This is a genomic window from Pseudomonas sp. LF-5 (genome assembly GCF_037626295.1).
Lineage (GTDB): Bacteria > Pseudomonadota > Gammaproteobacteria > Pseudomonadales > Pseudomonadaceae > Aquipseudomonas > Aquipseudomonas monsensis.
Window position 1 is genome coordinate 89,343 of record NZ_JARKMT010000002.1, and the last position, 57,671, is coordinate 147,013.

The 57,671-nt window shown below is 59.8% G+C and carries 51 protein-coding genes (1 of these 51 only partly in view); 34 read left to right on the forward strand and 17 right to left on the reverse strand.

The annotated features are described in order from the left end of the window. Positions 1-777: 777 nt before the first annotated feature. The 3 genes from PseuLF5_RS07490 to plsB form a co-directional block, all read right to left on the reverse strand. Entirely contained in the window at positions 778-1,467 is a 690-nt protein-coding gene (locus PseuLF5_RS07490; RefSeq protein WP_123465050.1) for a DUF4197 domain-containing protein, read from the reverse strand. Positions 1,468-1,494: 27 nt separating this feature from the next. Next, positions 1,495-1,893 (reverse strand): YbaY family lipoprotein, encoded by a 399-nt coding sequence (locus PseuLF5_RS07495; protein ID WP_123465052.1) that lies wholly within the window; start codon positions 1,891-1,893, stop codon positions 1,495-1,497. 104 nt (positions 1,894-1,997) lie between these two features. After that, positions 1,998-4,499: a glycerol-3-phosphate 1-O-acyltransferase PlsB gene (gene plsB, locus PseuLF5_RS07500; protein WP_186745105.1), complete on the reverse strand. Its 2,502-nt coding sequence runs from the start codon at positions 4,497-4,499 to the stop codon at positions 1,998-2,000. Positions 4,500-4,736: 237 nt separating this feature from the next. Between plsB and PseuLF5_RS07505 the strand changes: the two genes are divergently transcribed. Then, positions 4,737-4,946, forward strand: a complete 210-nt coding sequence (locus PseuLF5_RS07505) for a cold-shock protein (protein ID WP_007908870.1) — start codon at positions 4,737-4,739, stop codon at positions 4,944-4,946. A 90-nt stretch (positions 4,947-5,036) separates the two neighbouring features. On the opposite strand, the gene PseuLF5_RS07510 is transcribed toward PseuLF5_RS07505, so the two are convergent. The 4 genes from PseuLF5_RS07510 to PseuLF5_RS07525 form a co-directional block, all read right to left on the reverse strand. Beyond that, on the reverse strand, positions 5,037-5,414 hold the full coding sequence (locus tag PseuLF5_RS07510) for a hypothetical protein (RefSeq protein WP_039769649.1): 378 nt from the start codon (positions 5,412-5,414) through the stop codon (positions 5,037-5,039). A 75-nt stretch (positions 5,415-5,489) separates the two neighbouring features. Then, on the reverse strand, positions 5,490-6,299 hold the full coding sequence (locus PseuLF5_RS07515) for a putative RNA methyltransferase (RefSeq protein WP_123465056.1): 810 nt from the start codon (positions 6,297-6,299) through the stop codon (positions 5,490-5,492). Continuing rightward, positions 6,299-7,450: a succinyl-diaminopimelate desuccinylase gene (gene dapE / locus PseuLF5_RS07520; RefSeq protein ID WP_123465058.1), complete on the reverse strand. Its 1,152-nt coding sequence runs from the start codon at positions 7,448-7,450 to the stop codon at positions 6,299-6,301. The genes PseuLF5_RS07515 and dapE overlap by 1 nt, the downstream gene beginning before the upstream one ends. Before the next feature lie 238 nt (positions 7,451-7,688). Continuing rightward, a complete protein-coding gene (locus PseuLF5_RS07525) occupies positions 7,689-10,280 on the reverse strand; it encodes a glycosyltransferase (RefSeq protein ID WP_123465060.1) in 2,592 nt (863 codons plus the stop codon). A gap of 220 nt (positions 10,281-10,500) precedes the next feature. Here PseuLF5_RS07525 and tcdA point away from each other — a divergent pair, with 220 nt between their 5' ends. Beyond that, positions 10,501-11,313: a tRNA cyclic N6-threonylcarbamoyladenosine(37) synthase TcdA gene (tcdA, locus tag PseuLF5_RS07530; RefSeq protein ID WP_371921385.1), complete on the forward strand. Its 813-nt coding sequence runs from the start codon at positions 10,501-10,503 to the stop codon at positions 11,311-11,313. A 115-nt stretch (positions 11,314-11,428) separates the two neighbouring features. Here the strand turns inward: tcdA and PseuLF5_RS07535 are convergent, their stop codons facing one another. From PseuLF5_RS07535 to PseuLF5_RS07550, 4 genes are all read right to left on the reverse strand, one after another. Next, positions 11,429-11,833, reverse strand: a complete 405-nt coding sequence (locus PseuLF5_RS07535) for a SufE family protein (protein ID WP_123465064.1) — start codon at positions 11,831-11,833, stop codon at positions 11,429-11,431. Next, complete coding sequence (locus PseuLF5_RS07540; protein WP_340133304.1) at positions 11,830-13,035, reverse strand: aminotransferase class V-fold PLP-dependent enzyme; 1,206 nt, start codon at positions 13,033-13,035, stop codon at positions 11,830-11,832. Before PseuLF5_RS07540 ends, PseuLF5_RS07535 begins: the two co-directional genes overlap by 4 nt. 131 nt (positions 13,036-13,166) lie before the next feature. Next, on the reverse strand, positions 13,167-14,201 hold the full coding sequence (gene dapD, locus PseuLF5_RS07545; protein WP_123465068.1) for a 2,3,4,5-tetrahydropyridine-2,6-dicarboxylate N-succinyltransferase: 1,035 nt from the start codon (positions 14,199-14,201) through the stop codon (positions 13,167-13,169). 32 nt (positions 14,202-14,233) lie between these two features. Further along, the gene (locus PseuLF5_RS07550; RefSeq protein WP_123465070.1) at positions 14,234-14,596 is read right to left on the reverse strand and encodes an ArsC family reductase; all 363 of its coding nucleotides are present in this window, start codon (positions 14,594-14,596) and stop codon (positions 14,234-14,236) included. Between the two features lie 293 nt (positions 14,597-14,889). On the opposite strand from PseuLF5_RS07550, the gene PseuLF5_RS07555 reads away from it, so the two are divergent. Continuing rightward, a complete protein-coding gene (locus PseuLF5_RS07555) occupies positions 14,890-16,521 on the forward strand; it encodes a Na+/H+ antiporter (RefSeq protein ID WP_123465072.1) in 1,632 nt (543 codons plus the stop codon). Between the two features lie 48 nt (positions 16,522-16,569). Here PseuLF5_RS07555 and dapC read toward each other — a convergent pair whose 3' ends face one another. The 3 genes from dapC to map are packed head-to-tail and all read right to left on the reverse strand — an operon-like array spanning position 16,570 to position 21,339. Further along, positions 16,570-17,769: a succinyldiaminopimelate transaminase gene (gene dapC / locus PseuLF5_RS07560; protein WP_340133305.1), complete on the reverse strand. Its 1,200-nt coding sequence runs from the start codon at positions 17,767-17,769 to the stop codon at positions 16,570-16,572. Positions 17,770-17,812: 43 nt separating this feature from the next. Then, a complete protein-coding gene (locus PseuLF5_RS07565; RefSeq protein ID WP_123465076.1) occupies positions 17,813-20,515 on the reverse strand; it encodes a [protein-PII] uridylyltransferase in 2,703 nt (900 codons plus the stop codon). Positions 20,516-20,556: 41 nt separating this feature from the next. Next, complete coding sequence (gene map / locus PseuLF5_RS07570) at positions 20,557-21,339, reverse strand: type I methionyl aminopeptidase (protein ID WP_007964271.1); 783 nt, start codon at positions 21,337-21,339, stop codon at positions 20,557-20,559. 373 nt (positions 21,340-21,712) lie between these two features. Between map and rpsB the strand changes: the two genes are divergently transcribed. From rpsB to ispD, 23 genes are all read left to right on the forward strand, one after another. Then, entirely contained in the window at positions 21,713-22,450 is a 738-nt protein-coding gene (rpsB, locus tag PseuLF5_RS07575) for a 30S ribosomal protein S2 (protein ID WP_003222119.1), read from the forward strand. Between the two features lie 190 nt (positions 22,451-22,640). Continuing rightward, positions 22,641-23,504 (forward strand): translation elongation factor Ts, encoded by an 864-nt coding sequence (gene tsf, locus PseuLF5_RS07580; RefSeq protein WP_123465078.1) that lies wholly within the window; start codon positions 22,641-22,643, stop codon positions 23,502-23,504. 209 nt (positions 23,505-23,713) lie between these two features. After that, positions 23,714-24,457 carry a UMP kinase gene (gene pyrH / locus PseuLF5_RS07585; protein ID WP_011332683.1) on the forward strand — a complete coding sequence of 248 codons (744 nt, stop codon included), beginning with the start codon at positions 23,714-23,716 and terminating at the stop codon, positions 24,455-24,457. Next, positions 24,454-25,011 (forward strand): ribosome recycling factor, encoded by a 558-nt coding sequence (frr, locus tag PseuLF5_RS07590; RefSeq protein ID WP_123465080.1) that lies wholly within the window; start codon positions 24,454-24,456, stop codon positions 25,009-25,011. Before pyrH ends, frr begins: the two co-directional genes overlap by 4 nt. Before the next feature lie 13 nt (positions 25,012-25,024). Next, entirely contained in the window at positions 25,025-25,780 is a 756-nt protein-coding gene (uppS, locus tag PseuLF5_RS07595; protein ID WP_340133306.1) for a polyprenyl diphosphate synthase, read from the forward strand. Then, entirely contained in the window at positions 25,780-26,586 is an 807-nt protein-coding gene (locus PseuLF5_RS07600) for a phosphatidate cytidylyltransferase (RefSeq protein ID WP_340133307.1), read from the forward strand. The genes uppS and PseuLF5_RS07600 overlap by 1 nt, the downstream gene beginning before the upstream one ends. Beyond that, positions 26,583-27,773 carry a 1-deoxy-D-xylulose-5-phosphate reductoisomerase gene (gene ispC, locus PseuLF5_RS07605; RefSeq protein WP_123465084.1) on the forward strand — a complete coding sequence of 397 codons (1,191 nt, stop codon included), beginning with the start codon at positions 26,583-26,585 and terminating at the stop codon, positions 27,771-27,773. The genes PseuLF5_RS07600 and ispC overlap by 4 nt, the downstream gene beginning before the upstream one ends. Positions 27,774-27,827: 54 nt before the next feature. Then, complete coding sequence (gene rseP, locus PseuLF5_RS07610) at positions 27,828-29,180, forward strand: sigma E protease regulator RseP (RefSeq protein WP_336347039.1); 1,353 nt, start codon at positions 27,828-27,830, stop codon at positions 29,178-29,180. Between the two features lie 74 nt (positions 29,181-29,254). After that, on the forward strand, positions 29,255-31,630 hold the full coding sequence (gene bamA, locus PseuLF5_RS07615; RefSeq protein ID WP_250603099.1) for an outer membrane protein assembly factor BamA: 2,376 nt from the start codon (positions 29,255-29,257) through the stop codon (positions 31,628-31,630). A gap of 45 nt (positions 31,631-31,675) precedes the next feature. Then, positions 31,676-32,179: an OmpH family outer membrane protein gene (locus PseuLF5_RS07620; protein ID WP_007908849.1), complete on the forward strand. Its 504-nt coding sequence runs from the start codon at positions 31,676-31,678 to the stop codon at positions 32,177-32,179. A 3-nt stretch (positions 32,180-32,182) separates the two neighbouring features. Further along, a complete protein-coding gene (gene lpxD, locus PseuLF5_RS07625) occupies positions 32,183-33,238 on the forward strand; it encodes a UDP-3-O-(3-hydroxymyristoyl)glucosamine N-acyltransferase (protein WP_123465092.1) in 1,056 nt (351 codons plus the stop codon). A gap of 106 nt (positions 33,239-33,344) precedes the next feature. Then, positions 33,345-33,785, forward strand: coding sequence for a 3-hydroxyacyl-ACP dehydratase FabZ (gene fabZ / locus PseuLF5_RS07630; RefSeq protein ID WP_003222142.1), 441 nt, complete (start codon positions 33,345-33,347; stop codon positions 33,783-33,785). Beyond that, positions 33,782-34,558 (forward strand): acyl-ACP--UDP-N-acetylglucosamine O-acyltransferase, encoded by a 777-nt coding sequence (gene lpxA, locus PseuLF5_RS07635; protein WP_123465093.1) that lies wholly within the window; start codon positions 33,782-33,784, stop codon positions 34,556-34,558. The genes fabZ and lpxA overlap by 4 nt, the downstream gene beginning before the upstream one ends. A 2-nt stretch (positions 34,559-34,560) precedes the next feature. Then, on the forward strand, positions 34,561-35,691 hold the full coding sequence (gene lpxB, locus PseuLF5_RS07640; RefSeq protein ID WP_340133308.1) for a lipid-A-disaccharide synthase: 1,131 nt from the start codon (positions 34,561-34,563) through the stop codon (positions 35,689-35,691). Positions 35,692-35,702: 11 nt separating this feature from the next. Beyond that, positions 35,703-36,329: a ribonuclease HII gene (gene rnhB, locus PseuLF5_RS07645; protein ID WP_064586190.1), complete on the forward strand. Its 627-nt coding sequence runs from the start codon at positions 35,703-35,705 to the stop codon at positions 36,327-36,329. A gap of 76 nt (positions 36,330-36,405) precedes the next feature. Then, positions 36,406-39,927, forward strand: a complete 3,522-nt coding sequence (dnaE, locus tag PseuLF5_RS07650; protein ID WP_128615930.1) for a DNA polymerase III subunit alpha — start codon at positions 36,406-36,408, stop codon at positions 39,925-39,927. A gap of 139 nt (positions 39,928-40,066) precedes the next feature. Further along, positions 40,067-41,014: an acetyl-CoA carboxylase carboxyltransferase subunit alpha gene (locus PseuLF5_RS07655; RefSeq protein ID WP_123465099.1), complete on the forward strand. Its 948-nt coding sequence runs from the start codon at positions 40,067-40,069 to the stop codon at positions 41,012-41,014. Between the two features lie 146 nt (positions 41,015-41,160). Further along, complete coding sequence (gene tilS, locus PseuLF5_RS07660) at positions 41,161-42,489, forward strand: tRNA lysidine(34) synthetase TilS (RefSeq protein WP_340133309.1); 1,329 nt, start codon at positions 41,161-41,163, stop codon at positions 42,487-42,489. A gap of 274 nt (positions 42,490-42,763) precedes the next feature. Continuing rightward, the gene (locus PseuLF5_RS07665) at positions 42,764-44,395 is read left to right on the forward strand and encodes a CTP synthase (RefSeq protein ID WP_123465103.1); all 1,632 of its coding nucleotides are present in this window, start codon (positions 42,764-42,766) and stop codon (positions 44,393-44,395) included. A gap of 5 nt (positions 44,396-44,400) precedes the next feature. Next, positions 44,401-45,246 carry a 3-deoxy-8-phosphooctulonate synthase gene (gene kdsA / locus PseuLF5_RS07670; RefSeq protein WP_123465105.1) on the forward strand — a complete coding sequence of 282 codons (846 nt, stop codon included), beginning with the start codon at positions 44,401-44,403 and terminating at the stop codon, positions 45,244-45,246. A gap of 157 nt (positions 45,247-45,403) precedes the next feature. Further along, positions 45,404-46,693, forward strand: a complete 1,290-nt coding sequence (gene eno / locus PseuLF5_RS07675; RefSeq protein WP_003222156.1) for a phosphopyruvate hydratase — start codon at positions 45,404-45,406, stop codon at positions 46,691-46,693. Positions 46,694-46,864: 171 nt separating this feature from the next. After that, entirely contained in the window at positions 46,865-47,143 is a 279-nt protein-coding gene (ftsB, locus tag PseuLF5_RS07680; protein ID WP_007964293.1) for a cell division protein FtsB, read from the forward strand. Further along, the gene (ispD, locus tag PseuLF5_RS07685) at positions 47,140-47,847 is read left to right on the forward strand and encodes a 2-C-methyl-D-erythritol 4-phosphate cytidylyltransferase (protein ID WP_340133310.1); all 708 of its coding nucleotides are present in this window, start codon (positions 47,140-47,142) and stop codon (positions 47,845-47,847) included. Before ftsB ends, ispD begins: the two co-directional genes overlap by 4 nt. A 117-nt stretch (positions 47,848-47,964) precedes the next feature. Here ispD and PseuLF5_RS07690 read toward each other — a convergent pair whose 3' ends face one another. Then, positions 47,965-48,861 (reverse strand): LysR substrate-binding domain-containing protein, encoded by an 897-nt coding sequence (locus PseuLF5_RS07690; protein WP_123465109.1) that lies wholly within the window; start codon positions 48,859-48,861, stop codon positions 47,965-47,967. Between the two features lie 116 nt (positions 48,862-48,977). Here PseuLF5_RS07690 and PseuLF5_RS07695 point away from each other — a divergent pair, with 116 nt between their 5' ends. The 8 genes from PseuLF5_RS07695 (at position 48,978) to rpoS (ending at position 56,229) form a co-directional block, all read left to right on the forward strand. Continuing rightward, positions 48,978-50,090 carry an S-(hydroxymethyl)glutathione dehydrogenase/class III alcohol dehydrogenase gene (locus PseuLF5_RS07695; RefSeq protein WP_123465111.1) on the forward strand — a complete coding sequence of 371 codons (1,113 nt, stop codon included), beginning with the start codon at positions 48,978-48,980 and terminating at the stop codon, positions 50,088-50,090. A gap of 90 nt (positions 50,091-50,180) precedes the next feature. Further along, positions 50,181-51,032, forward strand: coding sequence for an S-formylglutathione hydrolase (gene fghA, locus PseuLF5_RS07700; RefSeq protein WP_186745212.1), 852 nt, complete (start codon positions 50,181-50,183; stop codon positions 51,030-51,032). A gap of 43 nt (positions 51,033-51,075) precedes the next feature. After that, on the forward strand, positions 51,076-51,549 hold the full coding sequence (gene ispF / locus PseuLF5_RS07705; RefSeq protein ID WP_007907189.1) for a 2-C-methyl-D-erythritol 2,4-cyclodiphosphate synthase: 474 nt from the start codon (positions 51,076-51,078) through the stop codon (positions 51,547-51,549). Further along, a complete protein-coding gene (gene truD / locus PseuLF5_RS07710) occupies positions 51,546-52,604 on the forward strand; it encodes a tRNA pseudouridine(13) synthase TruD (protein WP_123465114.1) in 1,059 nt (352 codons plus the stop codon). The genes ispF and truD overlap by 4 nt, the downstream gene beginning before the upstream one ends. Continuing rightward, positions 52,592-53,341 carry a 5'/3'-nucleotidase SurE gene (gene surE, locus PseuLF5_RS07715; RefSeq protein WP_123465116.1) on the forward strand — a complete coding sequence of 250 codons (750 nt, stop codon included), beginning with the start codon at positions 52,592-52,594 and terminating at the stop codon, positions 53,339-53,341. Before truD ends, surE begins: the two co-directional genes overlap by 13 nt. Positions 53,342-53,382: 41 nt before the next feature. Then, positions 53,383-54,018 carry a protein-L-isoaspartate(D-aspartate) O-methyltransferase gene (locus PseuLF5_RS07720; protein WP_169841266.1) on the forward strand — a complete coding sequence of 212 codons (636 nt, stop codon included), beginning with the start codon at positions 53,383-53,385 and terminating at the stop codon, positions 54,016-54,018. 212 nt (positions 54,019-54,230) lie between these two features. Continuing rightward, complete coding sequence (locus PseuLF5_RS07725; protein ID WP_123465118.1) at positions 54,231-55,112, forward strand: peptidoglycan DD-metalloendopeptidase family protein; 882 nt, start codon at positions 54,231-54,233, stop codon at positions 55,110-55,112. Between the two features lie 106 nt (positions 55,113-55,218). Then, a complete protein-coding gene (rpoS, locus tag PseuLF5_RS07730; RefSeq protein ID WP_016985073.1) occupies positions 55,219-56,229 on the forward strand; it encodes an RNA polymerase sigma factor RpoS in 1,011 nt (336 codons plus the stop codon). A 537-nt stretch (positions 56,230-56,766) separates the two neighbouring features. Here rpoS and fdxA read toward each other — a convergent pair. Continuing rightward, positions 56,767-57,090 carry a ferredoxin FdxA gene (fdxA, locus tag PseuLF5_RS07735; RefSeq protein ID WP_123465120.1) on the reverse strand — a complete coding sequence of 108 codons (324 nt, stop codon included), beginning with the start codon at positions 57,088-57,090 and terminating at the stop codon, positions 56,767-56,769. A gap of 163 nt (positions 57,091-57,253) precedes the next feature. Next, positions 57,254-57,671, reverse strand: the 3' portion of a protein-coding gene (gene mutS, locus PseuLF5_RS07740) for a DNA mismatch repair protein MutS (protein WP_267799722.1). The gene runs 2,165 nt beyond the window's last position; the window shows 418 of its 2,583 coding nt (coding positions 2,166-2,583); the start codon falls outside the window, past its right edge; the stop codon is at positions 57,254-57,256.

A 57,671-nucleotide genomic window follows, 5' to 3' on the forward strand; every position in this document is an offset into this window, starting at 1 on the left:
TTTGCTCGTGCGCTTCTGTGGGGGCTGGCTTGCCAGCGATGGCGGCCTGACAGCCGACCTGTTTTTTGCCGATGTACGCAATTAACTTTAGGAGCCAGCCTGCTGGCGATGAGGCCCGCACAGCCTCCCAATCTCTCTTTCCAAACTGTGGGAGGTCAAGATCAAAAGCTGCAGCCGAGCTAACGCTCATCCTGTTGAGTGGTGAGAAGCGAGGCGGGATGAGGTGCGCGCGTTTTGCTCGTGCGCTTCTGTGGGGGCTGGCTTGCCAGCGATGGCGGCCTGACAGCCGACCTGTTTTTTGCCGATGTACGCAATTAACTTTAGGAGCCAGCCTGCTGGCGATGAGGCCCGCACAGTCACCCAGTCTCTATCTGCATACACCCAGTCAAAATTGTGGGAGCTGGCTTGCCAGCGATGACGGCCCGCCAGCCGACCAATCTCTAACAGATTGCTCACGATCCAACTGTAGGAGTGAGCCTGCTCGCGAAGGCGCCTGACAGCCGACCTGTTTTTTGCCGATGTACGCAATTAACTGTAGGAGCCAGCCTGCTGGCGATGAGGCCCGCCCAGCCTCCCAATCTCTATCTGCATACACCCAATGAAAATTGTGGGAGCTGGCTTGCCAGCGATGGCGGCCTGACAGCCGACCAGTCTCTAGCAGACTGCTCACGATCCAACTGTAGGAGTGAGCCTCGATCAAGTCGATCCGCAACAATGGCGCCCACAAAAAAGCCCGCTGAGCCGGTGGAGGTCAGCGGGCTTTTTGTCGTTCGGGGTTTACAGCGTCCCGAACACTTTCTTCGCCAGGCTGGTCGCGGCAGCGGCCGGGTTCTGGCGGATGGTTTCTTCCTGTTTGCCGATCATTTCGAACAGGCCATTGAGCGCTTGTTCGGTGACGTAGTTTTCAACGTTGGCGCTCTTGGCGTCGACGACGCCGAAGGTGGCGGCCTGGCCGGCGAAGGCGTTGTATTTCTGGGCCACGCCGACTTTGTCAGTGGCTTGTTTGACGATCGGCAGGAATTTGGCGCGGATCTGTTCGCGACTGGATTTGTCCAGGTATTGAGTGGCCGAATCTTTGCCGCCGCTGAGGATGCCTTTGGCGTCAGCCACGCTCATTTTTTTCACGGCGTCGATCAGGATGGGCTGAGCCTGGGTCACGGCGGATTCGGCGGCCTTGTTCATGGCGGTTTCCAGTTCTTCGACCTGGGCACCCATGCCGAAGGCTTTCATTTTGCTGGCGGCTTTGCCGAGTTTGCCCGGCAATTCGATCTTCACGTCCGGGTTATTGCTGAACCCACCCGGGGTGCCGAGTTGTTTGACGGCGATTTGCGCGCCTTGAGCCAGCGCATCCTTGAGGCCGCCGGCGGCGTCTTGTTGCGACAGGTCGGTAAGCGACAGTGCCATCGCGTTGGCGCAGATCATCAGGCCTGCGCACAGGCCGGCGAAGCGAAGGGTAGGGCGGAGCATGGCGGCTTCCTTGTTGCAGAAAATGAATTAACGAACAGCGTCGACGCGGATTTTCAGCGGTTGCGGGTCGTTGCCGTCGAGTTGCACGGCGTGGTTTTCGGTGGTGATGAACATCAGCTCGCCGTTGACTTCAATGCGCGCGCTGACTGAGTAACGGTGGCCGGGTTTGACCTGGGCCGGATCGTAGCTCAAGTGGAACGGCAACGGAACCTGGCCTTTGACCGGGCCTTTTTGTTCATCGAGGACCACCGCCGGTGCATCGGCCAGCGACACGTCTTGCAGGCTCACGCTCAGGGTCGCGCTCGGTGGCAGGGCGATGCGTTGCAGGTAGAACACTTCGCCGTCGAGGCCGACTTTGCCGGCGGGGGTGGTCGACTGGCAGGCGCTGAGCAGGGCAGCGGCAGCGAGAACGGTGAGTTTTTTCATGGTAAATCTCCTTTCAATGTGGGGGGCGGGCTTGCTCGCGAAGGCGGTTCAACATCCCTGTTGTCTGCCCCACCGCGAGCCGGCTCTCCCCTACAGGTATTGCATCAGGCTTCGGACTGGCTGGTCGGTTGGTCTGCTGCATCTTCACTGCGGTGCAACGCCACCTGGCGGATCGACAAGCGAATCTCCGCTGGCAGCACGCGTTTGGCCGCGCCTTCGGCCAGTTCGCCGAGCAGTTCGTGATAGCTCAGTTTGCCGGCTTCGTCGCGACGAAGAACGTCGAGGTCGAGCAGGGTCTGGATGAAGTGGCGGAACAGGCTCTTGTCGAAGAATTCCGGAGCGTTGAGGCCGTGCAGGATCGACAGGCGCTGGGCCATGACCGTGCAGAGGTCTTCCAGCTCTTCGGCACTGATGCTGTTCTGGCCGGCGTTGAGCAGCAACGACACCGTCATGTAGAAGCGTTGCAACGTCTGCGCGATGCTTTTCGACAGCAAGGTCAGCAGCACGAAATGCCGCGAACTCGGTGCCGGTCGCAAGTACAGCTCTTTCTCGAAGCGCAGCAGCCCCTGTTCGACGAACGCTTCCAGCCACTGATCGACGACCCCGTCGAGTTCGTCCAGCGTCCAGCGAATGAACAGCTCCGATTGCAGGTACGGATACAGCGCGCGGGTGTAGCGCAGGATCTGTTCGCGACTCATGCGTGACGTGCTTTGGAAAAAGCTCGCCAGCAGTGCCGGCAGGGCGAAGATGTGCAGCACGTTGTTGCGGTAGTAGGTCATCAGGACGGCGTTCTGCTCGTCCAGGTAGAGAATTTTGCCCAGGGCGTCGTTCTGCTCGGACAGCAGATCCATGTCCTTCACGTGCTCGATCAATGCGCGGCCATCGCCTTCCGGCAAGGTCGTGTGTGGCGAGTACGGCACCTTGCGCAACAGGGCCAGGTACAGATCCAGCACCCGCGCCATCGCGCGATCATCCAGCGCCAGGCGGGTGGTCGACAACAATGCCAGCGCCACCAGATTGACCGGGTTGATCGCCGCCGCTTCGTTCAAGTGTTGCGCGACTTTGTCGCCGAGGCGGTTGGTGGTTTCGTTAAGCCATGCCGGTTTGTACTGCGGACCGAGTTCCTGCTGGCGCCAGCCCGGCTGTTCGCTGTCGAGGAATTCCGCGAGTTTGATCGGTTCGCCGAAGTTCACCGCTACCTGGCCGAAACGTTGCTTGAGCGCGCCGATGACTTTGAAAATGTCGAAGATCGATTCTTTCTTCTTGCTCGCGCCACGCAGTTCTCCGAGGTAGGTACGACCTTCCAGCACGCGCTCGTAACCGATGTACACCGGCACGAAGACGATCGGCATCCGCGACGAACGCAGGAAGCTGCGCATCGTGATGGCGAGCATGCCGGTCTTCGGTTGCAACATGCGCCCGGTGCGTGAGCGGCCACCTTCGACGAAGTACTCGACCGGGAAACCTTTGGTGAACAGGGTGTGCAGGTATTCGTTGAACACCGAGGTGTACAGCGGATTGCCCTTGAACGTGCGGCGCATGAAGAACGCGCCGCCACGGCGCAGCAGGCTGCCGATCACCGGCATGTTCAGGTTGATCCCGGCGGCGATGTGCGGAGGGGTCAGGCCGTTGCGGAACAGCAAGTACGACAGCAGCAGATAGTCGATGTGGCTGCGGTGGCACGGCACGTAGATCACTTCGTGACCCTGGGCGACCTTCTGCACGCCTTCGATGTGGTTGACCTTGATGCCGTCGTAGATCTTGTTCCAGAACCAGCTCAGCACCACTTCGAGGAAGCGGATCGCGGTGTAGGTGTAGTCCGAGGCGATCTCGTTGCCGTAGCGCAGGGCCTGGGCCTTGGCTTTTTCCAGGGAGATGTTCTCGCGCTCGGCCTCTTCGACGATCGCTTGCCTGACCAGTGGCTGGTTGAGCAGGCCTTTGACGAGGTTACGGCGGTGGGAAATGTCCGGGCCGATGACGGCGGCTTTCAGATTGCGGAAGTGCACGCGCAGGATGCGCTGAGCCATGCGCACCGTGCGTTCGTGGCCCTTGTTATGTTCGATCAGTTCGCGCAGGTGGATCGGCGCCGAGAACTGCACGCGGGTCTTGCGGCCAAGGACGATGATGCTCAGCAGGCGACGCAGGCGCCCGGTCACGGCCCAGCTGTCGGCAAACAGCAACTTCCACGGACTGTTTTCGCTGTCCGGTGACTGGCCCCAGAACACGCTGACCGGAATGATCTGTGCGTCTTCGGCGGCATTCTGGGTCAGGGCGCTGACCAGACGGGTCAGGGTTGGCGGTGCGCCGCGTTTATCCTGGCGACCGAGCCAGTCGGGGTCCGGCGTCAGATAGAAAAACGCCGCCGGCTCGATCAGCGAACCGACCGACACCGGCAGCACCGGACGCGGCAGGCCAGCCTTGGTGCACTCGGTGTCGACCACGGCCAGATCGGTCAGTGAAGGGTTTTGCAGGACGTAGAACACCGGACGACTGCGGTCGAGGTTGAGGGTGAACGACGACTGGTTGATCGTCTCGGATCGCACCCATAGATACAACAGTCGGCGCAAGGTGCCAAACACAAGACGGCGGAACGGGGAACGGGTCATACGGCTTCTGCGTGAGTTGATAAACCGAGCGTTTGCTCGGGAGGTCGACAGTTTGCCGTATTCACCGAAAATCGGCAAAAAAGCGGCGAAGTAATCTCCTGTTGAGACTTTTCGCACCTGTCATATACTCGGCGGTCTGTCGCCGGGGCCCTTTTATGGACGTCGGACGCAGGCTGACGTTCCGCGAAGGCTTTCCTGCGAAAAGCCTGTTCAATAATAAAAAAGGAGTATGAACAGATGGCAACACGTGAAACCGGCAATGTGAAGTGGTTCAACGACGCCAAGGGCTACGGCTTTATTCAGCGCGAAGACGGGGTGGACGTGTTCGTGCACTACCGCGCGATTCGCGGCGAAGGGCACCGGTCGCTGACTGAAGGCCAGCAGGTTGAATACGCAGTGATTACTGGCGAGAAGGGTTTGCAGGCTGAGGATGTAGTCGGCTTGTAACAGCGGTTTCAAGCTGCAAGCCACAAGCTACAAGCTACAAGCCGTTCAGCTTGAGACTTGCAGCTTGCAGCTCGTAACTTGCAGCTGCTGTTAAGCAGTTTTCCAGGTGATCTCTTCTTCACCATCGGCGCTGATGCGAATCCAGCGATCCGCCGTCTCTTCACCTTCTTCTTCAACCCACGTTCCTGGCGCGCAACGCACCTCCACGTTCAACGCGGCAAAGGCGGCGCGGGCGCAGGCGATGTCGTCGTCCCATGGGGTCGCATCGCTTTCCAGGTACAGGCTGTTCCACTTGCCCACGGCTTTCGGCAGCCAGGTCACCGGGATGTTGCCGGCCTTGCATTTGTAAGTCTGGCCTTTCTGTACCCAGTCGCTGCACGGGCCCAGCGCGGCGCCGAGCCAGGCGGAAATGGCCTTGTGGTCGACGTCGGCGTCTTTCAGGTAAATCTCGATATCCGGTTGGCGCATGGATGTCCTCACTGCGGGTCTGAAAAATCCATTCGCGGATTTAGCCGGCCCCGGGCACTCGCCCGAGACCAAAAGTTATTGAAGAACGAAATAATCGTAGCGCATCGACACGGTGGTCACGAACGGCTCGGCCTGTTCGATCACCGCTGCACGACGCTCGGCACTGGCGCGCCAGCCGTGAGGTGTCATTGCCAGCAGGTTGGCGCGATCCTCGGGCTTGTCCAGCGTCAGTTTGAATTCCAGGGTTTCGCTGTGCGCCAGCGCCATGCCTTCGGGCACCAGGGCCAGATGCTTGTCGTCGGTGTATTCGCGCACTTCGTCGTACAGCCGTTCGCGCAGTTCCATCAGATGGCCGCTGGTCGGGCCGACCTTCATCAGGCCGCCGCCGACACTGAGCAGGCGCTTGGCCTCTTCCCAGTCCAGCGGGCTGAAAACGCTGGCGAGAAACTGGCAACTGCCCGACGCCAACGGCACGCGGGCCATGCTGGCGATCAACCAGGTCAGGGCCGGGTTGCGCTTGCAGGCGCGTTTGACGGCTTCGCGGGAGATGTCCAGCGCGTAGCCATCTGCGTTCGGCAAAGCCTCGGCGATCTGTGCGGTGTAGTAACCCTCGCCACAACCGATATCGACCCAGCGATCCGGGGCGTAACTCGCCGCCAGTTCGGCCAGGCGTTTGGCCACCGGCGCATAATGCCCGGCATTCAAGAAGTCGCGGCGCGCCTCGACCATGGCCTGGTTGTCGCCGGGATCGCGGCTGTTTTTGTGCTGCACCGGCAACAGGTTCAGATAACCCTGACGCGCACGGTCGAAGCGGTGGCCGGCAGGGCAGACCACGCCGTTGTCCACGCTGTTCAGCGGTTCACTGCAGATCGGGCACGCGAGCATCAGGCGAGCAACTTGATCAGGGTCTGGTAGTAGATCTCGGTCAGTACGTCGAGATCGGCTGCCAGCACGCGCTCGTTGACCTGGTGAATGGTCGCGTTGACCGGGCCCAGCTCAACCACCTGGGTGCCCATGGTCGCGATGAAACGGCCATCGGACGTACCGCCACTGGTGGACGCCTTGGTCTCGCGGCCAGTGATGTCGCGGATGCTCGACGACACCGCGTCGAGCAGCGCGCCCGGCTCGGTGAGGAACGGCAGGCCGGACAGCGCCCAGTCGATGTGCCAGTCCAGACCGTGTTTGTCGAGGATGTCGGCCACGCGCTTCTGCAGGCCTTCGACGGTCGATTCGGTGGAAAAGCGGAAGTTGAACACCGCCACCAGATCGCCCGGGATCACGTTGGTCGCGCCGGTGCCGGAGTTGACGTTGGAAATCTGGAAGCTGGTCGGCGGGAAGAAATCGTTGCCGTGATCCCAGTGCTCGGCGGCCAGTTCGGCCAGCGCCGGGGCGGCGAGGTGGATCGGGTTCTTCGCCAGATGCGGGTAGGCCACATGGCCCTGAACACCGCGAACAGTGAGCTTGGCACCGAGGGAGCCGCGCCGACCGTTTTTCACCACGTCGCCGACCAGGGTAGTGCTCGATGGTTCGCCGACGATGCACCAGTCCAGACGTTCGTTGCGCGCTGCCAGACGTTCCACCACCGCCTTGGTGCCGTGGTGCGCCGGGCCTTCCTCGTCGCTGGTGATCAGGAACGCGACCTTGCCTTTGTGGTTCGGGTAGTCGGCGACGAAGCGCTCGGCGGCCACGGTCATCGACGCCAGGCTGCCTTTCATGTCCGCTGCGCCACGGCCGCAGAGCATGCCGTGTTCATCAATGACGGCGTTGAACGGGTCGATCTGCCAGGCGCTCACCGGACCGGTCGGCACCACGTCGGTGTGGCCGGCGAAGCACAGCACCGGGCCTTCGTCGTTGCCGTGGGTGGCCCAGAAGTTATCCACATCCTCGATGCGCATCGGCTCCAGGGTGAAACCGGCATCGCCCAGGCGCTGCATCATCTGCTTCTGGCAATCGGCGTCGACTGGCGTCACGGACGGGCGGCGGATCAGGTCGATGGCGAGTTGGAGGGTCGGCGAAAGGTCGGCGTGGGCCGTCATGGAAAACTCCGGGATCATGAATTTGAGCGAGGGCCAATGTGGGAGCGAGCTTGCTCGCGAAAGCGGTGTATCAGGCAACATAAGGGTTGAATGTTACAAAGCCTTCGCGAGCAAGCTCGCTCCCACAGGGATTGGGTTCGGTCAGTTACACCGCGTATCACGCCAAGCCCCGCAAAATGGCGGTTATCTTAAAGCAAAACGGCGACCATTGGCCGCCGTTTAGTGCTTCGTCGAGGAATTAGACGACAGGCGCCGGCTCAGGCGCCGCCGAAGGTTTCGGCAGCGACGAGAGGAACGCCATGATCAGTGCAGCGACGTAAGGCAGCGACTGCACCAGCAGCATCGCCACCCAGAAGCGCATGTCGTTGCTCGGAATGCCTTGCACCAGGTAGATCCCCAGCGCCGCGCCCCACAGCAGCAACATGATGAACAGCTCTTCCCGTGCTTCGGAAATCGCCACCCAGAAGCCATGGTTGTCGGCGTTTTTCGGTGTGCGGAAGAACGGAATGCTGCTGGTGAAAAAGCCGTACAGCACCGCTTTGGCGATGGTGTGCGACAACGCCAGCCCGGCCAGTGCCGCGCAGAACGCATCCTTGAGGTTCACGCCGACGGCGCGACGGTACAGGAAGATGATCTTGCCGACCTTGAACACGAACAGCGCCAACGGCGGGATCGCGAAAATCAGCAGCGGCGGATCGACCCGTTGCGGCACGATGATCATCGCCGCCGACCACAACAGCGCGCCGACGGTGAAGAAGATGTTCATGCCGTCCGCGACCCACGGCAACCAGCCCGCAAGGAAGTGGTAACGCTGACCACGGGTCAGTTCGGTGTCCTTGCCGCGCAACAGGCTGCCGGTGTGGCGTTTGATGATCTGGATCGCGCCGTAAGCCCAGCGGAAACGCTGTTTCTTGAAGTCGATGAAGGTATCCGGCATCAGGCCCTTGCCGTAACTGTCGTGGTAATACGCCGCCGACAGGCCTTTTTCGAACACGCGCAGACCCAGTTCGGCGTCTTCACAGATGCACCAGTCGGCCCAGCCCAGTTCTTCCAGAACCGAGCGGCGGGTCATGGTCATGGTGCCGTGCTGGATAATCGCGTCACGGTCGTTGCGGGTGACCATGCCGATGTGGAAGAAGCCTTTGTATTCGGCGTAGCAGAGCTTCTTGAAGGTGCTTTCGTTCTGGTCGCGGTAATCCTGCGGCGACTGCACCACGGCGATTTTCGGATCGGCGAAGTGCGGCACCATGTGCTTGAGCCAGTTCGGGTGCACGCAGTAGTCGGAGTCGATCACCGCGATCACTTCGGCGTCCTTGGCGGTGTGCGGAATCAGGTAGTTCAGCGCGCCGCCCTTGAACCCGGCCAAGGGTGAGACGTGGAAGAACTTGAAGCGCGGCCCCAGGGTTTCACAGTAGTCGCGCACCGGCTCCCAGACGGCGGGGTCTTTGGTGTTGTTGTCGATGATCAGGACTTCATAGTCCGGATAATCGAGGGCAGCCAAGGCATCGAGGGTCTGTTTGACCATGTCTGGCGGCTCGTTGTAGCAGGGCACGTGAATCGAGACTTTCGGTCGATAGTCCGAATCACCGATCACCGGCAGGAATTCGCGTCGCCGCTTGTGAATCCACACCGCTTCGGCCAGTTCATGGGCCTCGGTGAGCAGCACGATAAATACCCCGAGCGCACCCAGCGCCAAGAGGAAACCCACGGTCAGACTGAACCAGGTGCTGTATTGCTGGCTGTAGTCGTAGCCGATCCACACCAGCACCGAACCGCAGAGAAACGCGATAAAGGTCAGGAAGGTACGGCCGCGCTGACGCAGGGCCGAACCGTCGATCATCAGCAGGGTCAGCGACAGCAGCGCCAGCACCACCGAACCGATGGCCAGTACGCGCCATTGCGGGATCGCCACCACCGGGCCTTCGAAGTTGAACTTCTGCTGACGCGCGGCATTGAATACGCCCCAGTAGGCGCCCACCGAACCTTCGTCACTGGCCTTCCATGGCTGGTCGAAGGCTTCGATCACGAAGTAGTTGAAGCCCTGACGGTTAAGTTTGTTGACCAGCGTGCGCAGGTAAATCGCCTGATCCGCCGGCGACGCATCGGCGCCACCGCGCATGCGACCGTTGCTCGGCCAGCCGACCTCGGACAGCAGCAGCGGTTTTTTCGGGAACAGCTTTTTCAGGTCGCGGGCGCGGTCGAAGACGAACTGCCCGGCCTTGTCCACGGGAATGAATTCCCAGTAGGGCAGGACGTGCGCCGCGATCAGGTCGACGTGCTTGGCCAGCTCCGGGTGTTCTTCCCAGACGTGCCATTGCTCGGAGGTGGTCACCGGCACCTTGACGGCCGCCCGCACGCGATCAAGCAGCACGCTCAGTTGTTCTGCGGTGATTTCCTTGCGGAAGATCGCTTCGTTGCCGACCACCACGCGAACCACGCTGCGCGAAGTGTTCGCCAGTTCGATGGCACGCTGGATTTCCCGCTCGTTGCGTTCCTGGTCGGGGCTGATCCAGATCCCCAGCGTCACGCGCAGACCGAACTCTTCCGCCAGTTTCGGGATGTCCTGCAGCGAACCGTCGACCGAGTAGATGCGGATGTTGTCCGTCAGCTTGCTCATGATCTCCAGGTCGCGGCGCATTTCATCGTCAGTCGGATACTGATCCTTCTGTGGGAATTGTCCCTGTTGGAATGGCGAATAGGAGAAACCGGAAATCTGCTCCGGCCAGTTGGGCGCGGAGACCGGGCGGTTGATCAGCGCCCAGAAACCGGTGAACAGGGCGGCGATTGCCAGAACCACCACCAGGTTGAGACCAAATTTACGCGATGACATAGCTATTTCGGGTTCCAAAGGCTGTGGAACGAAGGAACGGATCGGCTTACGCCAAAAGGGCGCGAATCCTACACCGGCACTCCACTAGTCGTACACCAGACAAGGAAATGCCGGATATTGGGCATCCGACTTTGACTTAAGTTCTTACACTTTTAGCTCGAAGGTTAAAACTTGTCGCTGCGTAGCCCTATAATGCGCGCCGGTTTTTGGGGTAATGGTCATGAGTACAGAAGATCCACGGTTTGCAGGCATCGCCCGTTTGTATGGCATCGAGGGTCTCGAGCGCCTGCGCGCGGCCCATGTGGCGATCGTTGGCGTCGGTGGCGTCGGCTCCTGGGCGGCGGAAGCCATGGCCCGCTGTGGTGTCGGCGAGATTTCGCTGTTCGACCTCGACGACGTCTGCGTCAGCAACGCCAACCGGCAGTTGCATGCGCTGGACAGCACCGTTGGCAAACCCAAGGTCGAAGTGATGGCCGAGCGCCTGCGCGGGATCAACCCGGACTGCACGGTGCACGCCGTGGCCGATTTCGTCACCCGCGAGACCATGGCCGAATACATCACGCCGAACATTGACTGCGTGATCGACTGCATCGACGCGGTCAACGCCAAGGCTGCGCTGATTGCCTGGTGCAAGCGGCGCAAGATCCAGATCATCACCACCGGCGGTGCGGGCGGGCAGATTGATCCGACGTTGATTCAGGTGTGCGACCTGAACCGTACGTTCAACGATCCACTGGCTTCAAAAGTGCGTTCGACCTTGCGTCGCGACTACGGCTTCTCGCGCACCGTGACCCGCCATTACAGCGTGCCGTGCGTGTTCTCCACCGAACAGCTGCGCTATCCGAAACCGGACGGCAGTATCTGTTTGCAGAAGAGTTTTGTCGGCGATGGCGTGAAGCTCGACTGCGCCGGCGGGTTTGGCGCGGTGATGATGGTGACGGCGACATTCGGCATGGTCGCGGCGACCAAGGCGGTGGACAAGATTGTGGCGGGTGTCCGGCGCCCGGCGGATCGGCTCAAGCCTCAGGTTTGATGTCGGGGCTTATGGCCTCATCGCTGGCAAGCCAGCTCCCACAGGTATTTGGTTGGTTCACTGCATTTGTGAAGACCATAGAGCCCTATGGCAGCTGGCTTGCCAGCGATGGCGATTAACCTGCCAACTCATTCATCCGCTGCAGTACGGCATTGAGACCATTACTGCGCGAAGGCGAGAGTTGCCGCGAAAGCCCCAGTTCGTTGAACCAGTCCGGCAGATCCACTTGCTGCAATTCAGCAGCGCTCAGACCATTGACCCGCAACAGCAACAACGCCACCAACCCGCGAATCATCCGCGCATCACTACTTGCCGAAAACTGCCAGTGGCCGTCATTCAGCGAGCCCAGCAACCACACCTGGCTTTCACAACCATGCACGCGGTTAGCGTCGTTTTTATCTGCATCGTCCAGCGGTGGCAGGCGATCGCCAAACTGCATCAGCAACCGCGCACGCTGTTCCCAACCGGCGGCATTCTGAAAAGTGTGCAGCGCTTCGGCAGCGGCGGGCGGCAGACTCATCGCAACAACTCCAGCGCCTGATCCAGCGCTTCGAAGAAGCGTTCCAGATCCTCGGAATCGTTGTACAACGCCAGCGAAACACGAATCGCCCCGGCCAGCTCCAGGCTTTTCAGCAACGGCATGGCGCAGTGATGCCCGGCGCGCACGGCGATGCCTTGCTCGGTCAGCAGGTGCGCCAGATCGGCGTTGTGCACGCCTTCGACGACAAAACTGGCCAACGCCAGTTGCGGCTTGCCCAGCAGACGGATGCCATTGCGAGCGTGCAGGCCCTTGAGCAGATAGTCATGCAGCGCCGCTTCGTGCGCGGACACTGCGTCCTGGTCCAGGCCGGCCAGGTAGTCGAGGGTCGCACCGAGGCCGATCACGCTGGCGATCGGCGGCGTACCCGCCTCGAAACCCAGCGGAGCAGGGCGAAAACGTGAATCGTGATAATTGGCTTCCAGCACCATTTCGCCGCCGAACTGCCAGGGCTTCAGTTGCTCAAGCGCCTTGTTGCGCCCGAACAGCACGCCGAGGCCATCGGGGCCGTACAGCTTGTGGCTGGAAAACACATAGAAGTCACAACCCAGCGCCTGCACGTCGTGGCGACCGTGCACCACACCTTGCGCGCCATCGACCACGGTCAGGGCGTTCTGTGCCTTGGCCATGCCCAATAGCGCTGGCAATGGCTGCCAGGCACCGAGCACATTGGATAACTGACTGACCGCCAGCAAACGTGTACGCGGCCCGATCAGATGCACGGCGGCCGTGAGGTCGATCAAACCGGCGTCATCCAGCGGCAGGATCACCAGTTTCAGGTCGCGCCGCTGCGCCAGTTGCTGCCACGGCAGCAGGTTGGCGTGATGCTCCAGGGCGCTGATGACAATTTCATCGCCCGGGTGGAAAAGATGTTCCAGGCCATAGGCCAGGAGATTCAGCGCACTGGTGGCGCCGTGAGTGAAGATGATCTGCCCGCTGTCACCGGCATTCAGCCACTGGGCCACCTTGAGCCGACTGTCTTCGAACGCCTGCGTCGCGTGAGCGCCGGGCAGGTGCTGCGCACGATGCACATTGGCCGCGCCGTTGGCGTAGTAATGCGTCAGTGCGTCAAGCAGGGCTTGCGGTTTTTGCGTGGTGGCGGCGTTGTCCAGATAGGTCTGGTCTTGCCGTTGCAGGGCGGCGATGGCCGGAAAGTCGGAGCGCCAGGGGGAGGGAATCATCATTTGTTCAGCCCTGTGAACTTGGGCGGGATGTACACAAGACACTGTGGGAGCGAGCCTGCTCGCGAAGGCGTTCTTGAATACGCCAAAAGCTTCGCGAGCAAGCTCGCTCCCACAGGAGGTCGATGTGCTGCTTAGTTGTGAGCGTGCAGCGCTTCGTTCAGCTCGATTGCCGATTTGTGGGTTTTGCACTCCACGGCACCGGTTTCCGAGTTGCGACGGAACAGCAGGTCAGTCTGACCGGCCAGTTCACGCGCCTTCACCACCTTGACCAGGTTGTTGTGCTCGTCCAGCAGTGCCACCTTGGTGCCGGCGGTCACGTACAGGCCCGACTCGACGGTGTTGCGGTCGCCCAACGGGATACCGATACCGGCGTTGGCACCGATCAGGCAGCCTTCGCCGACCTTGATCACGATGTTGCCGCCACCCGACAGGGTGCCCATGGTCGAGCAGCCGCCGCCCAGATCCGAACCCTTGCCGACGAACACGCCAGCGGACACGCGGCCTTCGATCATGCCCGGGCCTTCGGTGCCGGCGTTGAAGTTGATGAAGCCTTCGTGCATCACGGTGGTGCCTTCGCCCACGTAGGCACCCAGGCGCAGACGCGCGGCGTCAGCGATGCGCACGCCGGCCGGAACCACGTAGTCGGTCATTTTCGGGAACTTGTCCACCGAGAACACTTCCAGCAGCTCGCCGCGCAGGCGGGCTTCGAGTTGCATCTCGGCCAGTTCGCTCAGGTCGATCGCGCCCTGGCTGGTCCAGGCGACGTTCGGCAGCAGCGGGAAGATCCCGGCCAGGCTCACGCCGTGCGGCTTGACCAGACGGTGGGACAGCAGGTGCAGCTTGAGGTAGGCCTCAGGTGTCGAGGTCAGCTGCGCGTCTTCTGCCAGCAGGGTGGCGACCAGTGGCTTGTGGCTCTCGGCCAGACGGGTCAGCAGCTTGCCTTGCACGGCGTCGATGCCTTTGACCGCTTCGGCCAGTTGCGCAGCCTGCGCGGTGGTGAAGGCGATGGCCTGGTTGCCTTCGGTGTAGCCGAGGATCGGCGCAACAGCGGCGACCAGTTCGGCCGACGGGTTGAGCAGTGGCTGGGCGTAAAACACTTCCAGCCACGCGCCTTGACGGTTCTGAGTGCCGACACCAAAGGCGATGCTGAACAGGGATTTGGACATGTGAATACCTCTAGCAATAAGTGACGGGCTGCTTACTGGAGTGCAGCCGCGTAGATGTCTGGCTTGAAGCCAATCAGGGTTCGGTCACCGAGATCGAGCACCGGGCGCTTGATCATCGAGGGTTGAGCGAGCATCAGTTCGATGGCTTTCGACTGGTCGAGATCGGCTTTACGTTCGTCGTCGAGTTTGCGAAAGGTCGTGCCTGCACGGTTCAACACCGTTTGCCAGCCGTGCTCGTCACACCATTGGGTCAGGTGCTCACGGTCGATACCGGCGGTTTTGTAATCATGAAAGTCGTAGCTGACAGCGTGTTCATCGAGCCAGGTGCGCGCCTTCTTCATGGTGTCGCAGGCTTTGATGCCGAAAAGGTGCAACGTTTTACTTGAAACGGTCAAGGAATCGCCCCCTTTACAGGTGCTGGAGAAAAATGGTGTCGGATTATGCCATGACCAAACCGGTTCGCGGCGCCTCAGGTCGATTTGGCAATGCAAAACCCTGTGGGAGCGAGCTTGCTCGCGAAGCGGCCGTGTCAGTCAAAATCTCTGTTAATGGCACACCGTGTTCGCGAGCAAGCTCGCTCCCACATTGGTGCGGCGTGTACGCGTGCGACATAGGTGCAAACGCCAGACGCATCCTAAGCGGCTAATATGGCAGTTCAACGCTGTCGATCGTCTGAGATTTCCGCTTTATGCAAACCGCTTATACCGTCCTGATCCTGCTGATGCTGGTCAGCGTTTCGCGTCTGGTCGGACGGGTCATCCCGCTGCCGCTTCCTCTGGTGCAAATCGCCGCTGGCGCCTTGCTCGCCTGGCCGACCCTCGGTCTGCACGTGGCCCTTGATCCCGAATTGTTCCTGTTTCTATTCCTGCCGCCATTGTTGTTCTCCGACGGCTGGCGCATGCCCAAGCGCGAGTTCTGGCAGTTGCGCGGGCCGATTCTGACCCTGGCGGTCGGACTCGTTCTGTTCACCGTGGTCGGAGCGGGTTACTTCATTCACTGGCTGCTGCCGACGATTCCGCTGCCGGTGGCTTTCGCCCTGGCCGCCGTGCTGTCGCCGACGGATGCGGTGGCCGTCTCGGCGATTTCGCAGAACCGCTTGCCGACGCCACTGATGCACATGTTGCAGGGCGAGGCGCTGATGAACGACGCGTCAGGCCTGGTGACATTCAAGTTCGCCCTCGCTGCCGCAGTGACCGGGGTATTTTCGCTGGCCAATGCCAGCCTGACGTTTGTACTGGTGGCGGTTGGTGGCCTGGCGGTGGGCGTCGCGCTGAGCTGGCTGGTCGGGCGCTTGCGTGCGTGGATGATCGCTCGCGGCTGGGATGATCCGGCCACCCACGTGGTGTTCATGTTACTGCTGCCTTTCGCGGCGTATGTGCTGGCCGAGCGGTTGGGCGCTTCCGGCATTCTTTCGGCGGTGGCGGCGGGGATGATGCAGAGCTGGCTCGATCTGTTGCCACGCCAGACCAGCACCCGCTTGCTCAATCGCAGCGTCTGGTCATTGCTGGAGTTTGCCTTCAACGGTTTGATCTTCCTGCTGCTGGGCCTGCAATTGCCAGACATCATCAAAGCCGTGGTCAGCCACGAGCCGACGTTGTGGCCGACGCTGTTCTATCGCTGCCTTGATGTCGTGGCGATTTTCCTCGCGCTGGTGTTGCTGCGGTTTATCTGGGTGCAGAGTATCTGGCGCTTGTCGGTGTTGCTGCGACGTTTGCGCGGCAAGGGCGAGCTGACACAAGTGCCGACCGCGCGCTCCTGCTGGCTGCTGACCGTCGGAGGGGTGCGAGGTGCGGTGACACTGGCGGGTGTGATGTCGGTGCCGATGTTGATGGGTAGCGAGGCGTTCCCCGAGCGTGACCTGCTGATCTTCATCGCCGCCGGGGTAATTCTGCTGTCGCTGATCTCGGCATGTATCGCGCTGCCACTGTTGCTGCGGGGCATCGAAAAAAGCCCGGACGACAAGCGGCGCCAGGAAGTGCGCGATGCCTGGCGCAAGACTGCCGAGGCGGCGATCCATGCGCTGGAAACCGAAGAGGTCGCCCCGCAGGACGCCGCTCAGGCGGCACTCTCGGCGGAACTGAAAGCGCGGATCATGTCCGAGTATCGCCATCAACTTGAGGTCTTCAACGATTCCGCCGAAGCCCAGGCGCTGGCGTTTCAGATGGATCTGCTGGAGCGCCGGCTGCGTTTGAAGGCCCTACGGGCGCAGCGCCTCGAACTGTATAGCCTCAGTCGGCAGCATCAGATTGGCGATGACGTGTTGCGGGAGGTCTTGGGTGAGCTGGATTTGAGTGAGGCGAATCTGGGGCAGGTCAAATAGCCTGCGGAGTTGCCCGCGCCAGAGCGTCTGGCGCGGGCAATCGGATGCTTACTTGTGCCGTGTGATGAAGGCGCGAATACGTTCCGCCGCTTCGACGCATTCAGCCAGTGGCGCAACCAGTGCCATGCGCACGCGACCGGCACCCGGGTTGACACCGTCTACGTCGCGGGACAGGTAGGAGCCGGGCACCACGGTCACGTGTTCTTCGGCAAACAGCTCCCGGCAAAACACCGCGTCATCACCTTGCACGTTTGGCCACAGGTAGAAACTGCCATCCGGACGCTGCACATCCATCACCGGGCTGAGGATTGCCAGGACCGCGTCGAACTTCTCGCGGTACAGCGCACGGTTGGCGCGCACGTGCACTTCGTCGTTCCACGCGGCCACGCTGGCCAGTTGCGTTTGCACCGGCATCGCACAGCCGTGGTAGGTGCGATACAGCAGGAAGCCCTTGAGGATGTCGGCATCACCGGCAACAAATCCCGAGCGCAGGCCCGGCAGGTTGGAGCGCTTGGACAGGCTGTGAAACACCACGCAGCGCTTGAAATCCTTGCGGCCCAGTTCGACGCAGGCGCTGAGCAGGCCCGGCGGTGGCGTCTGTTCGTCGAAGTACAGTTCGCTGTAGCACTCGTCGGCAGCGATGACGAAGTCGTATTCGTCGGCCAGAGCGATCAGTTTTTTCAGCACATCGACCGGAATCAGTGCGCCGGTCGGGTTGCCCGGCGAGCACAGGAACAGGATCTGACAGCGTTTCCAGATCTCTGGCGATACCGCGTCGAAGTCCGGGTTGAAGCCATTCTCGTCCAGGCATGGCAGGTAGTGCGGCTTGGCGCCGGCGAGAAACGCCGCGCCCTCGTAGATCTGATAGAACGGGTTCGGGCTGACCACGAGTGCGTCATCGCCACGGTTGACCACGGTCTGGGTGAAGGCGAACAACGCTTCACGGGTACCGTTGACCGGCAGCACATTACGCGCCGGGTCAATCCAGCCGCTCGGCACGCCGAAACGACGCTCGCACCAGCCAGCGATGGCTTCGCGCAGGGCCGGGATGCCGAGGGTGGTCGGGTATACCGCCATCTGATCCAGACTGTTGGCCAGCGCTTCGGCGACAAAACTTGGCGAGCGATGTTTCGGCTCGCCGATCGACAGGGCGATCGGGCGCTTGTTCGGGTTTGGCGTGACGGTACCGAGCAAAGCGCGGAGCTTTTCGAACGGGTACGGCTGGAGCTGGTTCAGAGCGTTGTTCATTGGTGCAGGGTCTCGTGCAAAGCGTTTGAATTGGAGGGCGCCATCAAATACTGATGCGTGAAAGTTTGATATCCGGTTCCTGATTGACGCTCAACTGCTCAACGATCGCATCCTGCAAACGGCTGCACAGCAGCGGATCGGACAGCGGCTGGTTGTGCGCGTCGGTGATGAAGAACACGTCTTCCACCCGCTCGCCCAAGGTCGCAATCTTGGCGTTCTGCAGCGACAGGTCGAACTCGAGGAAAATCCCGCCGATGCGTGCCAGCAAACCTGGCCGGTCAGGCGCGGTCAATTCCAGCACGGTCACCGGGCGTTGGGCGTCGTTATGGATCGTCACCTGCGGTGCAAAGGCGAAGTGCTTGAGCTGGCGCGGGACCCGGCGCTGAATGATCGTCGGGTAGTCGTCCGGATTGCGCAGGGCTTCGGTGAGGCCTTCGCGTATCTGCTTGATCCGCGCCGGGTTGTCACCGATGGATTCCCCGTCGTTGTCGAGCACAATGTAGGTATCGAGGGTGAACTGGCTGCTGGACGTGATGACCCGGGCGTCGTGAATGTTCAGGTTGAGCTGGTCCATTGCCGCCACGGTCACAGCGAAGAAGTCGTGTTGGTCCGGGGCATAAATGAAGATCTGCGTACCGCCCTCGAATTCGCGCTGGGTGGTTTCCTTGATCAGTACCAGCGGCCCGCCATCGGCCGGCTGCTGCAGGATCGCATCGCTGTGCCAGGCCACGTCGCCGGCGGTGTGCCGCAGGAAATAGTCATCGCCCAGCTGCGCCCACAATTGCTCGACGTCGTCCGGATCGGTGCCGCCGCGCACCAGAATATCCAGCGCAGCGCTTTGGGTCTGGCGGATCTGTTCTTCACGATCCACCGGGTTCTCCAGGCCGCGACGCAAGGCGCGCTTGGTCTCGGTGTAGAGCTGGCGCAACAGGCTGGCGCGCCATGAATTCCACAGGGTCGGGTTGGTCGCGTTGATGTCGGCCACGGTCAGCACGTACAGGTAGTCGAGGCGGGTTTCGTCGCCGACGGCCTGAGCGAAATCGTGGATCACCTGCGGGTCGGACAAATCCTTGCGCTGGGCAGTGGTCGACATCACCAGATGGTTTTGCACCAGCCAGACAATCAGGCGGCTGTCCCACACCGGCAATTGATGGCGCTGGCAGAACGCCTCGGCATCGACCGCGCCGATCTCCGAGTGATCACCATGCCGGCCCTTGCCGATGTCGTGGTACAGCCCCGCCATGTAAATGAGTTCGGGCTTGGGCAGCTTGGCCATGAGCTTGGCGGCCAGCGGGAATTTTTCCGACACCTGGGTGTACTGCAACTTACGCAGATGTTTGATCAGGTTCAGGGTGTGCGCATCAACCGTATAGATGTGGAACAGGTCGTGCTGCATCTGCCCGACGATAAAGCCGAACTCCGGCAGGTAACGCCCGAGAATGCCGTAACGGTTCATCCGCCGCAGATTGCGGTGGATGCCGATCTTGCACTTGAACAGCTCGATGAACAGGCTGGTATTGCGGATGTCGTTGCGGAAATTGTCGTCGATCAGGTGACGGTTCTCCCGCAGCAGGCGAATGGTGTCTGCCCGTACGCCTTTGATTTCCGGCTGCTGGGCCATCAGCACAAAAATCTCGAGCATGGCGAACGGCGTGCGGCGGAACACGTTGTCGTTGCGTGCTTCGATATAGCCGTCATGCAGTTGGAAGCGCGAATTGATTGGCTGCGGCGGTGCTTCATCTTCGGGGGCGAGGATGACTTCCTCGAAATGCTGGATGATCAGGTCGCTGAGTTGAGCGATGCTCATCACGACGCGGAAATACTGTTGCATGAAGTTTTCGACGGCCTGCTTGGCGTCGTCACCTTCAAACCCCAGCAACCCGGCGATGGTGCGCTGATGATCGAACAGCAGGCGGTCTTCGGCGCGACCGGCGAGCATGTGCAGGGCGTAGCGCACCTTCCAGAGAAATTCCTGGGAGGAGGCCAGCAGTGCGTTTTCACTCTCGACCAGAAAGCCTTCGCCGGCCAGGGCGCGCAGGTTGAGGGTGCCGTATTGACGACGGGCCACCCACAGAATCGTCTGGATATCCCGCAGGCCGCCCGGCGAGCCTTTGACGTTGGGTTCCAGGTTGTATTCGGTGTCGTTGTATTTGTGGTGACGGGCCTTCTGTTCGGCGCGCTTGGCCAGGAAGAACTCCTTGGCCGGCCACATGTGCGCAGTGCTGGTGACGTCGAGCATGCGCTGGCGCAGATGCTCGGGGCCGCAGATGGTGCGGCTTTCCATGAGGTTGGTGACCACCGTCAGGTCAGCACGGGCCTCTTCGGCACACTCGTCGACCGAGCGAACGCTCTGACCTACTTCCAGGCCGATGTCCCACAGCAAGGTCAGAAAACGCTCAATGGAATCACGGAAAACTTCGTGATCGGCGCTGTCCAGCAGGATCAGCAAGTCGATGTCGGAGTAGGGATGCAACTCCCCCCGGCCATAACCGCCGACCGCAACCAGCGCGATGTCGGCGTCCTCGCTCCAGTTGAACTGCTCCCAGGCCTTTTGCAGGATATTGTCGACGAACCAGGCGCGGTCTTCGATCAGCCTGCGGATATCGCGGCCACTGCGAAAACGCGCGTCGAGCACTTCGCGTGCCTGGCGGATCGCCTTTTTGAACGCCGCGATAGGACTCGCTTTCAGAGCCAGTTCTGCCTGGAACTGGCCGCGGTCGAAGAGTTCGGGATCCACCTGCGGCATCGGTTGGCTTTCCTTCTATATAAGGCTGGGAGCGTTGCGGATCAGGCCGATACGCGCGGGATGGTGTCGTCGGCGCGCAGGGTGAAGATCTCGTAGCCGGTGTCGGTGACCAGCAAGGTGTGTTCCCACTGCGCCGAGAGTTTGCGGTCCTTGGTGATCGCGGTCCAGCCGTCACCCAGCACCTTGGTGTCGGCCTTGCCCTGGTTGATCATCGGTTCGATGGTGAAGGTCATGCCGGCCTTCAGTTCCATGCCGGTGCCGGCGCGACCGTAGTGCAGGATCTGCGGTTCTTCGTGGAACACCTTGCCGATGCCGTGACCGCAGAATTCGCGAACCACCGAGAAGCCATTCTTTTCCGCGTGCTTCTGGATGATTTCGCCGATATCGCCGAGGCGGCAGCCAGGTTTGACGATCTCGATGGCCTTGTACATGCATTCCTGAGTGACTTGCGACAGGCGCTCGGCCCAGACCGGTACTTCGCCGACGTGGAACATGCGGCTGGTGTCACCGTGGTAACCGTCCTTGATCACGGTCACGTCGATGTTCAGGGTGTCGCCGTTTTTCAGCGGTTTGTCGTTCGGAATACCATGGCAGACCACATGGTTGATCGAAGTGCAGATCGACTTCGGGTAACCCTTGTAATTCAGTGGGGCGGGGATGGCCTGCTGCACGTTGACGATGTAGTCGTGGCAGATCTGGTTCAGTTGATCGGTGGTAACGCCCGGTTTGACGTGTTCGGCAATCATTTCCAGCACATCGGCGGCCAGTTTGCCGGCGACACGCATGCCAGCGATGTCCTCGGGGGTTTTGAGGTTGACGGTCATACAGGCTCTCTCTGCGCTCGGCGGCGCTTGTTGATACGTATTGGGTGGCACATGTGCGTTTTGCGACCCTGAAAAACCCGATTCTAACAGACGAAAGGAGCAAATCCGCGCCTGCGTGCATCGTGTCTCTCTATACAATGGTGCGCTTGAAGGCGATTCCAAGGGGGTTGCGTCCATGTCCCGGGTGCGATTACAGATTCCGGGTTCCGTTTCTGCGCACCCTGTGGTATAAAATGCGCCGCTTTCCGGGGATACCCCGAAAAGCTTAAATCCACACACGTGTCGACACGATGACCTGGGTGCTTTTGGCTTTATGCCACTGGTTGGTCATTGGGATACGTGGAGGCCAAACCCGACTTATTAAGGAACTATCATGTCCCAAGTCAACATGCGCGATATGCTGAAGGCCGGTGTGCACTTCGGTCACCAAACCCGTTACTGGAATCCGAAAATGGGTAAGTACATTTTCGGCGCGCGTAACAAGATTCACATCATCAACCTTGAAAAAACCCTGCCAATGTTCAACGAAGCTCTGACTTTCGTAGAGCGTCTGGCCCAGGGCAAAAACAAGATTCTGTTCGTCGGCACCAAGCGTTCCGCTGGCAAGATCGTTGCTGAAGAAGCAGCACGTTGCGGTTCGCCGTACGTCGATCACCGCTGGTTGGGCGGCATGCTGACCAACTTCAAAACCATTCGTGCTTCCATCAAGCGTCTGCGTGACCTTGAAGTTCAAGCCGAAGACGGTACTTTCGCCAAGCTGACCAAGAAAGAAGCGCTGATGCGCTCCCGTGACCTGGAAAAGCTGGATCGCTCCCTGGGCGGCATCAAGGACATGGGCGGTCTGCCTGACGCACTGTTCGTGATCGACGTTGACCACGAGCGCATCGCGATCACCGAAGCCAACAAGCTGGGCATCCCGGTCATCGGCGTTGTCGATACCAACAGCAGCCCGGAAGGCGTTGACTACATCATCCCAGGTAACGATGACGCCATCCGCGCTATCCAGCTGTACATGGGTTCGATGGCTGACGCTGTTATCCGTGGTCGCAACAACGTTGCTGGCGGCACTGTAGAATTCGCAGCTGAAGAAACTCAGGCTGCAGCTGAGTAATTGACGCCTTGGCGTTGACTCAGTAAGCAAAAAGGGGGCTTGGCCCCCTTTTTGCCACCTCGAAAACCATTTGTCGGCGGCGCAGCTACAGCATCTGTAACGTGCAGCGGCTACAAGCTGGTTCGGGAAGAATTGAACGCCCGTTCGATCGGGTGGAATGGTTGAAAACCTATCCAAGAGGAATTTGAAAATGGCAGCAATTACTGCAGCGTTGGTTAAAGAACTGCGCGAGCGTACCGGCGAAGGCATGATGGACTGCAAGAAAGCCCTGGAAAAGGCTGACGGCGACATCGAAAAAGCCATTGATGACATGCGTGCTTCGGGCGCGATCAAGGCTGCGAAAAAGGCTGGCAACGTTGCCGCTGAAGGCGCAATCGCAATCAAGGACGACGGTAAAGCTGCCGTTATCCTGGAAGTGAACTCGCAGACCGACTTCCTGGCCCTGCAAGACGACTTCAAAAACTTTGTTGCTGCCAGCGTTGAAAAAGCCTTCGCTGACAAGCTGACCGACGCTGCTCCGCTGATCGCTGCTCAAGAAGCCGCTCGCGAAGCACTGGTTGCCAAAGTAGGCGAGAACGTCAACATCCGTCGTCTGACCCGTATCGAAGGTGACGTTGTAGGTTCGTACCTGCACGGCAACAAGATCGGTGTTGTTGTGGCTCTGAAAGGCGGTGACGTCGAGCTGGCCAAAGACATCGCGATGCACGTAGCTGCCAGCAACCCTGAGTTCCTGCTGCCTTCGCAAGTTTCGGCTGAAGCGATCGAGCGTGAAAAAGCTGTGTTCATGCAGCTGAACGAAGAGAAGATCAAAGGCAAGCCAGAAAACATTGTTGAGAACATGGTCAAAGGCCGTATCAGCAAGTTCCTGGCAGAAGCGAGCCTGGTTGAGCAGGCGTTCGTCAAGAACCCTGAAATCAAGGTTGGCGAGCTGGCCAAGAAAGGCGGCGCAGAAATCGTTTCCTTCACCTACTTCAAAGTAGGCGAAGGCATCGAGAAGCCGGTCGACAACTTCGCTGAAGAAGTTGCTGCCCAGCTGGCTGCAGCCAAGCAATAAGACGGTTTTTCAACTGTCGCCCGAAAGAGGCTGCCCGCTCACGCGCGCAGCCTCTTTTCAGATGGGGTTACCAATTTTTAATTGGTTTCCACTTGGAACTGACTTACAAAGCCATGTTCCGATGGCGCTGAAGCAGCGCCAAGCTAGAGTGAACGCCAGCTGTAAACAGCTCGCAAAGAATTTTTAATACGCCGCAGGAGAGATTCGCAATGGCTCAGCAGGGCAGTGGTTATCAGGCTCGCTATAAACGCATTCTACTCAAGCTTAGCGGCGAGGCCCTGATGGGCTCGGAAGAGTTCGGGATCGATCCGAAGGTTCTGGATCGCATGGCGCTGGAAGTCGGCCAACTGGTCGGTATCGGCGTTCAGGTCGGTCTGGTGATCGGCGGTGGCAACCTGTTCCGTGGCGAGGCCTTGAGCAAGGCTGGCATGGATCGGGTGACAGGCGATCACATGGGCATGCTGGCCACTGTGATGAATGCCCTGGCCATGCGCGACGCGCTGGAGCGTGCCAATATCTCGGCCATCGTGATGTCGGCCATTTCCATGGTGGGCGTAACCGATCACTATGATCGTCGCAAAGCCATGCGCCACTTGAACTCCAAGGACGTGGTGATTTTCGCGGCCGGTACCGGCAACCCGTTCTTCACAACGGATTCGGCAGCCTGCCTGCGCGCCATTGAAATCGACGCCGATGTCGTGCTCAAGGCAACCAAGGTCGATGGCGTTTATACCGCTGACCCATTCAAGGACCCGCATGCCGAGAAGTTCGATCATCTGACTTATGATGAAGTACTGGATCGCAAGCTGGGTGTAATGGATCTGACAGCTATTTGCCTGTGCCGCGATCACAAGATGCCGCTGCGCGTATTCAACATGAACAAGCCCGGCGCCCTGCTGAACATCGTACACGGCGGCGCTGAAGGAACCCTGATCGAGGAAGTTCAACAATGATCAACGAAATCAAGAAAGACGCCAAAGAGCGCATGACGAAGTCCGTTGAGTCTCTGGCTCACAACTTCGGCCGTATCCGTACCGGCCAGGCGCACCCAAGCATTCTGGAAGGCGTGATGGTGCCGTACTACGGCGCGGACACCCCGATCAAGCAAGTCGCCAACATCACCGTCAAAGACGCCCGTACCCTGCAAGTGGTTGCGTTCGAGCGCAACATGCTCGGTGCTGTCGACAAGGCGATCGGCAGTGCAGGTCTGAACCTGAACCCGACCAACCTGGGTGAATTGCTGCTGATCAGCATGCCGGCCCTGACCGAAGAAACCCGTCGTGGTTTCACCAAGCAGGCGCGTGATGTGGCCGAAGACGCCCGTGTTGCCGTGCGCAACATCCGTCGCGATGCCAACAGCTCGCTGAAGGATCTGGTCAAGGAAAAGGAAATCAGCGAAGACGAAGAGCGTCGCGCCACTGGCGAAATCGACGATCTGACCAAGAAGTACGTGGCCGAGATCGACGCGAAACTGGCTGAGAAAGAAAAAGACCTGATGGCCGTATAAGGGTCGAGTTTTAATGGACAAGACCAAGCAGACTGCGCCGTCCGCGGTGCCGCGCCATGTCGCGATCATCATGGATGGCAACAATCGCTGGGCGAAAAAACGCTTTATGCCGGGTGTCGCCGGGCATAAAGCGGGCGTGGATGCTGTACGGGCAGTGATCGAGGTGTGCGCTGAGGCCCAGGTCGAAGTGCTCACCCTGTTCGCGTTTTCCAGTGAGAACTGGCAGCGCCCGGCCGATGAGGTCAGCGCCTTGATGGATCTGTTCTTCAAGGCGTTGCGTCGTGAGGCCAAGCGCCTCAACGACAACAACATCAGCTTGCGGATCATTGGCGATCGTTCGCGCTTCCATCCTGAGCTTCAGGCGGCGATGCGCGAGGCCGAAGCCATGACCGCCGGTGCCAACCGCTTCATTCTGCAGATCGCAGCCAACTACGGCGGTCAGTGGGATATCGCACAAGCTGCGCAGCGTCTGGCGCGGGAAGTCCAGGCCGGACACCTGCGTCCGGAGGACATCACGCCGGATCTGCTGCAGACCTGTCTGGCCACCGGCGACCTGCCGTTGCCGGATCTGTGCATTCGCACGGGTGGTGAGCACCGCATCAGCAATTTCCTGCTGTGGCAGCTGGCCTACGCCGAGCTGTACTTCTCCGACCTGTTCTGGCCGGACTTCAAACACGATGCCATGCGCAATGCGCTGGCCGATTTCGCTTCGCGTCAGCGTCGCTTCGGTAAAACGAGTGAGCAGATTGAAGCTGGAGCCCGGGTTTAATGCTTAAACAACGAATCATCACTGCGCTGATCCTGTTGCCGATCGCCTTGTGCGGTTTTTTCCTGCTCGAAGGTTCCGGCTTTGCGCTGTTCATCGGGCTGGTGGTCAGTCTGGGCGCGTGGGAGTGGGCGCGGCTTGCCGGTTTCAATGGCCAGACGTTCCGTGTCGGTTATGCCGCCGCGGTCGCGCTGATGCTGTTCGTCATGTACATCTTGCCCGGCCTCGCGCCGTGGGTGCTGGGCGCGGCAGTACTGTGGTGGATGGTGGCGACCTGGCTGGTACTGACCTATCCGCAGTCGAGCGAGCACTGGTCCAGTGCGGCGACCAAGCTGGTGATCGGTCTGTTGATCCTGTTGCCGGCCTGGCAAGGCCTGGTGCAGATCAAGCAGTACCCACTGGGCAACTGGTTGATCATGGCGGTGATGGTGCTGGTCTGGGGCGCAGATATTGGCGCTTACTTCTCCGGTCGAGCTTTCGGCAAGCGCAAGCTTGCACCGCAGGTCAGTCCGGGCAAGAGCTGGGAAGGTGTCTATGGCGGTCTGGCGCTGAGTCTGGTGATTACCGCCATTGTCGGTCTGGTACGCGACTGGACGGTTGCCGAGCTGCTTAAAGGCCTGATCGGCGCTGCGCTGATCGTGTTCATTTCCGTTGTCGGTGATCTCACCGAAAGCATGTTCAAACGCTCATCCGGCATCAAGGACAGCAGTAATCTGCTTCCGGGTCATGGTGGCGTGCTTGATCGTATCGACAGCCTCACGGCGGCGATTCCGGTATTTGCCGTGCTGTTGTGGATGGCTGCACCGTGAGTCGCCCACAGCAGATTACCGTCCTTGGGGCGACCGGCTCGATCGGTCTGAGCACCCTCGATGTCATTGCTCGTCACCCTGAGCGCTATCAGGTGTTCGCACTGAGCGGCTTCACTCGCCTGAGTGAGCTGTTCGCCCTGTGTGTGCGCCATGTGCCGCAGTTCGCCGTGGTGCCGGAAGTCGCTGCCGCGCGCGGCCTGCAGGACGACTTGCGTGCGGCCGGTCTGCCGACCCGTGTGTTGGTCGGGGAGGAGGGCTTGTGTCAGGTGGCTGCAGCCCCTGAAGTCGATGCGGTCATGGCGGCGATTGTCGGTGCGGCGGGGTTGCGCCCGACGCTGGCGGCGGTCGAGGCCGGCAAGAAAATCCTTCTGGCCAACAAAGAGGCGCTGGTGATGTCCGGCGCCTTGTTCATGCAGGCGGTACGCAAGAGCGGCTCGGTGCTGTTGCCGATCGACAGCGAACACAATGCGATTTTCCAGTGCATGCCTCAGGATTTTGCTCGTGGGTTGAGCTCAGTGGGCGTGCGTCGGATTTTACTGACAGCCTCCGGCGGTCCCTTCCGGCAGACGCCGATGGCCGAGCTGGCGCATGTTTCGCCTGACCAGGCCTGCGCCCATCCGAACTGGTCCATGGGGCGCAAGATCTCCGTGGATTCGGCCAGCATGATGAACAAGGGGCTCGAATTGATCGAGGCCTGCTGGTTGTTCGATGCAAGGCCGTCGCAAGTCGAGGTCGTGATTCATCCGCAGAGCGTGATCCATTCGCTGGTCGACTATGTGGACGGTTCGGTGCTGGCGCAATTGGGCAATCCCGATATGCGTACGCCGATCGCCAACGCCCTGGCCTGGCCGGAGCGCATCGATTCGGGCGTGGCACCGCTGGATCTGTTTGCAATCGCGCGTCTGGACTTCGAAGCTCCGGACGAGCAGCGTTTCCCTTGCCTGCGTCTGGCGCGGCAAGCTGCCGAAGCGGGTGACAGCGCGCCGGCGATGCTTAACGCGGCCAACGAAGTAGCGGTGGCGGCGTTTCTCGACGGACGGGTACGTTACCTGGAAATCGCGAGTATCATCGAGGAAGTCTTGAGTCTGGAGCCGGTGGTGGCCCTGGACGATCTCGAAGCCGTGTTTACTGCGGATGCGAAGGCGCGGGTTCTGGCCGGGCAATGGTTGCAGCGTCACGGTCGATAGATTTTGCTACAAAATGGCTACACGCGGCACTGAACGGGATTGCGGAGAAAATAGATGAGCGCGCTCTATATGATTGCCGGCACCCTGATCGCCTTGGGTGTGCTGGTCACCTTTCACGAATTCGGCCATTTCTGGGTCGCGCGTCGCTGTGGCGTCAAGGTTCTGCGATTTTCCGTGGGCTTTGGCATGCCGTTGTTGCGCTGGCACGACAGGCAGGGCACCGAGTTCGTGGTTGCCGCGATTCCGCTGGGTGGCTATGTCAAGATGCTCGACGAGCGTGAGGGCGAGGTTCCACCCGATCAGCTCCATCAGTCGTTCAATCGCAAGTCCGTGCGTCAGCGCATCGCCATTGTCGCTGCCGGCCCGATTGCCAACTTCCTCCTGGCACTGGTGTTTTTCTGGGTGCTGGCCATGCTGGGCAGCGAGCAGGTGCGTCCGGTCATTGGTGCAGTCGAGTCCGGCAGCATTGCGGCAAAGGCCGGTTTGAGCGCGGGCGAGGAAATCGTCGCGATTGATGGTGAGCCGACTTCCGGTTGGGCTGCCGTGAATCTACAACTGGTGCGCCGCCTCGGTGAGAGTGGTTCCCTGCAATTGCTGGTGCGCGAACAAGGCTCGAGCGCCGATTCGCCGCGAACGCTGGCACTGGATAACTGGCTCAAGGGTGCTGATGAGCCCGATCCGATTCGTTCGCTGGGTATTCGTCCATGGCGTCCGGCCCTGCCGCCGGTGCTGGCCGAGCTTGACCCGAAGGGGCCGGCACAGGCTGCCGGGCTCAAGACCGGTGACCGGTTGCTGACCCTTGATGGGCAGGCGCTCAATGACTGGCAGCAAGTGGTTGATACGGTTCGTACGCGTCCTGATACCAAAATCATGCTGCGCATCGAGCGCGACAGTGCTCAAATCGACGTCCCGGTGACTTTGGCAGCGCGTGGTGAAAGCAAGTCGCCAAGCGGCTATCTGGGTGCTGGCGTGAAAGCGGTCGACTGGCCGCCGGAGATGATCCGCGAGGTCAGTTACGGGCCGTTGGCCGCTATTGGCGAGGGTGCCCGTCGCACTTGGACCATGAGCATTCTGACGCTGGATTCGCTGAAGAAAATGCTGTTCGGCGAGCTCTCGGTAAAAAACTTGAGTGGACCGATAACCATTGCTAAAGTGGCGGGCGCTTCTGCCCAGTCGGGCGTCGCTGATTTCCTGAATTTCCTTGCTTATCTGAGTATTAGCCTGGGGGTTCTGAATTTGCTGCCCATCCCTGTACTGGATGGGGGGCATTTGTTGTTTTATCTGATCGAGTGGGCGCGTGGTCGTCCCTTGTCGGATCGGGTGCAAGGTTGGGGGATACAGATCGGTATCAGTTTGGTGGTCGGGGTGATGTTGCTTGCTCTGGTCAACGATCTGGGTCGACTGTAACGCTTCGCTGAATTGCGAATCTGCCGCATTTTGCGGCAGTTTGTTTATTGCCAGTTGGAATAAGAAAGGACTTCATGAAACGTCTGCTGCTAACTGCGGTTCTCACCGTATTGATGATCGCCGAAGTTCACGCCGAGTCCTTCACTATCTCTGATATTCGCGTCAACGGCCTCCAGCGGGTCTCCGCGGGTAGTGTCTTTGGTGCCTTGCCGTTGAACGTCGGCGAGCAGGCGGATGATCGTCGCCTGGTGGAATCCACTCGTGCGTTGTTCAAAACCGGTTTCTTTCAAGATATCCAGCTGGGCCGCGAAGGCAACGTTCTGGTAATCACGGTTGTCGAGCGTCCATCCGTCGCAAGTATCGAGATCGAAGGTAACAAGGCGATCTCTACCGAAGACCTGATGAAAGGCCTCAAGCAATCCGGTCTGGCCGAAGGCGAGATCTTCCAGCGTGCCACCCTCGAAGGCGTGCGTAACGAGCTGCAGCGCCAGTACGTCGCGCAGGGTCGTTACTCGGCTACCGTCGATACCGAAGTGGTGTCGCAGCCGCGTAACCGCGTCGGTCTGAAAGTGAAGATCAACGAAGGCACCGTTGCCGCCATTCAGCACATCAACGTGGTGGGCAACACGGTTTTCCCTGAAGAAGACCTGACCGACCTGTTCGAACTGAAAACCACCAACTGGTTGTCGTTCTTCAAGAACGACGACAAGTACGCCCGTGAAAAGCTTTCCGGTGACCTGGAGCGTCTGCGTTCCTACTACCTGGACCGCGGCTATATCAACATGGATATCGCTTCGACCCAGGTGTCCATCACCCCGGACAAGAAACACGTCTACATCACCGTCAACGTGACCGAAGGTGAAAAGTACACCGTTCGTGACGTCAAGCTCAGCGGTGACCTGAAAGTCCCTGAAGACCAGGTCAAGTCCCTGTTGCTGGTGCAGAAGGGCCAGGTGTTCTCGCGCAAGCTGATGACCACCACCTCCGAACTGATCACCCGTCGTCTGGGTAACGAGGGCTACACCTTCGCCAACGTCAATGGTGTGCCTCAGCCGCATGACGACGATCACACGGTGGACATCCTGTTTGCTGTCGATCCGGGCAAGCGTGCCTATGTCAACCGCATCAACTTCCGTGGCAACACCAAGTCCGAAGACGAAGTGCTGCGTCGCGAAATGCGTCAGATGGAAGGTGGCTGGGCTTCGACCTACCTGATCGACCAGTCCAAGACCCGTCTTGAGCGTCTGGGCTTCTTCAAAGAAGTGAACGTCGAGACGCCGGCCGTTCCGGGTGTCGACGATCAGGTTGACGTGAATTACGCCGTTGAAGAACAGGCTTCCGGTTCGATCACCGCCAGCGTCGGTTTCGCCCAGAGCGCCGGTCTGATCCTCGGTGGTTCGATCACCCAGAACAACTTCCTCGGTACCGGTAACCGCGTCAGCGTGGGCCTGACCCGCAGCGAATACCAGAGCCGCTACAACTTCGGCTACGTTGACCCGTACTGGACCGCCGATGGCGTGAGCCTGGGTTACAACGCGTTCTATCGCACCACCGACTACAAAGACCTCGACGTCGACGTAGCAAGCTATGCGGTCGACAGCCTGGGTGCCGGCGTCAACGTTGGCTACCCGATCAGCGAGACTTCGCGTCTGACCTTTGGCCTGTCGGTTCAACAGGACGAGATCAAGACCGGTACCTACACCGTTGACGAGATTTTCGACTTCGTTAACAAGGAAGGCGACAAGTACCTGAACTTCAAGGCGTCGGCCGGCTGGTCCGAATCGACCCTGAACAAAGGCGTCCTGCCGACCCGTGGTCGCTCCCAGAGTCTGACCCTGGAAACCACCGTGCCTGGCAGCGACCTGTCGTTCTACAAGCTTGATTACCGCGGTCAGCTGTTCCAGCCGATCAGCGAGAACTACACCCTGCGTCTGCACACCGAGCTGGGTTATGGTGACGGCTACGGTGGTACTGACGGCTTGCCGTTCTATGAAAACTACTATGCTGGTGGTTTCAACTCGGTACGTGGCTTCAAGGACAGCACCCTCGGCCCGCGTAGTACGCCGAGCCGTGGTACCAACCCGGGTACGCTGGCTGACCCGGATCAGGATCCACTGCCGTTCGGTGGTAACGTCCTGATCCAGGGTGGTGTCGAGGTTCTGTTCCCGCTGCCATTCGTGAAAGATCAGCGTTCCCTGCGTACTTCGGTATTCTGGGATGTGGGTAACGTATTTGACTCGCAGTGCAAGGACACTACCAATGCGAACGGCTCGACGTCGAACACCAAGTGCAACGACATCAGCCTGAGCAACATGGCCAGTTCCGTTGGTGTGGGTGTGACCTGGGTCACCGCACTGGGTCCTCTGAGCTTCGCGTTGGCCATGCCGATCAAGAAGCCGGATGAGGCTGAAACTCAAGTGTTCCAATTCTCCCTCGGCCAGACGTTCTAAGCGTCTGACCCAAGATAACGACAATGGATTTTGTAGGAGTGCATCGTGCGTAAGTTGACTCAATTGGTTCTCCTGGCCTCCTTGATGGTGGCAGGCCCGGCATTTGCCGACATGAAAATTGCCGTTCTGAACTATCAGATGGCCTTGCTGGAATCGGACGCGGCCAAGAAATACGCCGTGGATGCCGAGAAGAAGTTCGGTCCGCAACTGACCAAGCTGAAGACGCTGGAAAGCAGCGCCAAGGGCATTCAGGACCGTCTGATGGCCGGTGGCGACAAAATGCAGCAAGGCGAGCGTGAGCGTCTGGAGCTTGAATTCAAGCAAAAGGCCCGTGACTTCCAGTTCCAGTCCAAGGAGCTGAACGAAGCCAAAGCCGTTGCCGACCGCGAAATGCTCAAGCAACTGAAGCCGAAACTGGATAGCGCAGTGGAAGAAGTCATCAAGAAAGGTGGTTTTGACCTAGTGTTCGAGCGTGGCGCAGTGATTGATGTCAAACCTCAGTACGACATCACGCGCCAGGTCATCGAGCGCATGAATCAGCTGAAGTAACCCATGACCGTGACTATCAAGCTCGGCCAGTTGGCCGAGTTCCTCGGCGCCACCTTGCGTGGCGACCCTGAGACGCAAATTACTGGGCTAGCCACTTTGCAAGAGGCTGGCCCAGCTCAGTTGAGCTTTCTGGCAAACCCTCAATATCGCAAATACCTGGCGGGCTCGCAGGCAGCAGCTCTGTTGCTCAAAGCGGCCGATGCCGAGGGCTTTGCCGGTAATGCATTGGTGGTGCCGGATCCTTATCTGGCTTACGCACGCATTTCTCATCTGTTCGATCCCAAGCCAAAAGCCGCAGCGGGTGTTCACCCGACAGCGGTGATTGCGGCGGATGCCGTGGTTGATCCAACCGCCAGCATCGGTCCGTTCGTGGTGATCGAGGCGGGGGCGCGGATTGCTGCCCACGTGACGCTGAGTGCGCATTGCGTAGTTGGCGCGCGCAGCGAAATCGGCGAAGGCGGCTGGCTTGCTCCGCGAGTGACGCTGTATCACGACGTGCGCATCGGCAAGCGCGTGGTGATCCAGTCCGGTGCGGTGCTCGGTGGTGAAGGCTTCGGCTTTGCCAACGAGAAGGGTATCTGGCAGAAAATCGCCCAGATCGGTGGCGTGACCATCGGCGACGATGTGGAGATTGGCGTGAATACCGCCATCGACCGCGGTGCGTTGGCCGATACCGTGATCGGTAATGGCGTGAAGCTCGACAATCAGATCCAGATTGCCCACAACGTTCAGGTCGGTGATCACACCGCCATGGCCGCGTGCGTGGGGATCTCCGGCAGCACCAAAATCGGTAAGCACTGCATGCTCGCCGGTGGTGTCGGCCTGGTTGGGCACATTGATATCTGCGACAACGTTTTCCTGACCGGGATGACCATGGTGACCCACTCGATTACCGAGCCGGGTGCCTATTCTTCTGGAACAGCCATGCAACCGGCGGCCGAATGGCGCAAAAGCGCGGCCCGCATCCGTCAGCTCGACGATATCGCGCGACGGTTGAAACAACTGGAAAAGCGCGTAGGGGAAGTGACCCCTGACGGTAATGCTTCATCAGATGGCTGATACCATTTCCATATCAAGTGTGCACAGCCTCTAGACTGCCTCCTTGATTTGCTAGAGGAGTGCGCGTCAGTCGCGCTCCCAATCTTTACATAGGCTTCCCCCCGAAATGATGGACATCAACGAGATTCGCGAATACCTGCCTCACCGTTACCCGTTCCTGCTGGTGGACCGGGTGGTGGAACTGGACACTGAAGGCAAGCGCATTCGCGCCTACAAGAATGTCAGCATCAATGAACCGTTCTTCAATGGTCACTTCCCGGCGCATCCAATCATGCCGGGCGTGCTGATCATCGAAGCGATGGCTCAGGCTGCCGGGATCCTCGGTTTCAAAATGCTTGATGTGAAGCCGGCCGATGGCACGCTTTACTACTTCGTCGGTTCCGACAAACTGCGTTTCCGTCAGCCAGTGCTGCCGGGCGACCAACTGATCCTGGAAGCGAAATTCATCAGTTGCAAGCGTCAGATCTGGAAGTTCGAATGCCAGGCATCGGTTGATGGCAAGCCGGTCTGCTCGGCTGAAATCATCTGTGCGGAACGCAAGCTATGAGTTTGATTGACCCTCGCGCAATCATCGATCCGTCGGCCGTTCTGGCTGACGGCGTCGAGGTCGGCCCGTGGTCGATCATCGGCGCAGGTGTGGAAATCGGCGAGGGTACCGTGATCGGGCCGCATGTGATCCTCAAAGGCCCGACCCGCATCGGCAAGCACAATCGTATCTACCAGTTTTCCTCGGTAGGCGAAGACACGCCTGATCTGAAATACAAGGGTGAAGAAACCCGCCTGGTGATCGGTGACCACAACGTCATCCGTGAAGGCGTCACGATTCACCGCGGCACGGTACAGGATCGTTCCGAAACCACCCTGGGCGATCACAACCTGATCATGGCCTATGCCCACATCGGTCACGACAGCGTCATTGGCAATCACTGCATCCTCGTCAACAACACCGCGCTGGCCGGCCATGTTCATGTTGATGACTGGGCGATCCTCTCCGGCTTCACCCTGGTTCACCAGTATTGCCACATCGGCGCCCACAGCTTTTCCGGCATGGGCACGGCGATCGGCAAGGATGTGCCTGCGTTTGTCACCGTGTTCGGCAACCCGGCCGAAGCCCGCAGCATGAACTTCGAAGGCATGCGCCGTCGCGGTTTCAGCGAAGAGGCGATTCACGCCTTGCGTCGCGCCTACAAGACTGTTTATCGCCAGGGGTTGACGGTTGAACAGGCTTTGGCGGAACTGGCCGAACCTGCTGCCCAGTTCCCGGAAGTCGCAATGTTCCGTGACTCCATCCTGTCGTCGACTCGCGGCATCACCCGCTGATCATGGCCAATCTGCGTATTGCGCTGGTAGCGGGTGAGGCTTCCGGTGACATTTTGGGCGCCGGTCTCATGCGCGCCCTCAAGGCACAACACCAGGCGGTCGAGTTCATCGGTGTCGGCGGGCCCTTGATGCAGGCCGAGGGGCTGACGTCCTGCTTTCCCATGGAGCGCCTGTCGGTCATGGGCCTGGTGGAAGTCCTTGGGCGGTTGCGCGAATTGCTCAAGCGTCGCAAGGATCTGATCGCCACGCTGATCGCCGCAAAACCGGACGTGTTCATCGGTATCGATGCCCCGGACTTCAACCTCAATATCGAACTCAAGCTGCGTCAGGCCGGAATCAAAACCGTGCACTACGTCAGCCCGTCGGTATGGGCGTGGCGGCAGAAGCGCGTGCTGAAGATTCGCGAAGGCTGCGACCTGATGCTGACGCTGTTGCCGTTCGAAGCCAGGTTTTACGAAGAGAAGGGCGTGCCGGTCCGCTTCGTCGGTCACACGCTGGCCGATACCATCCCGCTGGAAGCCGATCGCGCTGCGGCGCGCGCCGAACTGGGCCTGCCCGACGGTCCGCTGGTCGCGTTGATGCCGGGCAGTCGGGGTGGCGAAGTCGGCCGTCTCGGTGCACTTTTCCTCGATACGGCCGAGCGCCTGCGTGCCATGCACCCGGGTTTGCGTTTCGTCCTGCCATGCGCCAATGCCGAGCGTCGTGCGCAGATCGAAGCGCTGCTGGTCGGCCGCGACCTGCCGGTGACCCTGCTCGACGGCAAATCCCATCTGGCCCTGGCGGCGTGCAATGCCGTACTGATCGCTTCCGGCACGGCCACGCTTGAGGCGCTGCTGTACAAACGGCCAATGGTGGTGGCTTATCGCCTGGCGCCGCTGACGTTCTGGATTCTCAAGCGCATGGTCAAGAGCCCTTATGTGTCGCTGCCAAACCTGTTGGCTCAGCGGCTGCTGGTACCAGAACTGTTGCAGGATGATGCGACAGTCGAGGCGTTGGCGCAGACTCTGTCGCCCTTGATCGACGGTGGCGAGGAGCAGACCCGCGGCTTTGACGAGATTCATCGCACGCTGAGGCGGGACGCTTCCAATCAGGCGGCGGACGCCGTCCTCAACCTGATCGGTCAATCACGATGAGCAAGAAAATTATGCAGATGGGCCTGGATTTCACCCTGGTCGCCGAAGTCGAGGAGCTGGTCGCCGGTGTCGATGAAGTCGGTCGTGGCCCGTTATGCGGTGCGGTGGTCACGGCAGCAGTGATTCTCGACCCGAACCGGCCGATCCTTGGCCTCAACGACTCGAAGAAACTCACTGAAGCCAAACGCGAAAAGCTCTACGACGAGATCATCGAGAAGTCCCTGAGCTGGTGCATCGCCCGCGCCGAAGTCGAGGAAATCGACGAGCTCAACATCCTCCACGCCACCATGCTGGCCATGCAGCGCGCTGTGGCTGGCCTGCATGTGCAGCCGAAACTGGCGATGATCGACGGCAATCGCTGCCCGAAACTGCCGATGCGCGCCGAAGCGGTGGTGCAGGGTGATGGCAAGGTTCCCGCGATTGCGGCGGCGTCGATTCTGGCCAAGGTCAGCCGCGACCGTGAAATGGCCGCGTTCGAACTGATCTACCCGGGTTACGGCATCGGCGGCCATAAAGGCTATCCGACGCCCGTTCATCTGGAAGCGTTGGCCCGGCTCGGGCCGACGCCGATTCACCGGCGCTCGTTTGCCCCGGTGCGTCAGGCTTACGAGGCGCTGGAAGGCCTGACGCAGGTTTAGTCGCAAGGCTGATGTTTTGTTCGAGGCCCGGTACAATCCGGGCCTTGTTGTCTCTATGTAACTGGACAGGATCACTATGCCGGCTTCATTCGTTCATCTACGCCTGCACACTGAATACTCCCTGGTCGACGGGCTGGTGCGGATCAAGCCACTGGTCAAGGCCCTGACCGGCATGAACATGCCGGCGGTGGCGGTCACCGACCAGAACAACATGTGTTCCCTGGTCAAATTCTATAAAAACGCCATGGGCGCAGGCATCAAGCCGATCTGCGGCGCCGACCTGTGGCTGTCGAACAAGGATCCGGATGCGCCGCTGAGCCGGATCAGTCTGTTGGTGATGAACGCCAAGGGCTATCGCAACCTCACCGAGTTGATCTCGCGCGGCTTCATCGAAGGCCAGCGCAACGGCATGATCATCGTCGAGCGCGAGTGGGTCGCGGAGGCCAACGAGGGCCTGATCATGCTGTCCGCCGCCAAAGAAGGCGAGATCGGCATGGCCATGATCGGCGGCAACCCCGCGGAAGCCGAAGCGCTGGCGCGTGAGTGGATGGCGGTGTTCCCGGATCGTTTCTACCTGGAAATCCAGCGCACCAACCGTCCCAATGACGAAGAACAACTGCACGGCGCCGTGGCCCTGGCCGACAAGCTCGGCGCGCCACTGGTGGCGACCAACGATGTGCGCTTCATCAAGCAGGAAGACTTCGCGGCCCACGAAACCCGTGTATGCATCGGTGAGGGCCGTGCCCTCGACGATCCGCGGCGTTCGAAGAACTACAGCGATCAGCAATACCTCAAAAGCGCCGAGGAAATGGCTGAGCTGTTCAGCGACATTCCCGACGCCATCGAAAACACCGTCGAGATTGCCAAGCGCTGCAACATTGAGGTGAAGCTGGGCACGCACTTCCTGCCCAACTTCCCGATCCCCGATGGCATGACCATCGACGAATACTTCCGCAAGGTGTCCTTCGACGGTCTCGAAGAGCGTCTCGCGGTGCTGCTGCCCAAGGACACCACCGAAGACTACGAAGCCAAGCGTCAGGTCTACGTCGATCGCTTGAATTTCGAGCTGGATATCATCATCCAGATGGGCTTCCCCGGTTACTTCCTGATCGTGATGGACTTTATCCAGTGGGCCAAGAACAACGGCGTGCCAGTAGGTCCTGGCCGGGGGTCGGGTGCCGGCTCGCTGGTGGCTTATGTGCAGAAGATCACCGACCTCGATCCGCTGGAATACGACCTGCTGTTCGAACGTTTCCTTAACCCGGAACGGGTTTCGATGCCCGACTTCGACGTCGACTTCTGCATGGACGGTCGTGACCGGGTGATCGACTACGTGGCCGAGAAATACGGCCGCAACGCGGTGAGCCAGATCATCACCTTCGGTTCCATGGCCGCCAAGGCTGTGGTGCGCGACGTGGCGCGGGTGCAGGGCAAGTCCTACGGCCTGGCGGATCGTCTGTCGAAGATGATTCCGTTCGAAGTCGGCATGACCCTGGAAAAAGCCTACGAGCAGGAAGAGATCCTGCGTGACTTCATCAAGGTCGATGAAGAAGCGGCTGAAATCTGGGAGATGGCGCGCAAGCTCGAAGGCGTGGTGCGTAACGTTGGTAAGCACGCCGGTGGCGTGGTTATCGCGCCGACCAAACTGACCGACTTCTCGCCGATCTATTGCGACGAGGCCGGCGACGGTCTGGTAACCCAATTCGACAAGGACGACGTTGAAGCCGCCGGTCTGGTGAAGTTCGACTTCCTCGGTCTGCGGACCCTGACGATCATCGACTGGGCGCTGAAAACCATTAACCGCGACCGCGCCAAGGTCAACGAGCCGCCGCTGGATATCGCGTTTATCCCGCTGGACGACAAACCGACCTACACGCTGTTGCAGAAAGCTGAAACTACAGCAGTGTTCCAGCTTGAATCCCGCGGCATGAAGGAGCTGATCAAAAAGCTCAAGCCCGACTGCCTGGAAGACTTGATCGCACTGGTGGCGTTGTTCCGTCCGGGCCCGCTGCAGTCCGGCATGGTGGACGACTTCATCAACCGTAAGCACGGTCGCGCCGAACTGGCGTACCCGCACTCGGACTACCAGTACGAAGGCCTCAAGCCGGTATTGGCGCCGACGTACGGCATCATCCTGTATCAGGAACAGGTGATGCAGATTGCCCAGGTCATGGCCGGTTACACCCTCGGTGGTGCGGACATGCTGCGTCGGGCGATGGGTAAGAAAAAACCGGAAGAAATGGCCAAGCAGCGCGGCGGTTTCATTGAAGGTTGCGCGACCAATAATATCGACGCCGACCTTGCCGGTAACATCTTCGATCTCGTAGAGAAATTCGCCGGTTACGGCTTCAACAAATCTCACTCCGCCGCTTACGGCCTGGTTTCGTACCAGACCGCCTGGCTGAAAGCCCACTACCCGGCGCCGTTCATGGCCGCGGTACTCTCGGCGGATATGCACAACACCGACAAGGTCGTGACCTTGATCGAGGAAGTGCGCACCATGAAGCTGCGCCTCGACGCGCCGGACGTGAACACTTCCGAGTTCAAGTTCACGGTGAACGACGACGGCCGCATCGTGTATGGCCTCGGGGCGATCAAAGGCGTCGGCGAAGGTCCGGTTGAGGCAATTACCGAAGCGCGTCAGGAAGGTCCGTTCAAGGATCTGTTCGATTTCTGCGCCAGGGTCGATCTCAAACGCATCAACAAGCGCACGCTGGACGGTTTGATCCGCAGCGGTGCACTGGATCGCCTCGGCCCGTACTTTCACGACGAACAAAAGGCTTATCAGGCCAACATCGACCGTAACCGCGCCGTGCTGCTGGCGGCGATGGAAGAGGCGATCAAGGCCGCCGAACAAACCGCGCGTACCCACGACAGCGGCCACGCCGATCTGTTTGGCGGGCTGTTCGTCGAGGAAGACGCCGACGTTTATGCGTCGCATCGCAAGGCCAAGGAGCTGACCCTCAAGGAGCGTCTCAAAGGTGAGAAAGACACCCTGGGCCTGTACCTGACCGGTCACCCGATCGACGAATACGAAGGCGAGATCCGCCGTTTCGCCCGGCAGCGCATCATCGACCTGAAGCCGGCCCGCGACACGCAAACTGTGGCCGGGATGATCATTGCCCTGCGGGTGATGAAGAACAAGAAGGGCGACAAGATGGGCTTCATTACCCTCGACGACCGCTCGGGGCGGATCGAGGCGTCGCTGTTCGCCGATGCGTTCCACTCCGCACAGTCGCTGTTGCAGACCGATGCAATGGTGGTGGTCGAAGGCGAGGTCAGCAACGACGACTTCTCCGGCGGCCTGCGCCTGCGTGTCAAGCGCGTGATGAGCATGGAAGATGCGCGTACCAACCTGGCCGAGAGTCTGCGTTTGAAGCTGCAGACTCAGGATTTGAAAGGCGATCAGCTACGCTGGTTGGGGGATTTGCTCAAGCGTCATCGCGGGGCGTGCCCGATCACCATGGAATACACCAGCCCCGATGCGAAGACCTTGCTTCAGTTCGGCGAGACCTGGCGGATCGACCCGGCGGATGCCTTGATTCAAGCCCTGCGTGACCAGTTCGGGCGAGACAACGTCTTCCTCCAATACCGTTGACCGGCAGGTGCCATCATTGCGCTTGCCTGAAACCTGAATTTTTAATCTCGACCTCAGCGCGCCTCTCCCTTAAGGTAGGGCGCGAATAGACAACCGGCCGGCCCAAGCTCATTTGGGACACGACCCAAGACGGACGCCTATGAACCCGAATTTTCTAGATTTCGAACAGCCGATCGCCGACCTGCAAGCCAAGATCGAAGAGTTGCGCTTGGTCGGTAATGACAATTCGCTGAATATCGGCGATGAGATCTCCCGCCTGCAGGACAAGAGCAAAACGCTGACCGAAGACATCTTCGGCAAGCTGACCAGCTGGCAGATCGCACGCCTGGCGCGTCACCCGAAACGCCCGTACACCCTGGACTACATCGAGCACATCTTCACCGAGTTCGACGAACTGCACGGCGACCGTCACTTCTCCGACGATGCGGCAATCGTTGGCGGTGTGGCACGTCTGGAAGACCAGCCGGTGATGATCATCGGCCACCAGAAGGGCCGTGAAGTGCGCGAGAAGGTACGCCGCAACTTCGGCATGCCGCGTCCGGAAGGCTACCGCAAGGCGTGCCGTCTGATGGAGATGGCCGAGCGTTTCAAAATGCCGATCCTGACCTTCATCGACACCCCGGGTGCTTATCCAGGTATCGACGCCGAAGAGCGTAACCAGAGCGAGGCGATTGCCTGGAACCTGCGCGTGATGTCGCGCCTGAAAACCCCGATCATCGCCACCGTGATCGGTGAGGGTGGTTCCGGCGGTGCACTGGCGATCGGTGTCTGCGATCAGCTGAACATGCTGCAGTACTCGACCTACGCGGTGATCTCGCCGGAAGGTTGCGCTTCGATTCTGTGGAAAACCGCCGAAAAAGCGCCGGATGCCGCTGAAGCGATGGGTATCACCGCCGAGCGCCTGAAAGGCCTGGGCATTGTCGACAAGGTGATCAGCGAGCCACTGGGCGGCGCCCACCGTGATCCGGCGGCTGCCGCTGCGTCGATCCGCGCCGAGCTGAGCTCGCAACTGGCGATGCTGAAGAAGTTCGACAACGAAGCGCTGTTGAAGCGCCGTTACGATCGACTGATGAGCTACGGTCTCTAATCGAACGCCGATTCGGCTGACAATGCAAAACACTGTGGGAGCGAGCTTGCTCGCGAAGGCGTTATAACAAACAACGAAAATGTTGAATGTTGAACCGCTTTCGCGAGCAAGCTCGCTCCCACATTGGCTTTCCGTGAAGGTAAAAAATGAGTCCGCTTTCGATTGATTTGCCTTCACGGCTTTTGCGCAACCTTGAGCAGTGGCGCAACGCCGCGCATTGGCGCATCGCGTTTTCCGGTGGTCTCGATTCCACCGTCCTCCTGCACCTGCTTGCCGATCTGGCAAAAACCGAATCACTGCCTGCACTGAGCGCCATCCATATCCATCACGGTCTTCAGACTGCGGCTGATGCGTGGCCGCAACATTGCCAGGCCGTGTGTGATGCGCTGGGGGTGCCGTTGCTGATCGAGCGGGTGAAGGTGCAGCCAGGCGCGAGTCTGGAGCGGGCGGCGCGGGATGCGCGTTACGCGGTATTCAGTGCCCAGACACTAGCCAATGACGTATTGCTCACTGGCCAGCACCGTGATGATCAGGCGGAAACGTTGCTGTTTCGGCTGCTGCGTGGCGCGGGAGTGCGTGGATTGTCGGGAATGCCGCAGCAAAGGCCTGTGGGGCAGGGCACGTTGATTCGCCCGTTGCTGGCTGTCACTCGCGCCGAGCTGGAACGTTATGCACAGGCTCATTCGTTAAGCTGGATCGAAGATCCGTCGAATCAGCATCGGCAGTTCTCGCGCAATTACCTGCGCCATCAGGTCATGCCGGCGCTGAGCGAGCGCTGGCCGCAAGCGCAGGCGAACATGGCCCGCAGCGCCGCGCATCTGCGTGACGCACAAGGCTTGCTCGATGAGCTGGCGCAGATGGATCTGGCTCAGGCCGGCACTGCCCACGATTTCGAGTGGCTGGGCCTGCCGTCGCTGACATTGGCCCCGCTGTCCGGGCTGTCTGCCGCCCGTCAACGAAACGCGCTGAGGCACTGGCTCGAACCGCTGACGCGACTGCCCGACACTGACCATTGGTCGGGTTGGGACGATCTGTGCCATGCCGCCGGCGATGCTTCACCGATCTGGCGTCTGGCCGATGGCGAGTTGCATCGCAGCGCCGGTCGATTGTGGTGGCTCAGTGGCAACTGGCTGCGCACGCCGGTGATCGGTGGCGAGTGGCAAGCCCCGACGTCAGCGCTACGCTTGCCCGATAACGGCCGTGTCATGCTCACGGGGCAGGCGCCTGCCGGGCCGCTGCGCATTGCCTATCGGCAGGGCGGCGAAATGATGCGTCTGGCCGATCGCGGCCACCGCGATCTCAAACGCCTGCTTAATGAGCGGGCAGTGCCGGCCTTCGTGCGTGGCAGATTGCCGCTGCTGTTTCGTGGCGCAGAATTGCTCGCGGTGGCGAACCTGTCGGGGCTTGATGGCGATGGGCGCGATGGCTGGAAATTGCATTGGCAGCCAACAGACGAAGATCAAGGTTTGAGCTGAAAGGAGCATTCCGGTAGACTACGCTCCCTTCTTGATACAACTTCTGTGGATTCGCCTGAATTGCAGGAGTTGCCGATTACCAAGCAGTCTTTGCTGGGCGATTCCAAAAAATGTGTAGCGAGCAACGTACCGGTGTTTCATCTGCCGGTCTGTCCCAACGCGGCGGTTTTTTTGAAAGGTGCACTGTGATTAATGCAGGTGATCGGGGGCTTCGGCCTTCCTTCGCTTTCCCCGGCGGCTCGTACCGCTTTAACGCAGACTTCTAGGGTTTTTCATGACGCGCTACATATTCGTCACGGGCGGTGTTGTTTCTTCATTGGGGAAAGGCATTGCCTCGGCTTCATTGGCGGCCATCCTGGAGGCGCGGGGGCTTAAGGTCACCATGCTTAAGCTGGATCCGTACATCAACGTCGACCCGGGTACCATGAGCCCGTTCCAGCACGGTGAAGTGTTCGTCACCCACGACGGCGCCGAGACCGACCTGGACCTGGGCCACTACGAGCGGTTCATCCGCACGACCATGACCCAGAACAACAACTTCACCACCGGCCGTGTCTACGAGCACGTGCTGCGCAAAGAGCGCCGTGGTGACTACCTGGGTGCAACCATTCAGGTGATTCCGCACATCACCGACGAAATCAAGCGTCGCATCATCAAAGGTGCCGGTGACGCTGACGTGGCAATGGTCGAAATCGGTGGCACCGTCGGTGACATCGAGTCGCAACCGTTCCTTGAAGCCATCCGTCAGCTGCGTTTCGAAGTCGGCGCCAAGCGCGCGATGTTGATGCACCTGACACTGGTGCCGTACATCGCCACCGCAGGCGAGACCAAAACCAAGCCGACCCAGCACTCCGTGAAGGAACTGCGCTCGATCGGCCTGCAGCCAGACGTACTGGTGTGCCGTTCCGATCACCCGATCGACGTTTCGTCGCGTCGCAAGATCGCTCAGTTCACCAACGTTGAAGAACGTGCGGTCATCGCGCTGGAAGACGCCGACACCATCTACAAGATCCCGGGCATCCTGCACTCGCAGGGTCTGGACGATTTTGTCGTCGAGCGTTTTGGCCTGCAGTGCGGCAGCGCTGACCTGTCCGAGTGGGAAGCTGTGGTTGATGCCAAGCTGAACCCGGAACACGAAGTGACCATCGCGATGGTCGGCAAGTACATGGAACTGCTGGACGCCTACAAGTCGCTGATCGAAGCGATGAGTCACGCAGGCATCAGCAACCGTACCAAGGTCAACCTGCGCTACATCGACTCCGAAGACATCGAAAACCAGGGCACTGCGCTGCTCGAAGGTGTCGATGCGATCCTCGTACCGGGGGGCTTCGGTCTGCGCGGCGTGGAAGGCAAGATCACTGCCGTTCAGTACGCTCGCGAAAACAAGGTTCCGTACCTGGGCATCTGCCTCGGCATGCAAGTGGCGGTGATCGAGTTCGCCCGTAACGTGCTGGGCTGGAAAGACGCCAACTCCACCGAGTTCGATCGCGCCAGCGGCCATCCGGTCGTGGGTCTGATCACCGAGTGGGAAGACGCCACCGGCGCGGTTGAAGTGCGTACCGAAGCGTCCGATCTGGGCGGCACCATGCGCCTGGGCGCTCAGGAATGCCTGCTCGAGGCCGGCTCCAAGGTGCACGATTGCTACGGCAAGGATGTGATTGTCGAGCGTCACCGTCACCGCTACGAAGTGAACAACAACCTGCTGCCACAAATCATCGAAGCCGGCCTGAAAATCTCCGGTCGCTCCGCTGACGCCGCGCTGGTTGAAGTGGTCGAAGCACCGGATCATCCATGGTTCGTCGCTTGCCAGTTCCACCCTGAGTTCACCTCGACACCACGTGATGGCCATCCGCTGTTCAGCGGTTTTGTCAAAGCAGCATTGGCTCAACACCAGAAGAAGGCGTAACCCCGATGGCACAGAAGATCATCCGCGTCGGCGACATCGAGATTGCCAACGACAAACCCATGGTGCTGTTCGGCGGCATGAACGTGCTGGAAAGCCGTGACATGGCCATGCAGGTTTGCGAGGAGTACGTGAAGGTCACCGAGAAACTCGGCATTCCTTACGTGTTCAAGGCCAGTTTCGACAAGGCCAACCGTTCTTCTGTGACCTCTTATCGTGGTCCTGGCCTGGAAGAGGGCATGCGCATCTTCCAGGACATCAAACAAGCCTTCGGCGTGCCGATCATCACCGACGTCCACGAGCCTGATCAGGCTCAGGCCGTCGCTGAAGTCTGCGACATCATCCAGTTGCCGGCCTTCCTGTCGCGCCAGACCGATCTGGTCGTCGCGATGGCCAAGACCGGCGCGGTGATCAACATCAAGAAAGCCCAGTTCCTCGCGCCTCAGGAAATGAAGCACATCCTGAACAAGTGCGTGGAAGCGGGTAACGATCAACTGATTCTCTGCGAGCGTGGTTCGAGCTTCGGCTACAACAACCTCGTGGTCGACATGCTCGGCTTCGGCATCATGAAGCAGTTCGAGTACCCGGTATTCTTCGACGTGACCCACTCGCTGCAAATGCCTGGCGGTCGTTCCGACTCCGCCGGCGGTCGCCGTGCACAGGTCACCGATCTGGCCAAGGCCGGCATGAGCCAGTCGCTGGCCGGTCTGTTCCTCGAAGCCCATCCGGATCCGGACAACGCCAAATGCGACGGCCCTTGTGCCTTGCGTCTGGACAAACTGGAGCCATTCCTGGCCCAGCTCAAAGCTTTGGACGAACTGGTGAAGAGTTTTCCGACGGTAGAAACCGCGTAAACCTCAATTCTCCGGTAAAGTACCGCACGATTTGTCGCTCATGCCCTCGGGCATGAGCGTTATCGTCTGCAAGTCTGCCCGCTGCACACCCCTTGCCGACGGTAAAAAGATTTCCTCTAGCTGCGTCGTTTTCGTCAACTTTGGAGTGTTTACAACAATGGCAAAAATCGTCGACATCAAAGGTCGTGAAGTTCTCGACTCCCGTGGCAATCCCACCGTGGAAGCGGACGTGCTTCTCGACAACGGCATCATCGGCAGCGCTTGCGCGCCGTCCGGTGCATCCACTGGCTCGCGTGAAGCGCTCGAGCTGCGTGATGGCGACAAGAGCCGTTACCTGGGCAAGGGCGTGCTCAAAGCGGTAGCCAACATCAACGGTCCGATCCGCGATCTGCTGCTGGGCACCGACCCGAGCGACCAGAAAGCCCTGGATCACGCGATGATCAAGCTCGACGGTACCGAAAACAAGGCAACTCTGGGCGCCAACGCCATCCTCGCGGTGTCCCTGGCTGCGGCCAAGGCTGCTGCACAGGATCAGGATCTGCCACTGTACGCACACATCGCCAACCTGAACGGCACCCCGGGTGTTTACTCGATGCCGGTACCGATGATGAACATCATCAACGGTGGCGAGCACGCCGATAACAACGTCGACATCCAGGAATTCATGGTGCAGCCGGTCGGCGCCAAGACTTTCTCGGAAGGTCTGCGCATGGGCACCGAGATTTTCCATCACCTCAAAGCTGTGCTGAAGGCTCGTGGCCTGAGCACTGCGGTTGGCGACGAAGGCGGTTTCGCACCGAACCTGGCGTCCAACGAAGACGCGCTGAAAGTGATCTCCGAAGCAGTGGCCAACGCCGGTTACAAGCTGGGCACCGACGTGACCCTGGCGCTGGACTGCGCGGCGAGCGAATTCTACGAAGACGGCAAGTACAACCTGTCCGGCGAAGGCCAGGTGTTCACCGCTGAAGGTTTCGCCGATTACCTGAAAGGCTTGACTGAACGTTATCCGATCATCTCGATCGAAGACGGTCTGGACGAGTCCGACTGGGCTGGCTGGAAGATCCTCACCGACAAGATCGGCGAGAAGACCCAACTGGTTGGCGACGATCTGTTCGTGACCAACACCAAGATCCTGAAAGAAGGCATCGATAAAAAGATCGCCAACTCGATCCTGATCAAGTTCAACCAGATCGGCACCCTGACCGAAACCCTGGAAGCCATCCAGATGGCCAAGGCCGCCGGTTACACCGCAGTGATCTCGCACCGTTCGGGCGAAACCGAAGATTCGACCATCGCCGACCTGGCTGTGGGCACCTCGGCTGGCCAGATCAAGACCGGTTCGCTGTGCCGTTCCGACCGCGTTTCCAAGTACAACCAACTGCTGCGTATCGAAGAGCAGTTGAATGGCAAAGCCAAGTACAACGGTCGCAGCGAGTTCCGCGGCTAAGTACAAACTGATGGAAGGACACCGGATTGTGTCGGAAAAGTCGTGACAGCGATGGATTTGCCACTAATCTGATGCCTTACATGCACAAGCCTGGATCTTCCAGGCTTCGTGCTATCAGACGTTTCAAAGTTTTGGCGTGGCTGTCTTTTTTCACTGGATACCTGATATTCGATGCGCAGTCCTTACTGGTTGTTTCTCGTTTTGCTCTTGCTGCTGGCCGGTCTGCAGTACCGCCTGTGGGTGGGCAATGGCAGTCTGGCGCAGGTCGCCGAACTGAAACAGCAGATTGCTGATCAGCACGCCGAGAACGAAGGCCTGCTGGAGCGCAACCGGGTGATGGATGCTGAAGTCAGCGAGCTGAAGAAAGGCATGGAGACCGTTGAAGAACGGGCTCGCCATGAACTGGGCATGGTCAAGGACGGTGAAACCCTTTACCAGTTGGCCCAATGATCGATTCTCTGCCGGCCTTCTGGGCCGTGATTCCTGCCGCGGGCGTCGGTGCCCGAATGGCCGCGGACCGTCCCAAGCAGTACCTGCAACTGGGCGGACGTACAATTCTCGAACACAGCCTTGGCTGTTTCCTTGATCACCCGAGCCTGAAGGGCCTGGTGGTCAGTCTGGCGGTTGACGATCCTTATTGGCCGAACCTGGCGTGCGCTACCGACTCGCGAATTCAGCGTGTCGAGGGCGGATCCGAGCGTTCAGGCTCGGTGCTCAATGCTTTGCTGCATCTGCATGCGCAAGGTGCCGATGATGAGGATTGGGTGCTGGTGCATGACGCCGCGCGACCGAACCTGGGCCGTGATGACCTCGACAAGCTGCTGGCTGAGCTGGCGGATGACCCGGTGGGTGGTTTGCTGGCGGTGCCGGCACGCGACACGCTGAAGCGGGTCGACAAGTATGGCCGTGTGGTCGAAACGGTCGATCGCAGCGTGATCTGGCAGGCCTACACGCCACAGATGTTCCGCCTCGGTGCGCTGCATCGGGCGCTGGCGGACAGTCTGGTGGCGGATGCACTGATTACCGATGAAGCCTCGGCAATGGAGTGGGCCGGTCTGGCGCCACGTCTGATCGAAGGGCGGGCGGATAACCTCAAGGTTACCCGGCCGGAAGACCTGGAGTGGTTGCGTCAGCGTTGGGCTAACCGCCGCTGAATTTTTGTGGTGCCTGTTGAATCGCCATCGCGAGCAGGCTCACTCCTACATTTTGAAATGCGTTCCCCTGTAGGCGTGAGCCTGCTCGCGATAGCGCATTTACAGCCAACGCAACACTCATTCCTGATACTCCGGCCGCTCAGCCAACCCTTCCTTCAAAAAATCCACCAACTTGCGCACCTTCGGCGACAAATGCCGCTGCTGCGGGTACAGCGCCCACACTGCCGTATTCGGCGGCTGATGCGCCTCCAGCAACGAAATCAATGCGCCACTGTGCAAATGTTCAAGCACGTAATAGTCCGGCAACTGGCATAAACCGACCCCTTGCAGCGCTGCATCCAGCACCGCTTGCCCACTGTTGCAACGCCAGTTTCCCTGCACCCGCTGGGAAAATTCCCGTCCGTTCTGTTCCAGCTGCCAGATATCCGAACTGCCAATCAGGCAATTGTGCCGACTCAGTTCCGACAGGCTGTGCGGGCGTCCATACCGTTCGAGGTAGGACGGCGACGCGCACAGATACATGCGCCGAGGCGCCAGCCGCGTGGCCACTAATCGTGAATCTTGCAATCGGCCCAGGCGGACCGCCAGATCCAGGCCTTCATGAACCAGATCGAGTGGGCGGTTGGACAGTTCAATATCAATGCGCAACTGCGGGTACAACCCCATGAATCGAGTGACCAACGGCACGATGAAACGCTCGCCGTAAGCCACGGCGCAAGTCATGCGCAGCATGCCTTTCGGTTCGCTGGTCAGGTCGCCGACCGCGCGCAGCGCTTCTTCGCGACCGTCCTGCAAGCGTTGGCAATGTTGCAGAAACGTTTGTCCGGCCTCGGTTAATGTCACGCGACGGGTACTGCGGTAGAGCAGGCGTGTCTGCAAACGCTCCTCGAGCCGTACGATTTGGCGACTGATGTGTGAGGAAGAAACACCCAGGCGTTCGGCGGCAGCGGTGAACTGGCTGCATTCGGCGACGGCGACGAACTCGTCGATGCCTTCCCAGCGGTTTTCGGACATCGGGATTATCCCTGTATGGCAATAATGTTTTGCTTTTGACCCGATTATTCATCACCTGGCGCTGAACTACACTGGCTGTCTGGTTTTTTATTCAATGGATTCACTGGAGAGTCAGCATGATCAAGTCGCGCGCCGCCGTAGCCTTCGAGGCCAAGAAGCCGCTGGAAATCGTAGAAGTCGATGTCGCCATGCCCAAGGCCGGTGAAGTGTTGCTGCGTGTGGTCGCGTCCGGGGTTTGCCACACTGACGCCTACACCCTGTCCGGCGCTGACCCGGAAGGGATCTTCCCGTCTATCCTCGGCCACGAGGGTGGTGCCATCGTTGAAGCCATTGGCGAGGGCGTGACCTCGGTAGCTGTCGGTGATCACGTGATCCCGCTGTACACCCCGGAATGCGGCCAGTGCAAATTCTGTAAGTCGGGCAAGACCAACCTGTGCCAGGCGATTCGCTCGACTCAGGGTAAAGGCCTGATGCCGGACGGTACTTCGCGCTTTTCCTACAAGGGCGAAACAATTTTCCACTACATGGGCACCTCGACTTTCTCCGAGTACACCGTGCTTCCCGAAATCTCCGTGGCAAAAATCGCCAAGGATGCGCCGCTGGAAAAGGTCTGCCTGCTCGGTTGCGGCGTGACCACCGGTATCGGTGCAGTGCTCAACACCGCCAAGGTCAAGCCAGGTGACACCGTGGCGATTTTCGGCCTGGGCGGCATCGGTTTGTCCGCCGTGATCGGCGCCGTGAAGGCCAAGGCCTCGCGGATCATTGCCATCGACATCAACCCGGCCAAGTTCGAGATCGCCAGACAGCTCGGCGCCACCGACTGTGTGAACCCGAAGGATTTCGATCGCCCGATCCAGGAAGTCATCGTCGACATGACCGACGGTGGCGTCGATTTCTCTTTCGAGTGCATCGGCAACGTGCAACTGATGCGTGCAGCCCTTGAGTGCTGCCACAAAGGCTGGGGCGAGTCGGTGATCATCGGCGTGGCCGGGGCCGGTCAGGAAATCTCCACCCGTCCGTTCCAACTGGTGACCGGGCGTGTCTGGCGCGGTTCGGCGTTCGGCGGCGTGCGTGGCCGTACCGAGCTGCCAAGCTACGTCGACATGGCGCAGAGCGGCGAGATCCCGCTGGATACTTTCATCACCCACACCATGGGCCTGGAAGACATCAACAAGGCCTTCGACCTGATGCACGAAGGCAAGAGCATCCGTACCGTCATTCATTTCTAAAAGCAGCCTCAAGTTACAAGCTTCAAGCTGCAAGTCCGGGCGCTTTTGCCTTTTCTTGAAGCTCGAAGCTTGCCGCTTGCAGCTGGGAGAATCCCCATGAGTCTGGAAAACATCTCCTGTCAGAAGAGTTTCGGCGGTTGGCACAAGCGCTATCGCCACCGCTCCGAGGTGCTCGGCTGTGACATGGTGTTTGCCGTGTATCTGCCACCGCAAGCGGAGCAGGGCGGCAAGCTGCCGGTGCTGTACTGGTTGTCGGGCCTGACCTGCACCGACGAGAATTTCATGCAAAAGGCTGGCGCGATGCGCATGGCGGCTGAGCTGGGGTTGATCATTGTGGCGCCGGACACCAGTCCGCGTGGCCCGGACGTGCCGGGTGATCCGGATGGCGCCTGGGACTTCGGCCTCGGTGCCGGGTTTTACCTGAACGCCACGCAGGAACCGTGGGCGCGGCACTATCGGATGCATGACTATGTCGTGCAGGAATTGCCAGCACTGGTTGAAGCGCATTTCCCGGCATCGGCAAAACGCAGCATCAGCGGCCACTCCATGGGCGGCCACGGGGCGCTGGTCTGTGCGCTGCGCAATCCGGGGCGTTACCAATCGGTGTCGGCGTTTTCGCCGATCAACAATCCGATGGATTGCCCGTGGGGCCAGAAGGCGTTCTCGCGCTATCTGGGTGAAGACCGTTCGAAGTGGAAAGAGTGGGATGCCTGTGCACTGATCGCCGAGGCCACTGAAAAGCTGCCGTTGCTGGTCGATCAGGGTGATCGGGATGACTTCCTCGCCACTCAGCTCAAACCCGAAGCCCTGCAACAAGCGGCAAAACAAGCGGGTCATCCGCTGACCCTGCGTCTGCAGCCGGGCTACGACCATAGTTATTTCTTTATCTCAAGCTTCATTGACGACCACTTGCAGCATCACGCACGCGCCCTTCGGGCCTAATGCAGGTAGAATCACGCCCTGACAAAAATCGGGGCGTTTTTTTATGCGTATTGGCCACGGCTATGATGTGCACCGTTTCGCTGAAGGCGATTTCATTACTCTGGGCGGCGTGCGCATTGCACACGGCTTCGGGCTGCTCGCTCATTCCGACGGTGACGTCCTGCTGCACGCCTTGAGCGATGCCTTGCTCGGCGCGGCCGCGCTGGGTGATATCGGCAAGCACTTTCCGGACACCGACCCGCAATTCAAGGGCGCCGACAGCCGTGTGCTGCTGCGTCATGTGGTCGCGCTGATCCACGCCAAAGGCTGGAAAGTCGGCAACGTCGACAACACCATCGTCGCCCAGGCGCCGAAAATGGCTCCGCATATCGAATCCATGCGCGCGTTGATCGCCGCCGATCTTCAAGTTGAGTTGGATCAAGTGAACGTGAAAGCTACCACCACCGAAAAGCTCGGCTTTGTCGGTCGCGAAGAAGGCATTGCCGTGCATTCCGTTGCCTTGTTGCTGCGCGCATGAACGAACTGCAATTGCTCGGCCCACGGGCTTGGGGCGAACCGCTCGGCACTGCGGTACTGAAAGCCATCGCCGAAGATTTTCAGGTCGATGAAGTGCTCGACATCCCGTTCAGCGGCGATGGCGAACACCTGTGGATCTGGGTCGAAAAACGTGGCCTGAACACCGAGGAAGCGGCGCGGCGTATTGCCAAGGCGGCAGGCGTGCCATTGCGCACCGTCAGCTATGCCGGGCTCAAGGATCGGCAGGCGTTGACCCGTCAGTGGTTCAGCGTGCAACTGCCGGGCAAGGCTGACCCGGATCTGTCGGCGGCGGAAAACGACACGCTGAAGATCCTCAAGACCACGCGCCACAAGCGCAAGCTGCAACGCGGCGCGCATTCGGCCAACGGTTTTACCCTGCGCCTGACCCAGTTCGCCGGCGACAAGGCGGCGATCGAGCAGCGGCTGCAACTGATCGCCAGGCAGGGCATTCCCAATTATTTTGGCGCCCAGCGTTTCGGCCATGACGGCGGCAACGTCGTCGATGCTCGTGCCTGGGCGGCGCGCAAAGCCTTGCCGGAACAGCGCAATGTGCGTTCGCGACTGTTGTCGACGGCGCGCAGTTTTCTGTTCAATCAGGTGCTCGCAGCACGGGTCGCCGATGGCTCCTGGCAAACAGCCCAGGTCGGCGATCTGTTGGCGTTCACCGACAGCCGCAGTTTTTTCCCGGCCGGTGAAGCCGAGTGCAGTGACCCGCGTCTGGCGATTCTCGACCTGCACCCGACCGGGCCGCAGTGGGGCGAAGGTGACTCTCCGACCGCGGGCGCTGTCCATGAACTCGAACAGGGGATCGCCGCCCGTGAGGCGGATCTGCGCGACTGGTTGATTCACGCCGGCATGAGCCACGAACGTCGCATCCTGCGACTGCCCATTGGCGGGTTGTCGTGGCATTATCCCCAGCCTGACATTCTGCAACTGGAATTCGTCCTTCCGGCCGGATGCTTCGCCACCGTATTGGTGCGCGAACTCGTTGATCTGGTGCCGGTGGGGCAGACGGACAGCCCATGCGTATTCTGATTTCTAACGACGATGGGGTAACTGCACCCGGTCTCGCCGCGCTTTATGCTGCGCTGGCGGATTACACCGAATGCGTGGTTATCGCCCCGGAGCAGGACAAAAGCGGCGCCAGCAGTTCGCTGACGCTCGACCGTCCATTGCACCCGCAATACCTGGCCAACGGTTTTATCAGCCTCAACGGCACCCCGACCGACTGCGTGCATCTGGGCCTCAACGGCCTGCTGGAGCGCGAGGCGGACATGGTGGTGTCCGGCATCAATCTCGGCGCCAACCTGGGTGATGACGTGCTGTACTCCGGCACCGTGGCGGCTGCTCTCGAAGGGCGCTTCCTCGAGCGTCCGTCGTTCGCCTTCTCGCTGGTCTCGCGCCAGGTGGATAATCTGCCGACAGCGGCCTGGTTTGCGCGCAAACTGGTCGAGGCCCATGCCGGGCTCGATCTGCCGCCGCGCACGGTACTCAACGTGAACATTCCGAATCTGCCGATCGACCACATTCGCGGTATTCAACTGACCCGTCTCGGCCATCGCGCCCGGGCGGCGGCGCCGATGAAAGTGGTCGATCCGCGTGGCAAGGCCGGTTACTGGATTGCGGCTGCCGGTGATGCCGAAGACGGCGGGCCGGGCACCGACTTTCATGCGGTGATGCAGGGTTACGTTTCCATCACCCCGTTGCAGCTTGATCGCACCTTCAACGATGCCTTCAGAAGTCTCGACGGCTGGCTGGAGGGACTGCGCTGATGGCTCGTGAACACGAAGACAGAATGCGCAGCGGCATCGGGATGACGTCGCAGCGCACGCGCGAGCGTCTGATCCAGCGTCTATATGAAGAAGGCTTGTCCAACGCCAAGGTGCTGGAAGTGATCCGCCGTACGCCACGTCACCTGTTCGTCGACGAAGCGCTGGCACATCGCGCCTACGAAGACACGGCGCTGCCGATCGGCCACAACCAGACCATTTCCCAGCCTTATATGGTGGCGCGCATGAGCGAGCTGCTGCTGGAGGCCGGCCCGCTGGACAAGGTGCTGGAGATCGGTACCGGTTCTGGCTATCAGACAGCGGTGCTGTCGCAACTGGTCGAGCGGGTGTTCTCGGTGGAGCGCATCAAGGTTCTGCAGGATCGGGCCAAGGAACGCCTGGTCGAGTTGAACCTGCGCAATGTGGTATTTCGCTGGGGCGATGGCTGGGAGGGCTGGCCTGCACTGGCGCCTTATAACGGCATTATCGTCACCGCCGTGGCCACCGATGTCCCGCAGGCGCTGCTTGATCAACTGGCACCGGGCGGACGCATGGTGATTCCGGTGGGCTCGGGTGAAGTGCAGCAACTGATGCTGATCGTGCGTGAAGAGCACGGCTTTTCGCGACACGTTCTGGGCGCCGTGCGTTTCGTGCCTTTGCTCAATGGTCCGCTGGCCTGAGCATTTATTCACGGGTGCTGAATTCCTTTCGTTCGCCTCGGTCTTACTCCGGCAACGAGAGATTAAACGCAGCAGACTGGTCACTTGCAAACGTGTGCGCGCAGTGATTTCGCTTCATTAAAGGTAAAGCCGGTGCGGCCCGTTATACTTGCGACACTTCGTGCCGAATCCGGCATGCCAACTTTTTCAGCCACCACAAAAGGGAGCGGCGGGTGAGTCTCACAGTCATTGCGCAGCGTATGGGTAACACGAGCTTTCAGCGCCTGGTGACTGGCCTTGTCTTGAGCACCTTGCTGGTGGGTTGCTCCAGCACCAAATCGAGCAACGTGCGGGTGGTCGATCGTAACAATGCGGTTGCGCAGCGTCCTACAGTGACGACCGGACAGTACGTAGTTCGTCCAGGCGATACGATGTTCTCCATCGCCTTTCGCTACGGCTGGGACTACAAAGCCCTCGCGGCGCGGAACAATATTCCTACGCCCTATACGATCCACCCGGGTCAGACAATTCGCTTCGATGGGCGCACGGGTTCAACGCCGACGGCAGTGGTCAGCAACAGCAGTTCTTCGCCTTCATCGTCGAGCAAAACCACGGTAATCCGGCGCCAGGCGAATGGCACGACGACCACGACCGTGACCGGGTCCGGTGCCGGTTCTACGGGGGCTGCACCGTCCGTCGCCAGCAAATCGGCCCCGGCTCCACTGCCTCCTGCGGGTCCGGCCCCGACCGGCTGGGGATGGCCATCTAATGGCATTCTCATTGGAAAATTCTCTTCAAACGGTAGTTTGAATAAAGGAATTGATATCGCCGGAGATTTGGGACAGCCTGTTTTAGCTGCGTCTGATGGGACGGTGGTATACGCCGGGAGTGGCTTAAGGGGCTACGGCGAATTAGTCATCATCAAACACAGCGAAACCTACGTCAGTGCTTACGGTCACAACCGTCGGCTGTTGGTTCGGGAGGGACAGCAGGTCAAGGTCGGACAGACAATTGCCGAAATGGGGTCAACGGGTACAGACCGGGTGAAACTGCATTTTGAGATTCGCCGACAAGGTAAACCTGTAGATCCGCTGCAGTTCCTGCCAAGACGTTGATTTGTAAGCCAGCCTGTTCCGTCGCGTAGAGGGGACAGGCTCCAGCGCTGCCAAGGATAAAGGCGTCGCTTGAGCTTGGGGTCGAACTCACCAAAGGACTATAACAATGGCTCTCAGTAAAGAAGTGCCGGAGTTTGACATCGACGATGAGGTTCTCCTTATGGAGGCCGGCATCGATTCGGAATCTTCGATGTCGAATGATGAAGGGGCTGCTCCACCTTCCGTTCGTTCCAAATCCAAACACTCCGCTTCACTTAAACAACATAAGTACATCGACTACACGCGTGCACTTGATGCCACGCAGTTGTATCTCAACGAAATCGGCTTTTCCCCATTGCTCTCCCCGGAAGAAGAGGTTCATTTTGCGCGTTTGTCGCAGAGTGGTGATCCGGCCGGGCGCAAGCGCATGATTGAAAGTAACCTGCGGCTGGTGGTCAAAATCGCCCGGCGTTACGTCAATCGGGGGCTGTCGCTGCTGGATCTCATCGAAGAGGGCAACCTCGGGCTGATCCGTGCGGTGGAAAAGTTCGATCCCGAGCGCGGCTTCCGCTTTTCGACCTACGCAACCTGGTGGATCCGTCAGACCATCGAGCGTGCGATCATGAATCAGACCCGGACCATCCGGTTGCCGATCCATGTGGTCAAGGAGCTCAACGTGTACCTGCGGGCTGCACGGGAGCTGACGCAAAAGCTCGACCATGAACCTTCACCCGAAGAGATCGCCAACCTGCTGGAAAAACCGGTGGGCGAAGTCAAGCGCATGCTCGGCCTGAACGAGCGGGTTTCTTCGGTCGATGTGTCGCTGGGTCCGGATTCGGATAAAACCCTGCTCGACACCCTCACTGATGATCGTCCGACCGATCCCTGCGAACTGCTGCAGGACGATGACCTGTCGCAGAGCATCGATCAATGGCTGTCCGAACTGACCGACAAGCAGCGCGAGGTGGTCGTCCGCCGCTTCGGCCTGCGCGGTCACGAGAGCAGCACGCTGGAGGACGTAGGCCTGGAGATCGGCCTGACCCGGGAACGGGTGCGGCAGATTCAGGTAGAAGGCCTCAAGCGCCTTCGTGAAATCCTCGAGAAGAATGGTCTGTCGAGCGAGTCGCTGTTCCAGTAAGCGCTTCGATTGATCGCCCACAAAAAGCCCCGACTGGTTCGGGGCTTTTTGTTGCCTGCTCGAGTACGGAATGGAATTTCCTGTGGCGAGGGAGCAAGCAGCCTCGCCACACCATTCATCACCAGACATACGGTCGGCATTTCCATCGTTTGTAGTCTCGCGGTGTAAGCCTCGGCTTACTCTTTCGTAAGTGTTCCCTATTTTTGCAAGACGGCAGACGTCGATTACCTTCGGTGTTACTTGTTAACTATATGATTTATATGTTTATTTTTTAATGTGAAGTGCTTATTACAGCGTTTTTCTGCCCTCAGGGCCGATTGCTCTCGGCAGGGAACTCTTTAGTATCAGCACTGTGTCGACGGACAGACACGCCCTTCAAGGATGAGGGGAATGGACATCGCAGGACGCGATTCATCAGGACGATGAAAAGGAACACAGGGAATAGGGAAAAAATGTGGGCGGGTCAAACCGCCCCTTTTTTATGCCTGCAGAAAAGCAAAAAGGCCCGCAAGGGGCCTTTTGGTAACGCGCGACAGATCAGCGTTCGAGGTCTTTGATCTTGCCTTTGACGCCATCCCACTCTTCGGCATCCGGCAGCGATTCTTTCTTCTCGGTGATGTTTGGCCAGACTTCAGCCAGCTCAACGTTCAACTGAATGAATTCCTGCATATCTTCCGGAACTTCGTCCTCGGAGAAAATGGCCACGGCAGGGCACTCGGGTTCGCACAGGGCGCAGTCGATGCACTCATCCGGGTGAATCACCAGGAAGTTCGGGCCTTCGTAAAAGCAGTCCACCGGACAGACTTCTACGCAGTCGGTGTACTTGCACTTGATGCAGTTGTCGGTGACGACGAAGGTCATTTCTAATTTTCTCCTCAGGCGGCGGCAGCGTTGCCCCTTCACGGTTGGGGTCGCCAGGTTCGGGAGCGATGTCTGCTGGCCAGGCTATTAGCCAGCAGCATCCCAAGCCGCGCGAGATTCTAACAGCTTGAAGCCGTTTGCGTTATATCCGGTTCGCTGGTGCTTAGATCCGGTTCTTAAGTGCATATAACAATTCGAGCGCCCGCCGCGGGGTCAGGTCATCCAGATCCACTTTGGCCAACTCATCGAGCACCGGATGCGGCAGGCTGGCAAACATGTCGCTTTGCTGCGGAGCGGCCGGCTTGCCTTTGACGGCAGGCTTTGGCGCTTCGTGCGGCAATGCGGTGTCTTCCAGTCGGCTCAGGTGCTCACGGGCACGCACGATCACTTCACTCGGTACACCCGCCAGTTGCGCCACCGCCAGGCCGTAGCTCTGGCTGGCAGGCCCCGGCAACACGTGGTGCAGGAACACGATGCGCTCGTTGTGCTCGGTGGCGTTCAGGTGCACGTTGGCCACCAACGGCTCGGCTTCCGGCAACACAGTCAGTTCGAAATAGTGCGTGGCAAATAGAGTATAGGCA

Bases quoted from the DNA above. Each gene is read 5' to 3' on its own strand.
- PseuLF5_RS07490 (WP_123465050.1), bottom strand. From the start codon at position 1,467: ATGCTCCGCCCTACCCTTCGCTTCGCCGGCCTGTGCGCAGGCCTGATG.
- PseuLF5_RS07495 (WP_123465052.1), bottom strand. From the start codon at position 1,893: ATGAAAAAACTCACCGTTCTCGCTGCCGCTGCCCTGCTCAGCGCCTGC.
- plsB (WP_186745105.1), bottom strand. From the start codon at position 4,499: ATGACCCGTTCCCCGTTCCGCCGTCTTGTGTTTGGCACCTTGCGCCGA.
- PseuLF5_RS07505 (WP_007908870.1), top strand. From the start codon at position 4,737: ATGGCAACACGTGAAACCGGCAATGTGAAGTGGTTCAACGACGCCAAG.
- PseuLF5_RS07510 (WP_039769649.1), bottom strand. From the start codon at position 5,414: ATGCGCCAACCGGATATCGAGATTTACCTGAAAGACGCCGACGTCGAC.
- PseuLF5_RS07515 (WP_123465056.1), bottom strand. From the start codon at position 6,299: ATGCTCGCGTGCCCGATCTGCAGTGAACCGCTGAACAGCGTGGACAAC.
- dapE (WP_123465058.1), bottom strand. From the start codon at position 7,450: ATGACGGCCCACGCCGACCTTTCGCCGACCCTCCAACTCGCCATCGAC.
- PseuLF5_RS07525 (WP_123465060.1), bottom strand. From the start codon at position 10,280: ATGTCATCGCGTAAATTTGGTCTCAACCTGGTGGTGGTTCTGGCAATC.
- tcdA (WP_371921385.1), top strand. From the start codon at position 10,501: ATGAGTACAGAAGATCCACGGTTTGCAGGCATCGCCCGTTTGTATGGC.
- PseuLF5_RS07535 (WP_123465064.1), bottom strand. From the start codon at position 11,833: ATGAGTCTGCCGCCCGCCGCTGCCGAAGCGCTGCACACTTTTCAGAAT.
- PseuLF5_RS07540 (WP_340133304.1), bottom strand. From the start codon at position 13,035: ATGATGATTCCCTCCCCCTGGCGCTCCGACTTTCCGGCCATCGCCGCC.
- dapD (WP_123465068.1), bottom strand. From the start codon at position 14,201: ATGTCCAAATCCCTGTTCAGCATCGCCTTTGGTGTCGGCACTCAGAAC.
- PseuLF5_RS07555 (WP_123465072.1), top strand. From the start codon at position 14,890: ATGCAAACCGCTTATACCGTCCTGATCCTGCTGATGCTGGTCAGCGTT.
- dapC (WP_340133305.1), bottom strand. From the start codon at position 17,769: ATGAACAACGCTCTGAACCAGCTCCAGCCGTACCCGTTCGAAAAGCTC.
- PseuLF5_RS07565 (WP_123465076.1), bottom strand. From the start codon at position 20,515: ATGCCGCAGGTGGATCCCGAACTCTTCGACCGCGGCCAGTTCCAGGCA.
- map (WP_007964271.1), bottom strand. From the start codon at position 21,339: ATGACCGTCAACCTCAAAACCCCCGAGGACATCGCTGGCATGCGTGTC.
- rpsB (WP_003222119.1), top strand. From the start codon at position 21,713: ATGTCCCAAGTCAACATGCGCGATATGCTGAAGGCCGGTGTGCACTTC.
- tsf (WP_123465078.1), top strand. From the start codon at position 22,641: ATGGCAGCAATTACTGCAGCGTTGGTTAAAGAACTGCGCGAGCGTACC.
- pyrH (WP_011332683.1), top strand. From the start codon at position 23,714: ATGGCTCAGCAGGGCAGTGGTTATCAGGCTCGCTATAAACGCATTCTA.
- frr (WP_123465080.1), top strand. From the start codon at position 24,454: ATGATCAACGAAATCAAGAAAGACGCCAAAGAGCGCATGACGAAGTCC.
- uppS (WP_340133306.1), top strand. From the start codon at position 25,025: ATGGACAAGACCAAGCAGACTGCGCCGTCCGCGGTGCCGCGCCATGTC.
- PseuLF5_RS07600 (WP_340133307.1), top strand. From the start codon at position 25,780: ATGCTTAAACAACGAATCATCACTGCGCTGATCCTGTTGCCGATCGCC.
- rseP (WP_336347039.1), top strand. From the start codon at position 27,828: ATGAGCGCGCTCTATATGATTGCCGGCACCCTGATCGCCTTGGGTGTG.
- bamA (WP_250603099.1), top strand. From the start codon at position 29,255: ATGAAACGTCTGCTGCTAACTGCGGTTCTCACCGTATTGATGATCGCC.
- lpxD (WP_123465092.1), top strand. From the start codon at position 32,183: ATGACCGTGACTATCAAGCTCGGCCAGTTGGCCGAGTTCCTCGGCGCC.
- fabZ (WP_003222142.1), top strand. From the start codon at position 33,345: ATGATGGACATCAACGAGATTCGCGAATACCTGCCTCACCGTTACCCG.
- lpxA (WP_123465093.1), top strand. From the start codon at position 33,782: ATGAGTTTGATTGACCCTCGCGCAATCATCGATCCGTCGGCCGTTCTG.
- lpxB (WP_340133308.1), top strand. From the start codon at position 34,561: ATGGCCAATCTGCGTATTGCGCTGGTAGCGGGTGAGGCTTCCGGTGAC.
- rnhB (WP_064586190.1), top strand. From the start codon at position 35,703: ATGCAGATGGGCCTGGATTTCACCCTGGTCGCCGAAGTCGAGGAGCTG.
- dnaE (WP_128615930.1), top strand. From the start codon at position 36,406: ATGCCGGCTTCATTCGTTCATCTACGCCTGCACACTGAATACTCCCTG.
- PseuLF5_RS07655 (WP_123465099.1), top strand. From the start codon at position 40,067: ATGAACCCGAATTTTCTAGATTTCGAACAGCCGATCGCCGACCTGCAA.
- tilS (WP_340133309.1), top strand. From the start codon at position 41,161: ATGAGTCCGCTTTCGATTGATTTGCCTTCACGGCTTTTGCGCAACCTT.
- PseuLF5_RS07665 (WP_123465103.1), top strand. From the start codon at position 42,764: ATGACGCGCTACATATTCGTCACGGGCGGTGTTGTTTCTTCATTGGGG.
- kdsA (WP_123465105.1), top strand. From the start codon at position 44,401: ATGGCACAGAAGATCATCCGCGTCGGCGACATCGAGATTGCCAACGAC.
- eno (WP_003222156.1), top strand. From the start codon at position 45,404: ATGGCAAAAATCGTCGACATCAAAGGTCGTGAAGTTCTCGACTCCCGT.
- ftsB (WP_007964293.1), top strand. From the start codon at position 46,865: ATGCGCAGTCCTTACTGGTTGTTTCTCGTTTTGCTCTTGCTGCTGGCC.
- ispD (WP_340133310.1), top strand. From the start codon at position 47,140: ATGATCGATTCTCTGCCGGCCTTCTGGGCCGTGATTCCTGCCGCGGGC.
- PseuLF5_RS07690 (WP_123465109.1), bottom strand. From the start codon at position 48,861: ATGTCCGAAAACCGCTGGGAAGGCATCGACGAGTTCGTCGCCGTCGCC.
- PseuLF5_RS07695 (WP_123465111.1), top strand. From the start codon at position 48,978: ATGATCAAGTCGCGCGCCGCCGTAGCCTTCGAGGCCAAGAAGCCGCTG.
- ispF (WP_007907189.1), top strand. From the start codon at position 51,076: ATGCGTATTGGCCACGGCTATGATGTGCACCGTTTCGCTGAAGGCGAT.
- truD (WP_123465114.1), top strand. From the start codon at position 51,546: ATGAACGAACTGCAATTGCTCGGCCCACGGGCTTGGGGCGAACCGCTC.
- surE (WP_123465116.1), top strand. From the start codon at position 52,592: ATGCGTATTCTGATTTCTAACGACGATGGGGTAACTGCACCCGGTCTC.
- PseuLF5_RS07720 (WP_169841266.1), top strand. From the start codon at position 53,383: ATGACGTCGCAGCGCACGCGCGAGCGTCTGATCCAGCGTCTATATGAA.
- rpoS (WP_016985073.1), top strand. From the start codon at position 55,219: ATGGCTCTCAGTAAAGAAGTGCCGGAGTTTGACATCGACGATGAGGTT.
- fdxA (WP_123465120.1), bottom strand. From the start codon at position 57,090: ATGACCTTCGTCGTCACCGACAACTGCATCAAGTGCAAGTACACCGAC.